This is a genomic window from Glutamicibacter protophormiae, from assembly GCF_014647495.1.
In the GTDB taxonomy this organism is placed as follows: domain Bacteria; phylum Actinomycetota; class Actinomycetes; order Actinomycetales; family Micrococcaceae; genus Glutamicibacter; species Glutamicibacter protophormiae.
The window spans coordinates 1-47,689 of sequence record NZ_BMPH01000020.1 but is presented as its reverse complement, the minus strand read 5'-3'; the positions used below and the strand labels follow the sequence as shown (position 1 = coordinate 47,689).

The 47,689-nt window shown below is 57.2% G+C and carries 51 protein-coding genes; 31 read left to right on the top strand and 20 right to left on the bottom strand.

The annotated features are described in order from the left end of the window. Positions 1-513: 513 nt before the first annotated feature. From IEY43_RS17245 to IEY43_RS17235, 3 genes are all read left to right on the top strand, one after another. A protein-coding gene (locus IEY43_RS17245) for an IS3 family transposase (RefSeq protein ID WP_188950150.1) occupies positions 514-1,685 on the top strand; the annotation gives its coding sequence in 2 pieces (ribosomal slippage) (positions 514-793 and positions 793-1,685; 1,173 coding nt in all). Between the two features lie 518 nt (positions 1,686-2,203). Next, on the top strand, positions 2,204-2,677 hold the full coding sequence (locus IEY43_RS17240) for a hypothetical protein (RefSeq protein ID WP_188950144.1): 474 nt from the start codon (positions 2,204-2,206) through the stop codon (positions 2,675-2,677). Between the two features lie 235 nt (positions 2,678-2,912). Then, the gene (locus tag IEY43_RS17235; protein WP_188950142.1) at positions 2,913-3,539 is read left to right on the top strand and encodes a helicase associated domain-containing protein; all 627 of its coding nucleotides are present in this window, start codon (positions 2,913-2,915) and stop codon (positions 3,537-3,539) included. A 69-nt stretch (positions 3,540-3,608) separates the two neighbouring features. On the opposite strand, the gene IEY43_RS17230 is transcribed toward IEY43_RS17235, so the two are convergent. Continuing rightward, entirely contained in the window at positions 3,609-4,334 is a 726-nt protein-coding gene (locus IEY43_RS17230) for a DNA/RNA non-specific endonuclease (RefSeq protein ID WP_209550442.1), read from the bottom strand. A 696-nt stretch (positions 4,335-5,030) separates the two neighbouring features. Here IEY43_RS17230 and IEY43_RS17225 point away from each other — a divergent pair. Beyond that, positions 5,031-5,336 carry a hypothetical protein gene (locus IEY43_RS17225; RefSeq protein WP_188950140.1) on the top strand — a complete coding sequence of 102 codons (306 nt, stop codon included), beginning with the start codon at positions 5,031-5,033 and terminating at the stop codon, positions 5,334-5,336. A 223-nt stretch (positions 5,337-5,559) separates the two neighbouring features. Here the strand turns inward: IEY43_RS17225 and IEY43_RS17220 are convergent, their stop codons facing one another. Together IEY43_RS17220 and IEY43_RS17215 are read right to left on the bottom strand one after the other, a co-directional pair. After that, positions 5,560-5,994, bottom strand: coding sequence for a hypothetical protein (locus IEY43_RS17220; protein WP_188950138.1), 435 nt, complete (start codon positions 5,992-5,994; stop codon positions 5,560-5,562). Positions 5,995-7,202: 1,208 nt separating this feature from the next. After that, on the bottom strand, positions 7,203-7,586 hold the full coding sequence (locus IEY43_RS17215) for a winged helix-turn-helix transcriptional regulator (protein ID WP_229777473.1): 384 nt from the start codon (positions 7,584-7,586) through the stop codon (positions 7,203-7,205). A gap of 87 nt (positions 7,587-7,673) precedes the next feature. Between IEY43_RS17215 and IEY43_RS17210 the strand changes: the two genes are divergently transcribed. Then, positions 7,674-8,078 (top strand): RidA family protein, encoded by a 405-nt coding sequence (locus tag IEY43_RS17210; RefSeq protein WP_053799098.1) that lies wholly within the window; start codon positions 7,674-7,676, stop codon positions 8,076-8,078. Between the two features lie 201 nt (positions 8,079-8,279). On the opposite strand, the gene IEY43_RS17205 is transcribed toward IEY43_RS17210, so the two are convergent. From IEY43_RS17205 to IEY43_RS17195, 3 genes are all read right to left on the bottom strand, one after another. After that, on the bottom strand, positions 8,280-8,807 hold the full coding sequence (locus tag IEY43_RS17205; RefSeq protein ID WP_188950135.1) for a hypothetical protein: 528 nt from the start codon (positions 8,805-8,807) through the stop codon (positions 8,280-8,282). Next, a complete protein-coding gene (locus IEY43_RS17200; protein ID WP_188950133.1) occupies positions 8,800-9,405 on the bottom strand; it encodes a recombinase family protein in 606 nt (201 codons plus the stop codon). Before IEY43_RS17200 ends, IEY43_RS17205 begins: the two co-directional genes overlap by 8 nt. Positions 9,406-9,675: 270 nt before the next feature. Then, the gene (locus tag IEY43_RS17195; protein ID WP_188950131.1) at positions 9,676-10,536 is read right to left on the bottom strand and encodes a DUF6602 domain-containing protein; all 861 of its coding nucleotides are present in this window, start codon (positions 10,534-10,536) and stop codon (positions 9,676-9,678) included. Between the two features lie 217 nt (positions 10,537-10,753). Between IEY43_RS17195 and IEY43_RS17190 the strand changes: the two genes are divergently transcribed. After that, positions 10,754-11,221 (top strand): hypothetical protein, encoded by a 468-nt coding sequence (locus IEY43_RS17190; RefSeq protein ID WP_188950129.1) that lies wholly within the window; start codon positions 10,754-10,756, stop codon positions 11,219-11,221. A gap of 20 nt (positions 11,222-11,241) precedes the next feature. Further along, positions 11,242-12,243, top strand: coding sequence for a zeta toxin family protein (locus tag IEY43_RS17185; RefSeq protein WP_188950127.1), 1,002 nt, complete (start codon positions 11,242-11,244; stop codon positions 12,241-12,243). A 431-nt stretch (positions 12,244-12,674) separates the two neighbouring features. Here IEY43_RS17185 and IEY43_RS17180 read toward each other — a convergent pair whose 3' ends face one another. Next, the gene (locus tag IEY43_RS17180) at positions 12,675-12,941 is read right to left on the bottom strand and encodes a hypothetical protein (RefSeq protein ID WP_188950125.1); all 267 of its coding nucleotides are present in this window, start codon (positions 12,939-12,941) and stop codon (positions 12,675-12,677) included. A gap of 260 nt (positions 12,942-13,201) precedes the next feature. Here IEY43_RS17180 and mobC point away from each other — a divergent pair, with 260 nt between their 5' ends. Genes mobC through IEY43_RS17160 form a run of 4 tightly spaced genes read left to right on the top strand, consistent with a single transcriptional unit; the run spans position 13,202 to position 16,331 of the window. Further along, positions 13,202-13,594, top strand: a complete 393-nt coding sequence (mobC, locus tag IEY43_RS17175) for a plasmid mobilization relaxosome protein MobC (protein ID WP_188950123.1) — start codon at positions 13,202-13,204, stop codon at positions 13,592-13,594. Further along, complete coding sequence (locus IEY43_RS17170) at positions 13,591-15,057, top strand: relaxase/mobilization nuclease domain-containing protein (RefSeq protein ID WP_188950120.1); 1,467 nt, start codon at positions 13,591-13,593, stop codon at positions 15,055-15,057. The genes mobC and IEY43_RS17170 overlap by 4 nt, the downstream gene beginning before the upstream one ends. A gap of 27 nt (positions 15,058-15,084) precedes the next feature. Further along, positions 15,085-15,930 carry a hypothetical protein gene (locus tag IEY43_RS17165; protein WP_188950118.1) on the top strand — a complete coding sequence of 282 codons (846 nt, stop codon included), beginning with the start codon at positions 15,085-15,087 and terminating at the stop codon, positions 15,928-15,930. Beyond that, positions 15,927-16,331: a DUF4913 domain-containing protein gene (locus IEY43_RS17160; protein WP_188950116.1), complete on the top strand. Its 405-nt coding sequence runs from the start codon at positions 15,927-15,929 to the stop codon at positions 16,329-16,331. Before IEY43_RS17165 ends, IEY43_RS17160 begins: the two co-directional genes overlap by 4 nt. 124 nt (positions 16,332-16,455) lie before the next feature. Here IEY43_RS17160 and IEY43_RS17155 read toward each other — a convergent pair whose 3' ends face one another. From IEY43_RS17155 to IEY43_RS17115, 9 genes are all read right to left on the bottom strand, one after another. After that, positions 16,456-17,244: a helix-turn-helix domain-containing protein gene (locus tag IEY43_RS17155; RefSeq protein ID WP_188950114.1), complete on the bottom strand. Its 789-nt coding sequence runs from the start codon at positions 17,242-17,244 to the stop codon at positions 16,456-16,458. Beyond that, on the bottom strand, positions 17,241-18,071 hold the full coding sequence (locus IEY43_RS17150) for a hypothetical protein (RefSeq protein WP_188950112.1): 831 nt from the start codon (positions 18,069-18,071) through the stop codon (positions 17,241-17,243). The genes IEY43_RS17155 and IEY43_RS17150 overlap by 4 nt, the downstream gene beginning before the upstream one ends. 106 nt (positions 18,072-18,177) lie before the next feature. After that, entirely contained in the window at positions 18,178-19,902 is a 1,725-nt protein-coding gene (locus tag IEY43_RS17145) for a type IV secretory system conjugative DNA transfer family protein (RefSeq protein WP_188950110.1), read from the bottom strand. Further along, positions 19,902-21,530 (bottom strand): putative type IV secretion/conjugal transfer ATPase, encoded by a 1,629-nt coding sequence (locus tag IEY43_RS17140; protein ID WP_188950108.1) that lies wholly within the window; start codon positions 21,528-21,530, stop codon positions 19,902-19,904. The genes IEY43_RS17145 and IEY43_RS17140 overlap by 1 nt, the downstream gene beginning before the upstream one ends. Continuing rightward, complete coding sequence (locus tag IEY43_RS17135) at positions 21,530-23,041, bottom strand: SCO6880 family protein (RefSeq protein WP_188950106.1); 1,512 nt, start codon at positions 23,039-23,041, stop codon at positions 21,530-21,532. The genes IEY43_RS17140 and IEY43_RS17135 overlap by 1 nt, the downstream gene beginning before the upstream one ends. A gap of 2 nt (positions 23,042-23,043) precedes the next feature. Further along, the gene (locus tag IEY43_RS17130; protein ID WP_188950104.1) at positions 23,044-24,552 is read right to left on the bottom strand and encodes a hypothetical protein; all 1,509 of its coding nucleotides are present in this window, start codon (positions 24,550-24,552) and stop codon (positions 23,044-23,046) included. A gap of 8 nt (positions 24,553-24,560) precedes the next feature. Beyond that, entirely contained in the window at positions 24,561-25,271 is a 711-nt protein-coding gene (locus tag IEY43_RS17125) for a DUF8175 domain-containg protein (protein WP_188950102.1), read from the bottom strand. A gap of 43 nt (positions 25,272-25,314) precedes the next feature. Next, entirely contained in the window at positions 25,315-25,596 is a 282-nt protein-coding gene (locus IEY43_RS17120; protein ID WP_188950100.1) for a hypothetical protein, read from the bottom strand. Positions 25,597-25,608: 12 nt separating this feature from the next. Continuing rightward, entirely contained in the window at positions 25,609-26,226 is a 618-nt protein-coding gene (locus IEY43_RS17115) for a DUF6668 family protein (RefSeq protein WP_188950098.1), read from the bottom strand. A gap of 192 nt (positions 26,227-26,418) precedes the next feature. On the opposite strand from IEY43_RS17115, the gene IEY43_RS17110 reads away from it, so the two are divergent. The 9 genes from IEY43_RS17110 to IEY43_RS17075 all read left to right on the top strand — a co-directional run bounded on the left by IEY43_RS17110 (position 26,419) and on the right by IEY43_RS17075 (position 34,332). Then, on the top strand, positions 26,419-26,637 hold the full coding sequence (locus IEY43_RS17110; RefSeq protein WP_113608094.1) for a helix-turn-helix domain-containing protein: 219 nt from the start codon (positions 26,419-26,421) through the stop codon (positions 26,635-26,637). Positions 26,638-26,664: 27 nt separating this feature from the next. Further along, positions 26,665-28,128 carry a hypothetical protein gene (locus IEY43_RS17105; protein WP_188950096.1) on the top strand — a complete coding sequence of 488 codons (1,464 nt, stop codon included), beginning with the start codon at positions 26,665-26,667 and terminating at the stop codon, positions 28,126-28,128. 14 nt (positions 28,129-28,142) lie between these two features. Then, entirely contained in the window at positions 28,143-29,279 is a 1,137-nt protein-coding gene (locus tag IEY43_RS17100; RefSeq protein WP_188950094.1) for a transglycosylase SLT domain-containing protein, read from the top strand. Further along, positions 29,276-29,854, top strand: a complete 579-nt coding sequence (locus IEY43_RS17095) for a hypothetical protein (RefSeq protein WP_188950092.1) — start codon at positions 29,276-29,278, stop codon at positions 29,852-29,854. Before IEY43_RS17100 ends, IEY43_RS17095 begins: the two co-directional genes overlap by 4 nt. Before the next feature lie 67 nt (positions 29,855-29,921). Further along, positions 29,922-31,427 (top strand): MinD/ParA family ATP-binding protein, encoded by a 1,506-nt coding sequence (locus IEY43_RS17090; protein ID WP_188950090.1) that lies wholly within the window; start codon positions 29,922-29,924, stop codon positions 31,425-31,427. A 194-nt stretch (positions 31,428-31,621) separates the two neighbouring features. After that, positions 31,622-31,750 carry a hypothetical protein gene (locus IEY43_RS18375; RefSeq protein WP_268240085.1) on the top strand — a complete coding sequence of 43 codons (129 nt, stop codon included), beginning with the start codon at positions 31,622-31,624 and terminating at the stop codon, positions 31,748-31,750. Positions 31,751-31,901: 151 nt separating this feature from the next. After that, positions 31,902-33,326, top strand: coding sequence for a hypothetical protein (locus tag IEY43_RS17085; protein WP_188950088.1), 1,425 nt, complete (start codon positions 31,902-31,904; stop codon positions 33,324-33,326). Between the two features lie 124 nt (positions 33,327-33,450). Beyond that, positions 33,451-34,095, top strand: coding sequence for a ParA family partition ATPase (gene parA, locus IEY43_RS17080; protein ID WP_188950086.1), 645 nt, complete (start codon positions 33,451-33,453; stop codon positions 34,093-34,095). Then, entirely contained in the window at positions 34,096-34,332 is a 237-nt protein-coding gene (locus IEY43_RS17075) for a chromosome partitioning protein ParB (RefSeq protein WP_188950084.1), read from the top strand. 373 nt (positions 34,333-34,705) lie between these two features. Here IEY43_RS17075 and IEY43_RS17070 read toward each other — a convergent pair whose 3' ends face one another. Further along, entirely contained in the window at positions 34,706-36,019 is a 1,314-nt protein-coding gene (locus tag IEY43_RS17070) for a Y-family DNA polymerase (protein ID WP_188950082.1), read from the bottom strand. Further along, positions 36,001-36,372, bottom strand: coding sequence for a LexA family protein (locus tag IEY43_RS17065; protein WP_229777474.1), 372 nt, complete (start codon positions 36,370-36,372; stop codon positions 36,001-36,003). Before IEY43_RS17065 ends, IEY43_RS17070 begins: the two co-directional genes overlap by 19 nt. A 471-nt stretch (positions 36,373-36,843) precedes the next feature. Between IEY43_RS17065 and IEY43_RS17060 the strand changes: the two genes are divergently transcribed. The 9 genes from IEY43_RS17060 to IEY43_RS17020 all read left to right on the top strand — a co-directional run bounded on the left by IEY43_RS17060 (position 36,844) and on the right by IEY43_RS17020 (position 43,948). After that, the gene (locus IEY43_RS17060; RefSeq protein ID WP_188950080.1) at positions 36,844-37,236 is read left to right on the top strand and encodes a hypothetical protein; all 393 of its coding nucleotides are present in this window, start codon (positions 36,844-36,846) and stop codon (positions 37,234-37,236) included. Between the two features lie 60 nt (positions 37,237-37,296). Next, a complete protein-coding gene (locus IEY43_RS17055; RefSeq protein ID WP_188950078.1) occupies positions 37,297-37,464 on the top strand; it encodes a hypothetical protein in 168 nt (55 codons plus the stop codon). Between the two features lie 17 nt (positions 37,465-37,481). Then, positions 37,482-37,709, top strand: coding sequence for a glutaredoxin-like protein NrdH (nrdH, locus tag IEY43_RS17050; RefSeq protein WP_188950076.1), 228 nt, complete (start codon positions 37,482-37,484; stop codon positions 37,707-37,709). Positions 37,710-37,750: 41 nt separating this feature from the next. Beyond that, positions 37,751-37,954 carry a type II toxin-antitoxin system HicA family toxin gene (locus IEY43_RS17045; protein WP_188950074.1) on the top strand — a complete coding sequence of 68 codons (204 nt, stop codon included), beginning with the start codon at positions 37,751-37,753 and terminating at the stop codon, positions 37,952-37,954. 48 nt (positions 37,955-38,002) lie between these two features. After that, entirely contained in the window at positions 38,003-38,386 is a 384-nt protein-coding gene (locus IEY43_RS17040) for a hypothetical protein (protein WP_188950072.1), read from the top strand. Positions 38,387-38,503: 117 nt separating this feature from the next. Beyond that, a complete protein-coding gene (locus IEY43_RS18265; protein WP_229777472.1) occupies positions 38,504-39,181 on the top strand; it encodes a hypothetical protein in 678 nt (225 codons plus the stop codon). Positions 39,182-39,346: 165 nt separating this feature from the next. Then, positions 39,347-39,886: a hypothetical protein gene (locus IEY43_RS17030; RefSeq protein ID WP_188950071.1), complete on the top strand. Its 540-nt coding sequence runs from the start codon at positions 39,347-39,349 to the stop codon at positions 39,884-39,886. Between the two features lie 301 nt (positions 39,887-40,187). After that, the gene (locus tag IEY43_RS17025; protein WP_188950068.1) at positions 40,188-41,078 is read left to right on the top strand and encodes a CPBP family glutamic-type intramembrane protease; all 891 of its coding nucleotides are present in this window, start codon (positions 40,188-40,190) and stop codon (positions 41,076-41,078) included. Between the two features lie 113 nt (positions 41,079-41,191). After that, on the top strand, positions 41,192-43,948 hold the full coding sequence (locus IEY43_RS17020; protein ID WP_188950066.1) for a DNA methyltransferase: 2,757 nt from the start codon (positions 41,192-41,194) through the stop codon (positions 43,946-43,948). A 73-nt stretch (positions 43,949-44,021) separates the two neighbouring features. Here the strand turns inward: IEY43_RS17020 and IEY43_RS17015 are convergent, their stop codons facing one another. Further along, on the bottom strand, positions 44,022-44,261 hold the full coding sequence (locus IEY43_RS17015; RefSeq protein ID WP_188950064.1) for a hypothetical protein: 240 nt from the start codon (positions 44,259-44,261) through the stop codon (positions 44,022-44,024). A gap of 248 nt (positions 44,262-44,509) precedes the next feature. Here IEY43_RS17015 and IEY43_RS18370 point away from each other — a divergent pair, with 248 nt between their 5' ends. Then, positions 44,510-45,136: a helicase associated domain-containing protein gene (locus IEY43_RS18370; protein ID WP_308425075.1), complete on the top strand. Its 627-nt coding sequence runs from the start codon at positions 44,510-44,512 to the stop codon at positions 45,134-45,136. Positions 45,137-45,187: 51 nt separating this feature from the next. Here IEY43_RS18370 and IEY43_RS17005 read toward each other — a convergent pair whose 3' ends face one another. After that, positions 45,188-46,030: a DNA/RNA non-specific endonuclease gene (locus tag IEY43_RS17005; RefSeq protein ID WP_188950060.1), complete on the bottom strand. Its 843-nt coding sequence runs from the start codon at positions 46,028-46,030 to the stop codon at positions 45,188-45,190. A 130-nt stretch (positions 46,031-46,160) separates the two neighbouring features. Here IEY43_RS17005 and IEY43_RS17000 point away from each other — a divergent pair. Further along, positions 46,161-47,689: pentapeptide repeat-containing protein (locus IEY43_RS17000; protein WP_188950058.1), on the top strand; the 1,529-nt coding region annotated here is incomplete at its 3' end.

Sequence of the window (47,689 nt, the reverse complement as noted above, 5' to 3'; positions counted from 1 at the left end):
AGTAATTGTTACGAGCCCTGAATAACAGAGGTGACTAGGGGCTTACACAAACTACCTGACAGGCTCAAAGACGGCGTTCTACAGGGCGACGTTCAGCGGGTTAAAAATAGATTTTAACCACCCCCAACAGTGGAACCCCGCACCAAAATTTGACTGGGATAATCCAAGCTCCGGAATCCTAAAACCCAACAACGTGAAACCGGGTGACTGGCCGCCAACGGAAAAACATGATCCGGAACTGGGAGATTCATAAACGATCGTTTTCGGGATGAAGAATCGTGCCATCCGAGATGTGTGCTCGAATGGCACGATCTTGCTGTTTTCGGCTTCCCGAAACTAGGTGCCGATATTGAGGCGGACCAAAAGATCGAACGAGTGTTTCTGGGCCACCAACGAACTCATTGCTCTCCAGGCACTGTAGAACGCTTTGGTGCGCGGGTCTGCTGCAGGTTTAGTTGACACTTCGACCGCATAACCCAGCTATGGTTATGCTCAAACGAAGGAACAAAAACCATACCAAGAATCTTCACCGATGAGTTCAAGAAGGACGCAGTCGCTCTCGTCGAATCGGGAATGTCCCAGGAGCAAGTCGCTGCGGATCTGGGCGTCTCAAAGACAGCCCTGCAAACGTGGGTCCGTGATGCCCGCTACCAATCCCACGGAATGACACCGTCCTCCGATGCTGACGAACGCAAAGAAATGTCCCAAGCGCTCAAACGCATCCGGGAACTGGAAAGGGAGAACGAAGTGCTGCGCAAGGCCGCAGCCTACCTTTCCCAGCCGCATATTCGTTCCCCAAAATAATGGGCCCGCTCGTCCAAGAATTAGCCGCCAAAACAGGCCGGAAACATATTCCGGTGGCGGTGACGTGCCGGGTACTTGGGTTCAGCACCCAGGCGTACTACAAATGGCTGAAAACCCCTGTTTCCGCCCGGGAAATCGAAGAGCAGGAGTTGATCAGCAAGCTGCACGAGCTTCACGAGGAAGATCCCGAGGGAGGGTACCGTGTGCTGGCCGATGATCTGCAAGACGCCGGATACCAGGTCTCCGAGCGCCGGGTCTGGCGGTTATGCCGCAAGGCAGGGATCCGCTCAGTGATCAGCAAACGCCAGCGCAAGCACGTCCCGGCGGGCCCTGCGGTGCATGATGACTTGGTGCAGCGGAACTTCACTGCTGATCAGCCCAACCAGTTGTGGCTGACCGATATTACCGAGCACCACACGAGCGAAGGAAAGCTGTATTTGTGTGCGATCAAGGACGTGTTCAGCAACCGGATCGTGGGGTACTCGATGGATTCGAGGATGAAGGCCCACCTGGCGGTCAATGCTCTGGAGATGGCAGTGGCGCATCGTGGACACCCGCGCGGAGTCAAGGTCCACAGTGGCCGCGGTAGCCAGTTCCGGTCAAAGCGCTTCACCCAAGCTCTCGAACGTCACGGGCTAGTTGGTTCGATGGGCAGGGTCGGGGCAGCCGGTGACAATGTGGCCATGGAGTCGTTCTTCAGCCTGCTGCAGAAAAACGTGCTGGACCGCCGTTGGTGGTCCTCCCGCCAACAACTTCGTCTGGCAATTATTGGATGGTTGGAGGGGAAGTATCACCGCAAGCGCAAGCAACGAGGTTTGGGGAAAATGACCCCGATCCAATTCGAGGCTACAATGATCGAGTCTGTCGCTCTGGCAGCGTAAACCTTGGTGTCAACCAAACCTTCAGCAGACCCAGTATGACATTGACATGTCTCGATGCCGATTAATCTTAGGGTATGACCCCATAAGACACCCAGCGGCTTCGCTTCCGGCAGATGGCTGATACCGACTTGGAAAATATGCACCGTTTGCTCAGGCCAGCTAGGAAGATCGCCCTCTAATGGCCCACTCTGGTGGTGCGACCGAACAAGGCGCCGCTGGCGCTCCTGGCTCATCATGGTCAATCTCGTATACGCATTCCGAGCACTCGATCGTTCCGTAATCGTCGTCCAGGTGCTCGCGCCATATGTGGCCACACACGGGACAATCGCCATCGAATTTTGCGTGACGGGGTGGACGATGTTTTGTCATCATTCGATCATTCCACTTCTCGGACTACAAAACGCTTACCTGTCCGTTCAAGGTTCCGCTTGCGGAACTGCGACTTGTGGGTATCTGACCATGGGCATCCGCTACAGTCGGCTTCTAGAAACAACGATCAGTATCGGGAAGGTCAGTGGATGTGGGGGAAGAAGAAAAGAGCCAAGGCTCACGCACTGGAACTGGCTTATGTTCAGCGGCTGCAGGAAATTGATGAAACAAACCAATCGGCGGTTACGAGAGGTCTGACGCACGAGAACCTCAAGCGTGGTCAAACGGAATATCTGGGCGAGGTAACCAGTGGAGATTACTCGGGCTACCTGGTTCTTGTTGCAGCATTGGGAATGCTGACCGAAGATCCGGGGAGAAACGAGTCGGATTTGTGGCTCTTCAGCACGGATCTCTCCGCGGAAATCCGGGAATTCAACATGATGGTCCTCAGGAGCACTGACCGCCAGAATCCGTTGCCAGATAACGCTTGGGATTTCTACTACAAGACTATGGCCCAGCTACTTGAAGCCTCAAAGCCGATGGGTATTCGTTGGCTCCCGGCACTCGATGCGTACAAATTCGTCAACGAGCCAAATAGTTCTCCCGATTTTGGGAACGACTGATTCTTCAAGCACGGAGCCCGAAGTATTTTGGCCCGTGTAACATGCGTATGACTTCACCTGTCCCGGTGAGGGCTCCTCCTACGGGACACCAAAAACGGTCGTTTTTGAAATGATCAGCGAACCCCGGCGACACACCGGGGTTTTCCTTTCAGAAACGTCTTTCACGTCCGGAATGCTCGTGGACCTCCTGCACCGTTCTATTCACAGCTTTTGAAGTCTGGCGTAGCTTAGTGCCATGACAGGTTGGGACGTCTCTCGGCACCCGGAATGGGACATGATGTATGCCGCCGGGTTGACTGTGCGTGAAATCTCCGACCGATGCCATGCCAACGTGGCCACCATCCACCTGCATCTTCGCGTCAGGGAAAAGCATGCGCCGGGGCTATACGCCACCCATACTGTGGCCTTGGCAGACCGCGATCCGGATCGACCGTCCAGGCGGTGGCGTCAACGCCTCACCGAAGTGCTGATATTCCACGAAACCCACCACCGGCTGCCGAATAGTACCGCTGAGGGAGTGGAGCGTTCTTTGGCGCAGTGGGTGGCCCTACAGCGCAACGCTTATCGCAAGGGCGGCATTTCGGCGGCGAAACTTGTTCTTCTTGACCAGTTGGATGGCTGGAAAGTGGATGTGCCGCAGCAGCGCCGCGATGAGCACTGGAGAAACATGCTGAATGAGGTAAGCGCTTATGTCGCCTCCACCGGGCAAATGCCCCGTTACAAGACCTACGACACCGAGCATGAACACCGGCTCGGAGTCTGGTTGCATCATCAGCATCAGGCCCGCACCGAGAGCACCTTGCTCTCTTGGCGGGAAACCGCCCTGAACGAGGCGGTTCCGGGGTGGCGTAGCCGGTGCTGACTAAGTAACGATCTTTAAATCGACGTTCGAGCTTCCGCTCTCAATACCTAAGACCATCTGATGGCGGATTCACCAAGCGATATCGGAGATATCGCTGAGCGGGCCCCGTGAGTTGGATTGGGTCAGCATCAGGTCATCAGCGTCATGCACGGGAGTTGGGAAAACTAGTCCTGTGCGTTCTTCTACTTCACTGACGGTGATTTGGTAGACCCGGAACTCATCTAACTCCATCAGCGCCTGCAACCGGTCAAGGTCCTGGGTTAGGAGGAACGCTCGGGCGGTGAGCTGCCCTGCCTGTTCAAAGAGGATGATTTTCCAGTATTCGGTAGGGATCTGATAACCCCGGTAGTGCTGATCCTCATCCCGCAGGACGGGGCCGGCGAAGACGCTACAGCGCAGGTCATCGAGCTCCACGTCCTCGTAGAGGGCGTTTTCCAGCCGTCCCCAGATCCCGGCTTGTCGGGATTGGTTGAAGTCCTCCATTTGTGGGGTGATGTTGGTGAAGTAGAAGGAATCCTTATTCGCTTGGGCTGCTTCGGTGTCTGGTCCCCAGGTGAGGTCGGCGCGGCGGGCCAGATGCCCACGCTTAAGCAGATTATCTGCATAGAGGTCGTTGCCGGCTTGGTCTTCGGCCGGGAGGCGCGGATCCTTGATGAAGTTGATGCCTGTGCGGGAGAGCAGCTGCAGGTGTGATCCGTCGATGTTCCAGCCCACCCAGCGGGCGAACTTGCGCGACTTGCTCAACGCCAAGGAGAAGTGGGTGTAATCGATGACGGGAGAGCCGTCGACCTGCACTAGATCTTCGGCAATATCGGCGTTGGGAGTTGGGAGGTCAATGGTTGTGGTGAGGAAGTGCGGGTGAGATCCCGCTGGTTCACTGGTTGCTGCTGGCTCATGTGCGGGCGTCCTTCCCTATATCAAGACTCTTGAGGGTCTACGCACCACGGTAGGATGTCGGCAGACCCTTGACTAGAGACAGCGGAGCCTGGGAATAATGTTCCTTTGTTTAGATGTTGACCTTCGTGCACCGTGAGGACCCCCTCACCTCATCGATGAGTTCATGGGGTCAGCCAGAACGATGGGCATTCTTTCTCGCCAACTGAGTCCGGGTGAGATCTGCGGTGAGGGGAACGGCCGAGTCGAATGGGGTTGCTCTCGCTTCCCATGAAAAGGGCAGCGGCCGCTTAGCGTCGTAGGGCTCGTTTGCACACTGCCTGTGGGCGAGAGGGCGGCCTCACTCAAGTTCTTGCGGGCGTCCTGGTGAACAAACGGGCATGAGGGTGGCATAGAGACCGACTCCTCGGAATTGAAGGATTCTTGGGCCCGCGGGTTAGGTAGTGGAGGGGAAAACTGAGGAGGTTTTCCCTCCACTGATGCAGGGTCGTGGGCTTTTTGGGATGTTGCTGGGTAGATTCCTGTGCTCTTGACGTATCCCCGTTACTGTCACGTAGGGTCAAATAAGAAGCTAACTAGTGAACAATTGCGGAACTTATGACGAATACCCCTCGTAAAGACATCTATCTTTCCCTCACCGGTGACCAGTATGACGATCTGACCAGTGCTTTAGAAACCCATCGGAACAGCTTTGAGCGGCTGGCGACCGAAGCGGGCAACGGGTTCGGATACCTGGACACCACGTACTGGACACAGCGAGTCACGGAAGTGCAGCAGTTACTTGACGCGGTGCATCAACTGGCCCTGGGTGAGAGCCCAGAGCAAGTAAGGCAAGAGGTGCATGAACACGAGGTCAAGAATACGCAACCGGATTCTGGCTCCGAGGTCGGCTCAGAAGGATAGGCGTGCTGAAGCTGGCAGGAAAGGTTGCCACTTCCCTGCCAGTCCCGGCCAAATATGCCGTGCGGGCTACCGCGCTGAACCTCGTGGGGTTGATGCCCGTTGCCGGGATTTCTAGAACATCCCAATTACCGCCGAAAGCATGACCGATGACTGGCCTTGATGCGATGAAGCGGTAATCTATGCAACTTGGCTTATGCTCCTCTACCGGTGAATGCTATTAGATCTAGCTGCCGAAGCGCTGTGCGTAGGTCCTGGTCCCGTTGGCCGGATGCAACGTCGGGATGGGGTGGGTGACTGAGCTGGCGTCCCAGTACTTGGCTCGGAACGTCACCAATCCGTCCTGTTCGGCACGAGCGAAGAGGTTCTGGATTGGAGTCGAGTCCTTTTCCTGGTCAACGGTGCGCAGGGCTGGGTTGGGTGTGGAAACGTAAAGGAACTTCAGCTCATCGAGCTGGGGGTCAAGCATGGCGACCAAGACCGGCCGGCCGTGCATGGAAACTAGCCCCATGACATCGTTGACCGGTTCCGTAGGAACGGCCATAACGACCGGCATTCCCTGAACCCAGCCATGCTGGGCCAGATGCTGGCGTCCTTCGCGAGAGCCGAGCAGATCGGTCACGCGTTCGGCGGTTTTGGTTCGTACGATACGTCCTGGCATTGGTACTACCTCACTGTGTTCTTGAGTCTTCCGAGTGATCCCCATCAACTTGGAACAAGCCACCACGCAAACCGGCTACCTCTCATCCTGCCCGTTTACGGCGCTATTACTACCCTAAAACCCTATCCCCATCAGGGATAGTCCTGCACGAAAGGTCAATAAAAGTTCATGTCAACGCAATAAATTCACGGGAAACCGGCCGTTGCGCGGACGGTTGAAGAACCATTATTAACAAGAATTTCTAAATTATAACTACTAGTCAGACAGTATTTTGAAGAGGAGAAGAGCGCCTGTGATTTGGAACATAGGTCCAATAATCCCAAAGGGGCAAATCTTCTCAGGATTCCTGGAGGATACTGCTGGTGGAACTGGTTGTAATCTAACCGTTATAACTGGTCGAGGGATTCTGTGTGGGGTTTCGATCGGTGCGGGGATGAAGCGGGATTTCGTTGATCGCGGCGCTGTGGGCCCAGAATGCCACCCGGAACGGTGTGAGTCGATTTCCTGCGTGTCTCACGCAGAGTTCTCGCACTGTGGCCTCGGAGGGCAGGGGCGCAACCCGGGCGAAGATCGGGCTGGGAACCGTGATGTGCCATAACTGAATATCATCGGCGGCCTCATCGGTGAGGGCTAGCAGTACGGCCCGCCCGTGAACGGAAACTAGTCCCATGACATCATCTACACGCTCAGCTGGGCGAGCGAAGACTACCGGCATGCCTTCCAGCCACCCGTATGAAGTGAGGTGTCTTCTGGCTTCAGGGCATTGCAGGAGCTCTTGCACGCGTTGGGTGGTATCGGTATGCAGGTTCGGGGTGTTCATCTATTCCTCCGCTGATGGCAGCTCGCCAAGAGTGAATCGTTCACGAAGCCTGCGGTTCCAAACCGCAGAAGTTTTCCCCGTGTTTCGCTTTGGGCGCTCGGTGATCATCGTGGAGTGTTTCTCTGAGGATACCGTCTAGATCGGGAAATGGGACGGTTGAATTGCCGCGCAGAAGAGGCTGGCGCAGCCTTCCGCTTTCCCGGTCGTGGGATGTCAGGCGTCGAGCAGATTTGTCGAGGCGTTAGCGCACTTCACTCCTTGGGTAGCGGGGCGTGCGCAATGCCCACAGACGTCAGGAACACAGGGCGTGGGCATCGCTGGCATTCGCGGGACTGAGAAGCACCTTACGTTTGCGCGAAAAAGGTTTCCTTTGTGGGGTGTGACTTGGTTACTCGCTGTGGGATGGGAGGACTGTGTTGTCGAAGCGGGCTCGGGCTTGGTTGATTCTTTCCATGTTGCGTGTTGCCCACGCGAGTATTTCTTCGATCGGGCTGCGCATGGACTTGCCTAGGGGCGTGATCTGGTATTGCACTGCGACGGGCCGTGAGCTGAGGAGGTGGCGTTCGATGACACCGTTGCGCTCCAAGCGGCGCAGGGTGGTTGTCAGTGATTTTTGGCTGACGTCAGGAATGGCTCGGCGCAGTTCGTTGAATCGCCGGGGAGAATCGCATAGTTCGCTCATGACCAGCAGTGACCATTTATCGAGGACCTGATCGAGTAGCTCGCGATGGGGCGTTGAGAGGGTGAGTGGTGAGGGGGTGGTTTCGGGCACGATACCTGGTTTCGTTGCAGTAGCTTTTGTTGACCAAGTATAAATTGTATACCTGCAGTTCGCAGGGCAAGAGATGAGGAGAATGGCATGCCAGTACAGTATTTGAGCCCGGAGGGGATGATCCCTCAGACCCCGTATCATCACGTCGCGGTGGGGACCGGGACACGGTATGTTCACGTGGCTGGGCAGGTAGCCCATATGCCTGATGGGGGCCCGATTCCGTCTGATCTGGCTGGCCAGGTCGGCCAAGCCTTGCGTAATGTGCGGCGTGGGTTGCAGGGTGCGGGGGCAGAATTCCGGGATGTGGTGAGGCTGACGGTGTATGTCACCGAGTGGGAGCCGTCGAAGATGGGGGAGTTCATGGCGGGGGTGGAATCTGTGGCTCAGGAAGTGGGGTTGCCGATGCCGATGCCGCCGGCGTCGTTGATCGCGGTGGTGCAGCTTTTTGAGCCTGGGGTGTTGGTTGAGATTGAGGCGACCGCTGTGGTGTAAGTGTGCGGGTGGAGCGGTCGAAAACGATCGTTTACGGGAACAGAAAAGGTGCAGGTGGGGAGCCTCACTTCACCTGACCCTTTATCACTTCGGGCTATCCCGATACTTGGGACCATAACTTTTTGTCCGGATGACCCGAGGAACCGTTTCTGACACCATCATGTTTCAAATTCATTGACGAAGAAACTCTAAATTTTCCTGCTACCGCTTGTTCTTGCCTAATGAGGGGAGTCCACCTCGCATGTTCGGTCTTTTCGAATTCGGCACAAGATTCTGGGTCGGCAGTGTAATCGCCACCGTGTGTAGCGATTTTAACTGTTTCCTCAGTACCTTGAAGGATTCCAGATCTTGGCTCGTAAGGTTTCGCTGTTTTTCCAGGGTGTCGAGCAATTTAGTGCAACGTGAAATTGCAGCCAGAGCGTCATCTCGATCCCGGTGATGAAGCCCCTGACGTAAGCGGGCAATTCGGTTGGTTAAATCTAAAGCTTTTTGTCGAGGATCTTTAACTGCACGCGAAGGCTTATACCTAGAGGGCCGTTTGACTGGACCGATTATTTGCAGAAGGACGCGGCGGTCTGTTGCTGAAATGAAGTCACCTACAGCGCCTTGGTTCACCTGGACGGAGTTTTCTCTACAAAGTGCTTGGAGCTGGTATTCGCTGAGCAGTGTCTCTTGGGAGACCGATTTCAAGTAGGCGATTTTCCGTTGATGTGTCGTTTTTTCATTCATGACTTCCGGCCCTCTCTTCTAAATTGCTGGCGTTGATTCGTCGGTAGAGGGTCGCGCGGGACATTCCCATGTCTTTGGCGACTTGTGTTGCGGGTTCGCCGGCCTGGATGAGTTTTGCGGCAGTGCGGATCTGTGATTCGGTGAAGGTGGGGCGCCGGCCGCCGAGGTCGCTGCCGGTGGTGCGGCGTTTGCTGACGGAGTCGGTGATGCGTTCGCGTTTGATCTCTAGTTCCATTTGGGCCAAGGCGGCCATGACGGTGAAGACCATGGCTCCCATGGGTGTTTTGGTGTCCACGTCGCCGCCGCCGAGGTTCAGCACGCGGAGCCCGATATTGCGTTCGCGTAGTTCCTGGGCGAGTTCGAGCATTTTCTGGGTGGAGCGCCCGAGCCGGTCCAAGGTGGTGATTATGAGGGTGTCATCCGGATGCAGCGCGGTCAGCGCTTTATCTAACCCAGGTCGTTTGGCCAGTGCTCCGGATTGGCCGTGGTCGGTGTAGAGGTCGTCGCGGCGAACACCGGCCGCAAGGAGGTCTTGGATTTGTCGGTCGGCGTCTTGGGCTTTGGTGGATACGCGGGCGTAGCCGATCAGTTTGGGCATTGGTCCTTCGAAAGTGTCTCGCAACTAATGGTGCAGGCATGATTTTACGTCATTGGTTGCGACACATAGTTGCAAGAATTTTAGACCGTTGAGTTTCCGCGGATTTTTAACCGGGGGAGTGGTGCGTGGTGAGACGTCTTGCAACCTATAGGTTTCAAGACATATCGGATATTGCGATTAGGTACGGTTGCTGTGGGTACATTGGGGCAACGGCGCGCATTTGGGTGAGTCGAAGTTTGACGATTGGTTTATGGGCCAGGTGGCGGCTGCTCACGATTCCTCGCCTATGGAATCGTGCCTCTGTGCGTAGATCACCATATTGATGGGGTAGTGCTGCGCCTGAAGCCATACGCTGGAAGCAGCTGCGTACCAATAGAGCAAGGCATCGGCTGAGGTACCGACGAAGTGAGTCGTCTGATCTGTAGGGAGCGCATGGTAGCCGCCCTTTTCATCCATATTTAATAGAGCTCCTTTGTCTAGAAAGCAAGCGTTGTCAATGCGCTTATCCACCTCTAGTGGCCTGTTATGTTCCTCAAAGGCCTCAGCGAGATTTTTCGCAGAGGCACTTTCGTAGGCGAAAAGGGAATAGGTGATCGGCCACGCCGGCGCCGGGCCTCGGCCGTAAAGGTCATAGCCAACGACGTGCCCAGGAGGGGGGTAGAAGTAGGCTTCCTTCTTAAGGCGCTTTACTTGCTGCATATTCTTGATGACCCCGGGGATGTCCGTTTTTGAGATACTCGACTTGACCTCAATAACGGCAACGACCCCCTCTGCTGGCACCACTGACGTTCCGTCTTCGGGTGAGTGGAAGATGTGAGGTGTTCGCTTAGCGTCATAGATGATTACGTCAGACTGCAGGCTGATATCGCCGTGACTGTCGATTATCTGACCTTGAGTTACGCCTAATGAAGACGGAAGCCGCGCCTGCAGGAACTTTCGCAACGCTTCTTCTGCCCCTGTGCCGCTAGTGGCGTTGTGTCTAATGATTTTGCGTAGACGCGCCAGTTCGAACTGGAGCATCTGCGCATCTGTTCGCCAAAGCTCTCCAAGGTTGATTTTCTTCATATCGTTCATAAGTGCCAGTTTATTGGCATGCTGGCCTTGCGCTCCTGTTGGCGCGTAGTGGCTCATCTAGATAAGCCGAGAGGTCAACTTTAGAGAATTGGCTTATGGCCGCGCCTGACATAGGTGGATGCCGAGAAGGATTAGGACCGGTTCAACTCGATCCGTGGGATTAGTGCTGCTACTAAGTGCCGCTCGTTATCGACCTATGAATCCTTGAATTATCTATATAACCAAGGTTATAATTAGGTTGAAGTGCGTGGAAATTCTGGTTTAAGGGGGAGTGATGAGTCAGGCTGTTGAAGGCCCGTGGAATGCTGCGATTTTGGCGGCTTTGCGGCGGCATCGGGCGTTGAGAGCGGTGGGGGATCTTGATTACAAGCGTGTTTTGAAGGCTGCGCTGGGTGAGAAGATTCCGCAGAAGGTCCTTGCGCAGACGCTGGGAGTCTCGCAGCCGGCTGTGGCGAAGGCCCTGAAGGGTGCTGTGGATGTTGTTGATGTGCTGGATGGCCACAGTAGTGCGACCCCTTATGAGGTGTGCCAGCGGTATGCGGCGGGACTGCTTGAGCGCGAGGCGATGATTATGGAGCTGGCAGCGTGGCCTTATCCGCCGACTCCTATGGCTGATGAGTATGGGGACTACCAGGATACGGATTCTGGTACGTTCGATGATGTGGTGGTCGCTAAGCGTCTGGGTCTGATTGACGGTGAGGCTTATGCGGAGATTGTTGCCCGGATAACTGCGTCATCTTGACGCGTTAGGAGACTTGGCTGTTGGAGATTGACCAGCGGATCGCGGAACACTATGCCGTCTTGCAGAAGGTCATGGCAGATGCGGCGATGAATCCCCTCGGGCCTCAGGCGACGATTAATCAGCCGGCGAACTATACGCGGGTTGGCGGCACCTATATTCCTACGCCTGAGCGTGAAGCGTTGCATGAACGATGGATCAACGAGGTCATCCAGGAAGCAGCCCTGAAGGCTGAGATCGGCGCCAACCATCATGCGGTGGTCATGGCTGGTGCACCGGGTATGGGGAAGGGAACGATCCAGCGAGAGCGACTGAATGATCTGCCTGGATTCGTGGCATGTGACCCGGATCGGTTCAAGGAAAAGATCATTGAGCACGAACTGCGTATGGGCACCCTCGATGCCCTAGACACCCCGCTCATGGCTGAGCTTAAAGAGCAGGGCCACGCGTTTGCCCCGATGGAGTATTCCACTCTGGTGCATCAGGAATCCTCAATGGTTAGTCGCCAGTTGCAACAACAGTTGCAGCGAGAGGGTCAGGATTTCATTATTGACACCGTGCTGAAAGATGTGGACTCGGCACGCGGCGTCATGGCCAGGTTGGATGACCAGAACTATACCTATGACGTGGTGAGTGTCCAAGGCACTGCCGCCGAGTCCAAAGCCGGTATCTATGGGCGGTGGGAGAGCGCCCATCGAGACTATCTGGAAGGGAATAACGAGCTGGGGGGCAGGCCTGTGCCTTCGGAATTTGCGAACGACACTTTTCCCGATCCTAGCGGCCCATCGACGACCCAGGAAGCGGCTCGATGGCTTGCTGATCACGGCAAGGGAGTGATTTGTTTCCAGCAGTACCGTCGCGGTGCGGACGGACCGGAGATTGATCTTGTGAAACAAGAAGGAAAGCTCACGGCGCGTAGGGTCGCGATAGCACGGAAAGCTTTTCCCACGGCGCACGAAGTGCCGAAAACTCTCCGAAAAATGAACCGCCCTGGTACAGGCCGAGGAACCGGAATCGGAGACTAACGGCACACCCTCCCCGTCCCCCGATACATGCCGAACTACACGCCCCGGTTTCCTGTCCAGGGTGGGCGCAGCCCATCGCGCAGCGACGCGTAGCGCCCTTGACAGGTGACCGGGACGTGTCACACTCAGGCATCGGGGGGCCGGGGAAAGTACGTAAGTGCAACAGTAAAATTTACTCCCGCGTGCCATCTGTACTAGAGGCCGTGCACAGGCCACGATCACCCGTCGTAAGTGAACTCAGGTACCGCAGCTTGTGACTTGTGTGCGGGCGGTCGTTTGGTTCCTGCTGTCCATCATGTGTGCGAAAAAAGCAGCGGAGCGGGAGGGCTTTTTCGTGCACATGTGGGCAGGAGGCCACCCACGTAACCAGGAATAAATAGTGGGCCGGCACTCACCGTGAGGTGAGTGCCGGCCCATTGCTGTGTGTTCGTTTAACTTTCGGCTGCTGGGGTTGTTTCGTTGGCTTTTTTGCGAGGCCGGCGGCGGGATGGGGCGCCGATCTTATTCAGCTCGGTTTGAGTCCAGCCTTTTTTCAACGCAGCGGTGAAAGCTTGCTTTTCAGCGGCCTTGGCTTGCTCTAGTTGCTGCTCGGCTTCCACGCGGTCGGCGACGGCTTGGGCAATGTCGTTGGCGGCTTGCATGCGCAGGTCGTTTTGCGCTTGGAGCTGTTCGAGAATGCGGGTTGCAGCATCACTCATGGTTTGCGCCTTCCGGTTAGGCTGCGCCGTCTTAGCGGGGCCGATCCGGCGCTGGTCTGATGTTTCCAGCGTAGCGCGGTCACGCTGCGAAACCAACGCATGTTGCACCTTGGTGAGTTGGAGTGCCCCGCCGTGGAGGCGGAGCAAGCTATACACTTAGGTGCCCTAAGTTGCTTGTGTCCTTGATCTTCGATTCTGCGGGTGGGACAATCGACCTATTGGGTCGTTTGGTGTTGCACTGGGCTGGGAGGTTGATTCGCATGGCTCGTTTTGATTCGCGCAAGCGTCAACCGAACGCGACCGGTGGCCGTTCGGTGCGGCGCGTGGTGAAGCTGACCGTTGAGCAGAACCTGGCTTTGCAGGTGATGGCTGACGAGGTTGGCGTGTCGGTGGCGCGGTTGTTGGTGGAGTCTACGTTGTCGCAGTCTCGTGGTGAGACTGCTGCGGAACGTCATGAGCTGATTACCTCGTTGTTCTTGTTGCAGCGTGGTCTTGCCGCTGCGGGGAACAACATCAACCAGATCGCCAGGGTGGCGAACACGACCGGTGAAATCAAGGACGAGCTGCACGATTCGTTGGAGCATCTGCGCGCGACGGTGGCGCGCATTGATGAGGTCTTGGAGTCGTTGAAGATCGTGGGGGAGCCGGCATGATCCCTAACGTGGTGCGCGGTGGTCGCTTGGCGGGTTTGATGAACTACTTGGTCGGGCCTGGTCGTGCGAACGAGCATGAGAATCAGCGGTTGATCGCGGGCGATGACCGGGTGACTTTTGCTTACGCTCCAGGCACGGAGTTGTCGAAGTATGATGCGTTTGAAATTGCCGCAATCTTGGATGCCCCGCGCAAGCTGCACGGCACCGAAGTGGCCAAGCCGGTGTATGCGAAAGATGAAGTCGCTGGTGGCTTCTTGACTGATGAACAGGGCAAGAAGATCAAAGTCGGATCGACACCAACACATGTGTGGCATTGTTCGTTGTCCCTGGCTGCATCGGAAGGCGCGGTGTCGGATTCTCAATGGAAAAGCATTGCAGAGTCCTTCGTGGAGAAGATGGGTTTCATTGATCCGGACGGCGCGAAGTCCTCGCGCTGGGTTGCGGTGCATCACGGGGCATCGAAGAACGGTAACGACCACATTCATCTAGTGGTGCAGATGGTGCGTGAAGATGGCACCAAAGCGAAAACTCACAATGACTTTCACCGTGCCCAGGTCGCGTGCCGTGAGCTGGAAAACGAATACAACTTGCGTTCCCTGGAATCGTCGGTGACGCAGCAACAAGGGTTGTCGGGGGAGAAACCGGCGGAGCGTGAGCGTGCAGTTCGTGAGAGCTATGCGGTGTCTGATCGCGTGGAACTTTCCCGGCGTCTGCGCGCGGCGCTAGCAAGCTCATCGACGGCTGATGAGTTCATGCGTCAGCTGCCTCACATGGGGGTACAGGTTGCCCCGCATTTTGCCAAGGATTCCACTTCTCGGGTGACTGGTTACAAGGTGTCGTTGGGGACGAAATCTGGTGAGGATCGGGCGGTGTGGTACGCGCCGTCAAAGTTGGATCGCAGCCTTGGCTGGCCGTCCATTAAGGAGCGTTTCAACGGTGCTGGGGTGCGCGAAGCCGAACAGTTCTTAGCTAGCTGTCACAGTAGTGCCCGGGTGCAACGTGCGTCAGGGTACCGGGCGTTTGATTTGTCCCAGTCCACTTCCGCGAAGTTGAGTTCCGGCCAGCTTGGGCCGGATACCTTGGCGAATATTTACGCGCGGTTGTCGTTGGAGCTGGAAGGCAATAGGCCGGGAAGTTTGGCGCGACTGAGCACGCATATGGCCAGGGCCGGTCAGGGCTTGGGCAACCGGGCCTATGCTGCACGTTTAGCGGCCCGTTTCGGGTCGCGGTCTGCGGAGCAGGGCTGGATGGCTGTGCTGCGTCAGGCGAACCGTGTTTCCCAGGTGATGATTCAGGGGCGCATGGCCGCAGAACGTCCGCAACTGACTCAGGCTGCGCAGCAGGTCGTGGCAATGGCGGAGAAGATCGTCCGAGATGCCGAGCAGCGCCTACCGGCTCACACCGTGGTGCAGCCCGGTGCGCGAATGACCAAGAAAGATCGGGATCACGGCTTAGGCCGGTGACCGAACAGAGATGGGAGAGTGCAGGACATGGAAAACGACGAAGAATCAGATATTTCGATGGAGTTCGGCCGTGTGCTGCGCATGGTTATGGGCGCGGCGCTGCAAGCCAAGGAAGCCGCCGACCGGCGCGCTGCGAATCAAGACCCCACAGCCCAAACGCACCGGATGCAGCAGCAGCTTGCCTCGGTGTTGAAGAAGGACATGGCTGCACCGGGTTTCGTGAAAATGAGCTCCCAGCAAATCGCTGACCGCATGACCGTGGCCTCTGAACTTTCAGCCCGTCATCCCGATGCTTCGAAGGCTTTTATGGCTGGATCTGATCGGCTGCGCAACGAGCTGGGGATCAACGTAGAGGACATTTACAAGAATCATCCGCAGTCGGTCGAGGAACGCTATCACGCGTTACGCAATGCCATTGATGATTATCAAGCCAGTACCCGACTGAACCAGGAAGCAAGCGCTGAACGCGGCCAGGACGAACCAGAAGCTTCCACCCAAGCTGAGGCGAAGGAAGAGCAGTCACAGGCCCGTGAAGAAGCTGCCGAAGGGCATCTGAACAAGGCTGAACAAGCCGAAGGTGAAGTTCAGCTTGATGCTCGGGATCGGGATGCGGCTGAGGGCCGCGAAGCAGTCAACGCCCCGAGCCTGGGGAAGCCCGAGACGCAGCACGCGACCGGGGCCAGTGTGCACCCGGATGATGTGGGGCCAGGATCTAAGACTGCGGCTGCGGTACTCGCCCGGGCGAGGGCTGGCCAAGGATTCCCCAACAAACCCGGTGAAGCGGTGCGTTTTGGTAGGGCAACCCGTCCGGCGGCGCAGCGCGGCAGCGTGCAAGCACGAAAGCGTGGACAGGGCGCCGAGGTGGGGCGATGAGCTTCATCAATGATGAGAACCTGGAACCATCCGCACCAGCCGATGAAGAACAGAGTGCGGAAGTAGAGCATCCGTTAGCTTTTGAGACGGAAGAGCAATGGCTCACCGGGTGGGCTTTGCCCAACTTCCGGCGGCGGCTGAACAAGGGGGAGTTCCGGTGGGATCCTGAATGGTGGCGTTATGAGGAAGCGATCACGCTGATCACCTCGTTGTGGTTGAGCTTCGAAAAAATGCGGTGGGAGGGCGCTACCGGCATGGCCGCGTACATGCGCGATTACTTCTACCCATTGATGGGGGAGCTGACTTCACCGGACGGCCCGTTCTGGGATTATGACCCGCCAGTGCGCGAGGACGTGCCGCCGGAATGGCCAGTGCAGGTGATAGCTGGCGAGTCGGCCTAAAGACGAGGCTAGAGTACCTAAAAGTGGTTTGGCACGCTAGCCTAGTTAAGGAGTACTCCCGGAATTATTCATCGAGTTCAAAATTTCCGTCATGCAGAAGTTACCTATTTTAGCAGTTTCGACACTATTCGTCGTTAATGCCGAAGTGGAATTCCAGTTGCTGACGGTTCCCGATGTTAAGGCGGCGATATAGTTTCGCCAGCCGGGCTTCCACAGTATGCACCGAGATATGCAGTTGTACGGCGATTTCTTTATTGGTTAGTCCACTAAGAACCAAGCGCACTAATTCAAGTTCCTGGCGGCTAACCTCGACTGGAGATTCAGGAGTCTTACTTATTTTTCGTCTCCCTGCCTTCAATGAATCGCCATCATCGATAATTATCGAAGATTCTAAAAATTGATTATCGGTAAATTTATTTTCTAGTGCATTCATTAACTTTTGCGCAAGTATAATCATAGATTTAACTCTGTCGTTATAATTTCGATAAAGATTAGCTGGGACTCTCCAATCGGACGGTGAGTTGAGCGCTTTGAGTTTGTAATCGAATGTTTGACTAATTATGGTGAGCAATCGCTCTTCGCTGTCTGATATTTCCTTGTTTTGAATATTAAAATTATTAAGAAAATCCCGTAACTCTGTTACCCATAGATGCCATTCTTCTGTCGACAGGCATACGATTGCATGGAGATATTCAAGATCTTTTTTACACAACGGGTGCCACGCAGTAAATAATTCGTATGAATTTGTGTGATTAATCCCCATTTCTTTCCAGGCCGTGTACTCTTTTTCAAAATATGGAGCAAGGCGATCCATCTCATTTTGCTTTAACTCATTTAGTAACCATGAATATTTTTCAGTAACGAGTTTTTGTATTTGATAACTCGCATACTCTTCAAATGGGTATTTGTTCATGAAATTTCTCCATTCTCAACAAAGCCAAATGGTGATATATAGTTATTTTTTGGCTTACAAACTTCCCGATGTGTGGCCGAGTTGACGGTCCTGGAGGAAGCATCGGTGTCATATCGCTCTACCTTGACAACATTCTCTGGGTTTGCCCATAGAATGTTGGCTGCGATCAAGTGCTTATACTGATGATGTTTTCTATATTTTTCCGTTCGGCGACGGGTTTCCTTAATTACGCTTGAATCCTTTTTTAGGTCTTGGTAACTGGCACCCTGTTTGACAAATAACTCTACGTAGAACCAAAGTGGAAGCGCCTGCACGAGTCCAAGAAATCCAGATGGGTCGAAGCCGGCGCTAGCTGGACTGAAGAGTCGTAGTTTCCCATCAAGAATGGCAGGCTTTTTACTAGATAAGTATCCTATGTGTTTCCATTCATCCAATGCGTCAACTGCGGCTCGACGAAGCACGAGTCCTCCCATTGAATGCCCTACGAGAAACAACTCTTCATATTTATTTGAAATTTTTTCCCGCACTGGTTTTTCGTTAAAAAGCAACATGTCTTCAAAGGGTTGTGGGTAGAAATCATTTATTTGTGCGCGAAGTCTGTCTGCCGCTGCGGCAACTTGTTGATTAACCGAATCATATTTTATGAATATTAGGTCAGTTTCCTTCCACCATTCGCTAGTAGGTGGTTTGATAAATTCACCCCATGTGGAATCTGCGCTTCCTCGCCATCCGTGTACGAATACGACCAGTTTCTTGGCAGGCTTTCTTGATATTATCCCAAAATTGACTAGAGGGTGATTAATGCTGACATAGCCATGTGTAAACATGTTTACCGCCTTGCTAGATAAGCCAGAGAATTTAGTTGGTTTTGGCAATTAAATATCCGGAATAATTGAGTATTGTAACCTATTTTTGCATTAAATGACATATCGCTCAATGCTCTTGTATTGACTCGTAGTGTCGTTGTGAAAGTTTCACTTCTTGGCCGTAAGGCTTTTGGGAGAAGTGCACGAGTTCGAGTAGTCCTGCGGGGATGCCCGAGCCGGTAACGATGGCACGGCCTCGGGGCAGCGCGCCCAGGTCGGAGACTTCCAGGATGGACTCTCGTTGCATCGAGCTGGACACGGAGCGCCCATTGCGGCCACTGGTACTGGAAGAGCGCTTAAGCACATCGCGGGCACCGACGAGCTTTTCCAGATACGGCAGAAACTTATCATCGGACAGACCCGAGCCGGCCACACGGATATTGGACGCGCCCCACAGCTTATCCATACCGTCTTGCCCGTAGGCTTCCACCCCTTGCTTGTAGGACTGGAAGAACGTGGACACCACGATGCCGCGCGAACCATAGTGCGAATACACGTCGGGCAGCTCGCGCCAGCGCACCACGTTCGCGGCCTCATCCAGCACGGCCATCATCGGCGTTGTCAACCGTCCACCGGGCAGCGCGGCCGCAGTCTTTTCGGCGGAATCCATCACCGCCATCACCAACGCAGCGGTGATCGCGCGGGCTGTGCCCGCGCCTTCCTTAGACACCAGATACAAGGTATCGGTGCCGGTCGCGAATTTACGGTGATCAAACTCGGGACGGGCAAAGTTCCCATTCGGACGAATCCAGGGCGTGACTTCCTCGTAGGAGAGCACCGTGATCCAAGGGCGCATCGTGCCATACACGCCGTCCCGCTGCTTGGAGGTCAAGCCTTGGATCTGCCAGAGCGCCGACGAAAAATCCTGGTACCCGTGCTCGTCTAGAAGGTCGCGTGCGGTTTTGTCCTCTGGATCTTGCGCCCAGGTAAACACATCAGTGATCGGGCGGTTAGCAACGGCCGCAGCAAACAAGAAATGAGACAGGAGACGCTTACCGTCCGATTCAAAGTATGCGTCGGATTTCGCACCGGCTGAGGTTTCCGAAGCAATAAACACATCGGCCAGCTTGACCGCAGTTTTCATATCGGTCACGAAAGAGAGCGGATTCCACCACCAGGACGGTTCTTCTCCGATGATGCCCTGCACGTCATGCACCCACACAGCGCCGACGCGGGCGCGAGGGCCACGGGTCATGTCTACGATGTCGCGCTTATTCGAAGTGGCCAGTACCGGTCCGCCGGTTTCCAGGATCTGCGGCACGCACACGCAGGAGGTTTTGCCGGCGCGTGGCCCCATCAACCAGATCTGCACCCACTCATAGGAAGCAAACAAGGGCTTGCGGTTGTTGACCAGCTTGGCCAGCGGCACCCCGATGCCGGCCTTGGTTGCGCCGAGGCGTTCAGCATCCGCCCGAGCCGCTGCTTCCTCCAAGGCTTTGAAGTCTTTGGCGTGGCCCATCTCCTTGGCCAAGTGATCAATGCGGGAGCTGGTGCCTCGGCTGCGCCGCCACACCACGACCAGCATGGCGATGACCGCCAGCAGGAGCAGCAGCCCGAGCGCGAACACGGCGATTTGCAGCCCGCCCACGGGCAGGAAGCCGCGGGATTGATCCATGAGGATCTGCACCGGATTATTCGAGGACTGCGGCACGTTCGGGTCGAGGATCGCCCCGAGCGTCCACAGCAGCACCCCCACAATCCCCAGTGTGAGGATGCCGCCGCCGATGATCCATAAAGTTTCATCGTTGGCTGGCTGGTTTTTGCGCCCGGAGCGCGGATCAGCGTTGAACATTATTTGACCATCTCCCAGGCCCGGTTGGTATCCGAGATTTCAAATTCCAGATCGGTGAGCTGCGTGACGAACGGAGTGCCCGGATTCTTACCCACCTTCATAATGAAATGCCCCGCCCCGGGCCGGCGGGAAGCCTTGTTGGTTTTCGGATCAACGACGGCTTCACCGGTCCAGTCAGTCATCAACGCTTTCTCCTTGGAGGACAGGGCGAACACTTCTTCCAGGTTGCCCATCTCCGAAGGAGCCAACCCGCCCAAAAAGACCAGCGCGGAGCGTTCCACGAAACCCCACGCGGTAGCCGTCAGGTGTTCCTTGGACAGGCGGAGGTCGTTCATGGTGTGGGTGATCATGACCTGCCCGATGCCGCGCCCACGATTCAGCCGGGTAATGGTATCGATGAAGTGCACCATGTCATCGGATGCCCTGAGGATGCGCCATAGCTCATCCATGACCAGGAAGTAGGTGCGCCGCTTGCGCTTACCCGCCGCCGCCAAATGCTGCTCAGCCGATACGGTGGCTGATCCGAGGTTCCAGCACAAGGACTGCACGGCCGCGACCAGCACGGAGTCGTTTTCGTTGACCCCGGAAATATCGAACACCACCGGCACCCCAGGGGTAATGTGCGCATCCGAGGGCTTGGCGAACATATCCCCGTAAGCGCCGGAGGGGCCGAGGTTAATCAACGCATCCAGCAGCGCTTGGAGGCGTTGGTCGTATTCGTGGTCATCATCGTAAGCGAGCACGTTCTGGCGCAGCACTTCGGGACGGGAGCGGATGAAATCCACCAGCTCACCAATCAACGGCGCATGGCGCAGCTCGGGGTCGAGTTCGTTGATCGCCACCGACAGGCAGGTGGACTCGTGCGGCTTCAACGGCCGGCCCAGCATCATCGAGGCGATGCCTTCCATCAGCGAGCGGCGGCGGCTGATCATCTCCTGGATCGCAATCTCGCGGGCCTTCTCGTTCTCAATCTCGTTCAGGCTGGCCACCAGCGGGCCAAGATCCAGCGGGTTGAGGTGTCCTTGGCCAGGAGAGAAGGTAATGACCTGCCCACCCAGGGCGCGGATGTGCGGCACGTAGTCGGGGCGGGAGTCGGCTAGGATCATCGGCACCACACCCCAGGCGGAGAGCACCGCCAGGAGGCGGTGCACCAGTGAGGTTTTGCCCAATCCGGGTTGGCCAAGAATGAACGCGGAGGGGTTGGAAATGATGCCGTTGAGGAACCACGAAATCGGGTCGCCGGTCACCAGGGTGTTGCGCAGCAGGTGCCGGCCCAACGGGGCACCAATGGTTGGTAAGCCGGCCCCGTTGACGAAGGGCCAAAATCCGCACACCTGCACACAGGAGCCTTGAATTTCGACCGGGTTTTCGATGTAGTTCACCGGCCCGCCACCCGGCCGATTCCACCCCGCATCCGACGGGGAGTACCGGGACTGGGCGCCCTCCGCCAACAGCCGGGAGAGCAAGCCCGGTTCCTTGGTCGGCTTAGGCGCGGCCTTCTTCGCCGCACGTTCCAGACGGGCTACATCGCGCTTAGACAGCGTGAGGCTGTGAGACTCAGTGAGATGTGAGAGGGCCAGATCCTCAGGGTTAGGCTTCTGGCGTTTCTTCTGGATCAGGGGAGTCATTAGAACCACGTCTTAATCTCGTCGGGGATCATCATGTGATCAGGCACCACCATCCCCAGCGGGAGGCCGGCTTGGAAGGTGACTGCTTGGTTCGCCAACGCCTCACGAACGCGCAGCTTGGCGTGGGAGACCATGCCGGGAACGGTGCGATCAAACTTCTTCAACTCAGCCTCATCCTTGACGCTGATGGTGATGATCAGCCCGAACCGGGTCAACCCGGACCCAAGGGCTTCTTCCTGGGCTGTTTTCTGAGCGGCGGCGAGCCGCTGGCGGGCGCGCACGGAGACACGCTGCTGCGAGCCGGAGAACATCGCATCCTTCTGCTCGTTCTCCACCACCGTGGAGGTCTGATCCGCTGGGATCGGACGATACAACAAGGTCACCCGCTTGCGCAGCGCGCCCTCACTAGGTGCGGTGAGACGGGCCAAGGAGTTGGACATGAACGCGCCGCGCGGACCTTCATACATCGTCCACGACTTCGACACCGCCCGGTCGTGCCGGTAGTGATCGAACGCGTCCAACGCGAACGACGGGCCAGCATCCTCCCACGCCAGCCCGGTACCCCCAGCAGCTTGGGCTTCTTCCACCGCCACAGCGGTGGTCGGGTCATAAGCGACACGGGTGAAGTCGATGATTTCCTGGGCAGTGTTCGGGCGTACCGCGCCGGCCCCGGTGTTCGCCAGCCCGGAAATGATGCCGGGGAGCTTGTTGCCGATTTCCTCAGCCATCTCTTCCATGCCCCGATCCCCGGCCTTCCCGTCAAGGCGGCGACCGTCAAAGGTGAGGGTAATGCGGGCCACGACCTCAGGCGCGGTGGAGTTATCGGTCTGGGCGATGCGTTCCACGACGCGTTGGGCGAACTCTGGCGCATCCTCGCGGTGATTGTCGGCCAACAGTTTTTGCAATCGGAGGCCGGAGTCTTGGGAGGATTCGATGGTGACCGAAGCGCCGCGGATTCCTTCATCGAGGCCGCGTTGGGTTAGCCAGTTCGCCCAGTGCGCGACTTGGTTGTCCACGTCGGCTTGGTCGATGAGGTTATCGCCGTTGGGGAAGCATTCCAGCACCACGGAGTAGTTGTGGTGGCCGCGTGAGGACAAGCGGATCAGTCCGAAGGGGTTGCCGTAGGAGTCCATGGATTCGGTCAACTGCGACTTCGCCATGAGGCCCGGAAGGCGTACTTGCCCGTCGGGGGTGAATCCGGTGGGGCCGGAGAGGTAGACGTGTTTTTTGGATGCGACTTTCTGCCGCTGCGCTAGACGAAGCATGAGTCTCCCATAGATTGAACGGCCTTGCTTTTTCGTGACCAGCAGCAACACGGCCCCGAGGATGGTGGCCAACGCGATGATCACTGCGGCCATGATCCAGCCGCGTGCTGCGGCGATGATGACGATGAGGACAATGGGCACCAGCATGAGGCTCTGGCCCATGGACAGGCCCAGCAAGCCTGAGCGGCGGGGCACGGTCAGGTTGCCGAAGGTGTTCGGTTCAATTCGCACGTCACTGGTGGCCATGTTTATTCGCCGTCCTCATTTACGAGCTTGCTGGGATTTGCCCCGTTGGTGAGGCCTTTCACGTCGCCCATTTTCTGCATGGCTTCGTTGAGCTTGTTGGGTGCTTTTGCCCCGGACGGGCCACCGGTAGACGGAGCATGTTCTTGAGGTGCATTTGCGGATTGGCTTGCGCTCCCAGCGTCGCCGGCACCGGAACCAGAGGAAGCAGAGCCAGCGGAATTATTGGCCCCAGCAGTTCCTGCACTGGCACCGGACGAAGTCGAACCGGAACCGGTGGAGCCGGTGCCAGTGGAACCGGTACCGGAAGATCCTGAACCCGTCGGTCCAGTGCTGCCACCTGCGGATGAGCTGCCCGAACTAGATCCGGCCCCGGAACCGGTGTCACCCGAGGCTGAAGAACCAGCCTCCGCGCCACTGACCGACTCAGAAGCGCCACCAGTACCCCCGCCAGCACCAGTACCGGCCCCGGCACCGCCGCCGGCAGCACCCGCAGCGGTCGACCCGCCGCCAGCCGCCGCCGCGCCACTACCGCTACTCGCAGCAGCACCAGCACCACCGGCCGCAGCCGCTGCACCACCAGTGCCCGCCAGGACGGCGGCACCAGCCGCGAGCGTGACACCAGCGCCCAAGGCCGCGCCACCGGAGAACGCGCCAGCACCGACCCCGGCCGCAGGAACAATGAACTTGATCAAGGCCGGCAACGCCAGCGCCGCCAGCAACAGGATCAACAACGCAATCAGCGTGGAGTGCATCGCCTCAGTGACCGTGGCTTCCTCCCCTTCTGGGGCACTGCCTTGCACCAACATGCGGAACCCCAACGAGTAGATTCCCGCTGCGACCGGTTTAAACAGCAACAGGGCCACCAGCCAGCCATTGGCTTTACGCCACGCTTGCCGGCCCTGTTCGGAGCCGCTACCCGCCGCCAGCACCACGATGAATGCCGAGAGGATCAGGAACATCACGTCACGGAAATACATGAACAGCAGATTGATGACCGCACCGAGCAGCAACAAGATGAACAGCAAAAAAGCCGTGCCAGGACTCGCTAGCAGCGCGGTGCCCGAGGTGAGCATCTGGGTCAGATCCACATCCCCACCGGTAGAGCGTTCAACGATCCACCGGGAGAACTCATCCGAGGCTTTGAGCAGCACGCCAATGCCCACAGCGTAGGCGGTCGTAGCCAGAATCAGGTTCACAATCGGGGTGGCCAAGCCGATCAGACTGTTCTTCACATCTTGGGAAGTGACCAGTTTGATCAGGCCAATAAAGAACCCCAGAATGGCGAACCCTGCGACGTACCAGGACATGTCTGCACGAAGGCTCGTGACGGCCGCGTTATTCACATCCGGGCTGGCGGTATCCATCCAGAAGGTGGACACCTGCGCCACGAACGCCACCGCACCGTCATAGAGCGACTTCACGAAATCAGTGATCGCACTATCCGCAAGGTTCTTTAAACCCTCGCCGCCTTTGCAGATCAGATCCCATGGGCGGCATTCCGAATTAGCCACGATTGCACCTACTTCAAATCGGTGTAGGAGCTGGGGTCAGTCGTAACGTCCCATGCTGGCTCGCCAGATGAAAGATCTAGTCGCCAGTCATTTGCCTTGTCATCCCACAAAAGATCTACGCGGGTTGAAACGTACTGATTGCCAGCTGGGCCGATGTATTCCACGGAAGCAGCATCGTCAGAGCTATTCATGATCCTGTAGCCAGAAATTACTGGGTATTCAGAAGTTTGTTCCAGAGACATCCACTGTTCAAATAGCTCATCCCGTTGTGGTGATTCAGCCGCAGCATCAATGATCCCTGCCCCTGAAATATCGAGAAGTAGGGTCAAGCCTGCAAAAACCGCTCCGGAAGGCGTGTGACTAAAGCAGCGCCAAAATTCCCCATCCATCTTCGCCGGCCCATGCTCCGCCGAGACTGGCAACAGCATCCCCGCAGGGTGGCGCTTCCACTCCGTATCAGGAGCATCATTCGGGAACGACGTATCAGTGCTCAACGCAGGGCAATCCCCAGAGGCCAGCTTGGAAACCGAAGCCGAAGGAGATGCCGAAGGTGGCGCGGTGTCGACCGGCACCGAAGGCGCCGGCGCGGTCGGTGTGGCTTCTGGCTGCGGTGGGGTGCGGGGGAAGAAAATGAGCCCGAGGATCACTACCGCAGCGATGAAGGCGAGGATACCGCCCCAGAGTTTCCAGTTTTTACCTAATGGGTCAGTTTCAGCCATGAGGATCTTCTCTCTTTTCTCTTTGACGGTTCACGAACGGGCCTTAGACGAAGACGTTGATGATCGTTCCCGCGCTAATAGCCAGAATGCAGACGATCAACGAGATGATCAGTCCCTTGAAGCCATTGATTTCCCGTCCGGTGAAGGACGCGAACGCCAAGAACCCGGCCGAGGCGAGGAACCCTGCCACACCGAGCAGGATCACCGCCCACGCGATCCAGTTCAAGATCGTGGTGAACCCTTCGGTGCCCGGAGGCTGCTCCGGGGTGGGGTTAGGGATGGTGGCGGCGAGGTCGATACCGAACGCCAGAGCTTGCAACAACATGGGTGTGCCTTTCTATGGGGTGGGAGTGTTGAGAAGTTTGATGATTCGTTTGATCCGCCCAGGCAACCGGGCAGGATCAGGTGGGGCATCCAACCAGGAATCCATCCACGGGATATGGGTGCCCCGGGGCACCATCCGCAAGAGGCGTTTAGTCGCTTTCTTCCGGGCATCACTGGTGCGTGGCCCCGCCTCGATCAGCACCAAAGCCGAAAGCTGGGAACCGGTCAGTTGCCCGTTGGCCCAGGAACGGATGAACCGATCCGCAACGGCCAACCCGTGGTGATCGGTGCGAGCCACCGCAATCACCGGGATAGGCCACGCGCTGCCAGTCCAGGCGTTCTGTGAAACGGGCCAGGATTGACCAACCTCTGCCGCACCGTCACCTAAGAGCGCGGCCACTGTGGTGGCACCAGCTCCACCGTGTAGGCCCATGACGGCAAGACCTTCAAATGGGCCAACGTCGCTAACAGCCCAAGCTTCACCTGGAGCCTCAAGCATTGGAGACAAGCCAGGTTTCATTGGGCCGCTAACTAGCAGGTCATCGCCCATAATCTCATCTCGGATGTCGAAAGCGTCATTTTGCGTCACCTTCTTTTTGGAAGGGGCAAAAGGATTCGACACGGCTGACATAGTGCGCTCTCCTTAGTAGAGTGATCAGCACGAAAGGGTTGATCTATCATTTAGTATAAACTCGCAGTGAAGTCACTGTCAATAGTGTTACCTAAATATTATTGGGGTATTTCAAAGTTAGCCCTTTGTATGGTTAATTTGGGTAATATGGTTGACATGGATTTCACATTCATACACATTTGGAGTGTGACCATGAACGATCCAGAAGCCGTTGAGGATCTCATCGCAGATTTGCCGGAATGGGCAACGACCGAAGAGATCGCAGACGTGATGCGTGTGAAAGCGCAGACCGTTCTGAAATGGAACCGAGAGTATGGACTCAAATCGGTATCCATTGGCTCCCGCGTGCGTAGGTACCGGAAAAAAGACATTCGAGATTTCTTGCTGAAAAGTGATGAAGCCGCCGACTAACCCAGGAAGTTACGGGTAGTGAGTTAAATGACGATAATCGATCCCCAGAAAGTTCCCGCGTTCCCGGTCTATACGCTGCAAATCAGCGAAGACCGCCAGACGCTGACCTTAGACGGGGCGCAGGTACCCGTACTCGATGAGGAAGATTTCATCGAGGCGGGCAAAAATGCGATTATCGCCAAACTCGCTAACCACCACCTCGGCGTGGTGCGGGTACGAGCTATCGACGCTTCGACCGGCCAAACCTGGGACATGATTGTCGCTGCCACCGGCGAAGTCCTTGACCTCACCGAACAGCAAGAAGCTGAACTTGCGGCTACAGCCCGCCGGCAGCGCCGCACCAAGCGCCTGATGATCGCTGGGGTGAGCACCCTTACGGTGCTCACCCTCGGCGGCATCGGCACCGCCGTGGTCGTCGCGAACCAACCTGCCGCGACCGTCCCGGCCTACACCCCGCAAGGGGTTGGGGCCACGTTGCCGGCCGCGCCCCCGCCACAACACGAAGTGACGGCCGCGTGGAGCCACCCCACCCGGGAGGGGGCCACCGTCAACCTGATCAGCCCCGACCGATTGCTGACCGCTGATCCTGAGGGCACCGTCACCGGGCGTACCCCGGCCACGGGCCAGCCGGTCTGGCGTGGAGACAAAGCCCCCGAAGATCTGGCCTCCATGCACCAAGGCATCTGGGCCGGCAATCCCATCTATGCGGCCGCAGAGCGCAACGAGTTGCGCCTCTGGCCGGTAGACATGCCCTACGACACCCCGAGCGTGGCACCAACCAGCATCGCTTTGGAACCAGGGCAAACGGCGCGCACCGACACCCACATTCCCTACATCGACCTGGGGGATTGGTATATCCGGGTACCTGATCCGGCCGGCACGTTGCATGAGGTGATGATCCCACCCGGCTCCACCGTGCTGGACGTAGCCGCCGATGGAACGATCACCACGATCAGCGCCACCACCATCTACACCCTGGACAACACCGGCACGATCCTGAACGAGCAGAAATTCACCGCGCCTAAAGGTGCTATGAAATACCCGGTGCGAGTGTGGCTGCTGGACGATACCCACGCCCTGCTGGCCTGGGATGACACCGAACGCATCATGGGTGTTCTGGACACCACCACCGGAAGTCTGCTGTTCAGCGGCACACCGCGCACCATCCCCACCGCCACCGAACCCCTGCTGGTGGACAGGGACGCGAAAACCGCCGCCCTCGGAACGGTCGGCATCCGCTATGGGGCCAACGGTGCTCTAGTGGATCTACCCTCGGCAGATCTGTCCGCGATCCACGGCAACCTGATCTACGCGAACACGAACAACGGGCCGGCCACCCTGAACCTCGCCGCACCGGAGGCCGAGCCGAAGTCCTGGGCGAACTACCGGGCCGAAGATCCCGCCCCGGTGCTGGTCACCGATGACGCGGTATATGTGGTGGCCACCCAGTTGGAGAACACCACCGTCTACCGCTCCAACAAAATCCAGTAGGGAGGGACAGGACTATGGGCGAAGAACAAGGCGGCGGAGCCAAAATCATCCTGGCTGTCCTGGGGGTTTTGCTTCTACTGGTCATCACGCCGATCATCCTGTTCCTGGGTGCCGGGAGCAAGAAGCAAGTCGATCCAAATGCGCCGTGCGTCATCGAGGGAACCCCTATCGCGGATGCCGACAAGGACGGCAAGCCCACAGTCAAAATCCCGGAGCAGTACCGGGAAGCCGTAGAGCAATCCGCGCAGAGCGCAGGACTGCCGGTAGGGATCATTGCCGCACAGATTAACCAAGAATCCGGGTGGAACGCCAAGGCTGTGTCCCCGGTCGGGGCACGCGGCATCGCGCAGTTCATGCCAGGAACCTGGGGCGAATGGGGCAACGGGAAAGATCCTTTCGACCCGTTCGCCGGACTGGATGCCCAAGGCCGCTACATGAAGCACCTCGCCGGACAAGTCGCCAAGCTGGCAAGTAATGAGCAGGAGAAAATCCAGCTCACCCTCGCCGCCTACAACGCCGGAGCCGGCAACGTCCAAAAATACGGCGGCATCCCGCCCTTTGACGAAACCGAACACTACGTCGAAATCATCATGGACAACGCCCAGATGGACTATTCCTCCACCTGCGAAGCCCCCGGCGGCTTCGACTTTGGCGACCTGTCCACGGATGAATGGGCGCACCCTTACCCGAACTCTTATCTCACCTCAGGCTTCGGGCAGCGTACCTGTCCCATCGGCAACTGCGCAGGAAAGCCGTTCTTGATGTATCACGAGGGCATCGACCTGGGCGGATCTGAACCCTACTTCTACGCTCCCACCGACATGAAAATCACCTACGTCTCTGTAGGATCACCAGATCAACTGTATGGGGAATATGGCAATTACATTTTCGCTCAGATGACCGAAGCTCCGTATCTGGTCTTTGAGTTCCACGAAGCACAAGATCACTCGCTGCTGGTGAAAACCGGCGACGTCGTAGAGAAAGGCACCCCACTGGGCAAACCGGGCGCGACCGGTAATTCCAGTGGCATCCACGTGCATTTCCAGATCAACGACCCGAAAACCAGTGTGTTTGACCGGCCAGCGATCAACAACGGCAAAACCTATGACCCGATCCCGATCCTTCGACAGCAAAAGGTGAACATCCAATGAAACACCCCAAGATCCTCACCCTGGCACTGGCCGCAGGACTCGTCACGGGAGTAGCCGGCTGCACGCCGGCCAGCACCGAGACGGTAACCAGCAACGCATCGACCGTCACCCCAACCATGGCCAGCCCTACCGCCCCAGCACCCAGCAGCAGCGGCAACGAGAGCAGTCATTCCCAGGGCCAAGCCACCGAAGATCCGGCCAAGGTCGAGCTGGCCAAGCAAGCGGCCACAATCATGACCACCTGGAACCCCACCAAGGACTTCAACCGCACCGCCGCCGAGCTGCGCGCCCGCCCACTCATGACTCCCGAACGGGCCAAGGAAGTCATCGCCCCCGAACGGCCCGCGACCGGCGTTGAATGGCTAACCGCCGCCGAAAAGAAGGCCACCAGCAAACCCACGGTGAAGCTGATGACAGAGCACCACGAGCAAAACACCATCGCCGTCACCGCCACGTGGCAATGGGTCACCAAGGACGGGGAATCCTGGGCCGGGGAAGGGAAGCAAACGTTCTTCTTCACCTTCACCGACACCGAACCGTACAAGATCCGCGACTACGTTTCCTCCGTCCGCTAACCAGCACCCCACCGTCTGAGCCGTATCGCCTACAGAGCTATCCCAGTGTGAAGAAAGCGAGTACACCATGAGCACCACCGAAGAACTTATCGAAGCGACCGTCACCAAAGACGGCACCGCCACCGTGACCATCCAGGGCACCACCCACGAGTTCACCGCAACCAGTGAAGCTGCCGCCCGAGCACAAACCGTGGAACTAGTCAGCAAACACGCCACCAAACGCGGTACGGCCGTGCGCGCAGTGATGCACGATGACCAAGGCTCCTGGCCCGTCAAAGTCCACCCCGATGGCACCGTGGAACCAGACACCACCACCCCACCGGCCAGCAGTGACAAGCCCGCCGCGCGCCGCCGCCGTGTCGATAGTCCGGTCACGCACGTGGCCAACGCTGAAACGGCTGTCATCGAAGAACCAGCAATGAGCGAAGAATCCACCGCCGCAGCGCCCGAGCCGCCCGCCATCACAGAAACTGCACCCGAACCGGAGGAACCAGCGATGGAACCTGTCCAAGCTGCCGACAAGTCCCAGAGCGCCACACCGGTCCCCGCCGGCCCATCTAGTGCAACTGCCAAAGCCCAGCAGCCGAACCCGTTTGTCCAGAAATCCCAGTCCCACACCGTTCCCGCGCCGGACGAAGCACCAGCGACCCGGCGCGAAGCCCGCCAAAGCTTCCTCACCCAGGAACAAGTCGAAGAACCCGCCACCCAAGGCTGGCGCGGCGCCATGACCCGCCTCGGTATCCGCATGGCACCCAGCGAGGCCGAACGTGCCGAACGCGCCGATGTGCAAGCGGTGAGCCAGCACTGGCCAGGGCCACGCACCATCGCCATTGTGAACGGCAAAGGCGGAGCCGGGAAAACCCCGACCACGGTGTTGCTCAGTGCGATCTTCGCCCGCTACGGTGGAGCCGGGGTGCTGGCCTGGGATAACAACCAGACCCGAGGCACCCTGGGCTGGCGCACCGAACAAGGCCCGCACGAAGCGACCTTGTTGGAGCTGCTGCCCGAATCCGAAAAACTCTTAGGCACCGGAGCACAATCGGCAGACCTCGCCCATTTCGTGCACCACCAGACCCGCGACCGGTTCGACGTGCTGCGCTCCAAGCCCATGGAGCTGGCCAGCGCCCAACGCGTAGACGCAGCCGACGTGGACGCGATCCACCGGGTGGCCTCCAAGTATTACCGGCTGATCTTCATTGACTCGGGAAACGACGAGTCAGATCCGATGTGGCGGCGCATGATCGACCACACCGATCAGCTCGTCGTGGCTACCACGACCCGGGATGACCACGCCGAAGCCGGGGCACTGCTGCTGGAAGCGCTCGCGCAGCAGAACGACAAGGCCCACGCCCTGGCACACAACGCCGTAGCCGTGGTAACCCAAGCTGATTCCAAAGCCACCGCCGCCGACGTACAGCGCGTCGCAGACGGTTACAAAACCCTAGCCCGCGATGTGGCAAGCATTCCGTTTGATCCGGCGATGGTGGACGGTATTCTGCGCTACGACGCGCTACGCCCAGCTACGCAGCGGGCATGGCTGGCGGCGGGCGCGGCTGTCGCACGGGGTCTTTGAAAATTCTGTACCGCTGAAATATGCGGTACAGAATTTTCCGACACGCGAATAAAAAACTTTCGTTGTGCATGCATACGGTATATGTTGAAGGTATGAGAATGCGGAGAGAAGACAATGCACCCACGGTGCTCCTACAGGGCCGTGTGGCACCTGAGAGTCGTGAGGCAGTCACTCGCGCGGCCAAGACCAGCGGCATGAGCGCATCTCTCTACCTCGATAGTTTGATCACTGTTCTTTTGGAGCAAGGAAAAGGCGAGCTGCCGAATCTTTCCTATTTGCTCAACGTAGACCAACAGGAGCAACTGCCCGTGGATAAGCCTTAAACGGAAAAGGCCGCGCAGTGCGCGACCTTTTCTAAGAATCCGAATCTGATCTGCCATAACTTTGGCGAGTCTCGCAGACCAGATTGACAAGTAGCTTCCGGTTACCAAGCCGGACGCTCCCTTTACTGCACCCTCCCGAAGGAGATGCTGTATGTCCATAATAGCGCCATCAAGCGCCCAATCAACAACTGCCACCCCTGAAACGCCGCACCATGGCGCGATTCAGGCCACAACCAAGCCTCACTGCACTCGTCCGCGCGACGGCCGCGTGGCTGCGATCCTCGCCCACACGGCCCAAGGACACCGCCCCTTCACCAAGGCAGAAACCCCCGAAGGGTTCACCGCCAAGGGCAAAAGGCAGTTCAACGCGGCCAAAGAATCCCTGGCCACCAAACACGCCCACACCCCTCCCCCGCTACACATCAAGCGGGTCTCCCGCGCTCAGGAAACCTCTCCCCGGGCCATTGCCTGGGCGATCCCCCAGGGCAGCCGCAAAGTCGATCACACCGCCCAAGCTTGGCGTGCCGCCCGTTCCCTGGACGAGCTGCTATGCCGCCGGGCCGACTGCCAGCGCAACATCATGGCCGTACTCTGGGTACTCCTTCGCTACACCGATCACACCACCATGACCGTCCGCATCACCTGGGACACCATCGCCACCAAAGCCCGCGTCAGCCGCGCCACCGTCGGCAACGCCCTGAAATTCCTACGCACCCACGGCATCCTCGGCATCGTCGCCTCAGGCCGCAGCGCCACCTACGCCGCCAAAGCCGGCCAACCAGCCACCAACGAAGCCCCCGTCTACGTCATCTGCCGGCCCATCGGTCTCGGCCTACGCCCCCAGGACGCACCGGACACCACCCCCAAGCCGCGTGCTCAGGCACAAGGCGCCGCCGGTACCTGTGGAAATAACTTAGAACCCCTCCCCGTAGGGGGGTTAACCACTTACGAAGTAAGTTCCTACACGCGCACGCGCGAGAAAAACACCCAGATTGAGCCGCTACGCGGCACTGAAAATCATGGGCACGGCTGCGCCGTGCGAACTCACCACCCCGATGAGCGACAAGTCACCCTGTGGCCGGCCAACCGACGCATCAGCTCGAGAAGCCAGGGGTTATCGGCTGCCGCTGAAATCTTGCGTTTGATGCCAGATTTGGCCCGTTTTTCCAAGAAAAACGTGCTGAACATGGTCAAACCATTTTTTGACGCGGGCTGGACGATCTCAGATATTCACCACGCTCTGGATTGGCGTACCACCCCGGGTTTGCACGGGAAGGAAGCCTGGGGGGCACTCCCCCAACATGATCATGACACACAGTCCTACATCGACTACTGCCGCATCCTGCGCGCAGCAATCCTCTACCGCCTCCGTCAGTGGATAACCCCCACCGGCGAAGTCATGACCAGCCGCTCACAACGCGCCACCGCACAAAGCACCCAATCCCGCGCTGCCGCGCGCGCCGCCGCCGAGCGCCGCGCCCATCACGCCAAGCAACGGCCAGCCCACCAAAGCGCCGCAGCAACCGGTGCAGCCAAAGTCCGCGCAGCGCTTGCCTTCGCACGTAAATCCATCTAGAACTAAACACACATGAACAAAGTGAGTAAAAGAGTATTTGAGTAGATGAGTTTTTACTCATTTACTCTGATAGACTAAGGAATAATACATCATTTACTCAATTACTCACCACAGTAAGGGAATCATGAAAACCATCGCTGTTTTGAACCAAAAAGGCGGGGCCGGGAAAACAACCATCGCCACCCACTTGGCGACCGCTTTGCAGCACTCGGGCCACTCGGTGCTTCTCGTCGATTCCGACCCGCAGGGCAGCGCTAGAGACTGGGCTGCTGTCCGGGAAGAGCACCCCGTTTCTGTGGTGGGCATCGACCGCCCTACTATTGAGCGTGACCTGAAAAGCTTGGCTCCTGTTGATTTCGTGATCATCGACGGAGCACCCCAAGCGAGTGATCTAGCCGTTTCGGCAATCAAGGCTGCAGATTTCGTATTGATTCCAGTGCAGCCTTCCCCCTACGACATTTGGGCAACGGCTGAACTTGTGGATCTAGTTAAGCAACGTATCGAAATCACCGATGGAAAGCTGAAAGCCAGTTTTGTTGTATCGCGCGCAATCACGGGATCAAATATCGGCAAAGAAGTTTCTGCAACGCTTGAGGAATACGGGCTACCTGTCCTAAATACAAAGATCAGTCAACGGGTTGACTATCCAGGAACAGCAGCCCGAGGGTCAACGGTTATTGAAGATCTTCCCCGTTCTGAGGGAACCCGGGAAATGCTAGAACTTAGTGCTGAAATCGAATCAATCATGGCCGAGCAGGAGGCTATCTAAATGAGCAACAGCAAAACAGGCCTGAGCGCTGGACGTCCCAGCCAGCGGGCCGGAAATGATAAGAGCCGGCTTCTGGCCAGCCTCCAAGACAAGGCGCCCGCAGAAGAGCTTGTTCGGGTTAATTTCTCGCTTCCAGAAAGCAAGCACACGAAACTCAAAGTCCACGTTGCGCGCAGCGAGCATAAGAGCATTCGAGCATTCCTGACAGCGTACATTGACTCCTTGCCAGATGAGTAAAAGAGTATTTGAGTAAATGAATAGTGGAGTAAGTGAGTTTTTGAGTAAAAGAGTGTTTACTCAAACACTCACTTACTCATTTTGGGGCAATAGGCTGCCTGTAGCCTCACAAGCAGTTCTTTAGCCTCCTGTCCACCTGTGCACAGCAAAAGCCCTCCCGCTCCGCTGCTTTTCCTGCACCCACGTGGACAGCAGGAACCAATCGACCGCCCGCACACAAGCCACAAGCTGCGGTACCTGAGTTCACCTACGACGGGGGATCGTGGCCCGTGCACGGCCTCTGGCAGAGGTGGTTCCCAGACGAAGATCAAGGGCACAACGACCTCATCTAAAGAAGCCAGGACAGCGAAAGTTCATTTCCTCATCCAAGAGTTCAGGCCGCATTCACTGTTAGCAGTTCCTTCCAGTGCGTGGTGTACCGCGGACTCATCATCTCCCGCCGCATCTCCCACGCCGGCCCCTGCTGTAATCCGGCCCGCCCTAAACCGATGGACTTCACACCATGTTCAGAACGAATCTGCTGGATCAGCGGGCCAATCTGTTTGGCCTCATGCGCTGACACGAACGGGTCAAAAGTTTCCTGCATGGCTAGGGGTTGAAGATCCATGACCACCACCCCCGCCCGCGCATATTTCACCCCGACCAAAATCTGGGGGAGTAGCTGTTTCGCCGCGCGGGTGAGCATCACCGGATCAGCCGTCGGCCCAGGCAGTTTCACCGTGATCGCTGGCTGGTGATCCTGGTGCTGGTTGTAGTAGCTGGTCATCGCCCACGCGGAGAGGATCCTAGCCTGTTGCTGGTGCTTATGCAGCCGTGCGGAGGCTTGCTGCGCATAAATCCCCATCACCTGCTCCATCCCCACACGATCAGTGATCGGATCGGAGAAACTGCGGGAGAAGATCAGCTGATCCTTGATCACCCGTTCTTCTTCCATCGGGATGCAGGGTATCCCGCGCAGTTCTAGCACGGTGCGCATCTGCACAATGGAGAACTTATCCCTGATCCGCACCTCGTTCGCATCGCGGAGTTCTTTAGCCGTCCAGATGCCTAACCCGCGCAGCCGCTTAGTCAGCCGAGGGCCGATACCCCACACCTCCACCACCGGCAGACGCGCCAGCAGATTCTCAGTGGTCTGCGCTGGGGCACTATCCCACACGCACACCCCGCCCAGCTCTTTGATGTGCTTGGCGGTCTTGTTCGCCATTTTCGCCAACGTCTTGGACTTGGCGATCCCCACACACACCGGCAACCCGGTCAGCCGGAACACCTCAGCCTTGATCCGCTCACCCAGGGCTTGCAGTTCATCCAGGGTGCCGGATACGCCCAGGAACGCTTCGTCAATGGAATAGACCTCCACCCAGGCGGAGAAGCGGCCCAGCAGTCTCATGACGCGGGCCGACATTTCCCCATACAGCTCGTAATTAGAGGACTTCGCGACCAGCCCGAGGCGGTCAGCGTCGGCCGCGAGTTTGAACCAGGGCGCCCCCATCTCAATGCCTAAGGCTTTGGCTTCGCTGCTGCGCGCGACCGCGCAGCCATCATTATTGGACAGCACGATTACCGGGCGGGCTTCGAGTTTCGGGTCAAAGACGCGTTCGCAGGAGACATAGAAGCTGTTCACATCAACATGTGCGATGTATTCGCCCCGCTGTGCCGGGTTGGGGGAGTCTAGAGGTGATGGAGGCATGTGGTGGCCACACCCCAAATCCTGAAATCCGATAGTTCCGCTACGCGCAGATCGGGATAGTCCGGGTTCTCTGCTTTCAACACCACCCCGGCAGGGCCAGTGGAGAGACGTTTGACGGTCATCTCCCCGTCGATCACTGCAATCACCACGTGCCCATCGCGTGGCTGCACACTGCGGTCAACGATCAGCTCGTCCCCATCGCTGATTCCCGCGTCCTGCATCGACTCACCAGACACCCGCACAATGAAGGTCGAGACTTGATCACGGATCAGCATCTCGGATAGATCAATCTTCGTATCGGAGTAGTCCTGGGCTGGGGAAGGGTAACCCGCCGGGACACGGTCCAGGGCCATAGCGATCACCCGTTGCGGCGGGGTCGCCAGCTCGCAAACCTGTATACGATCAATTTTCATCACAGCACACTTTCTTAGAATCTACATTCTAATCCTTTACCGTAGCGACGGCGACCGACACTAGCGCAATGCATCCCCAAGAAGTCACTTTGATAGAACTGTGCCCGGGGTTTTCCCGGCTGATTTCCCCATGGTTCAAGACTCATTAACCCGTGGTGCGCGTGGAGGGGTTGGGTTTTTTCGGCATCGACAAGGGGTAGTCCAAGGGATTGGGGCACGCTCGCGAAGGCTCAGCCAGGGCGCAACCCCAGTTTTCAAGATGGCCTCACCGTGAGTGATTCTCTAGCCGGCCCAGGTTCCCGGACGGGCGGACATTTGCCAAAAAATAATTGTCTATCTCTACTAGACAAGAGATGTCTAGGCGGGGTAGACTAAAGATATAAGGACAATGAACCAGGGAAAGGAAAAGCGATGAAAACTACAGCTCAGACCACGTTCACCGGGCCAGACTTGCCCTTCGATGACCGCAGCGGCGACGGCTACGACTACTTGGACACCGCCGAAAACGCAGGATGGACGGTCATTGCCCAATGGGGAGCCGAAGGCTACGACTTCGGCGCATGGCCCTACGTGATCGGATTCGCCCGCCAGATCAACAAGGGCGGCAAGCGCCACTTCGGCTACGGCCTCTACGTCGAAGGTGACACCACCACCAAATATTTCGACACCTTGGAAGCGTGCAAAGAAGCCATTGACCGTGACGCTCATTGGTTCTGGAAAACAGGGCAAAGCGACGGCCCCAACGATGTACCCGAGAAGTTCGAGGATCTACCCGCCAAATATCGCGGCCTCCCCACCGACTAGCTAGCACCCGGTGCCCCGCCTCGCGGCGGGGTACCGCCGCCCAGAAAGCAGGAATTTCCCATGAGCACCGTTGCCCCTTATATCGTCCTCAACTGCCCGGTAACCCAAATTCTCGGCTTCTACGACTCAGAAGAAGCCGCCACCACCGCCGCCGAGGAATTTGGACAGTGCAGTTTCGCCTATAAGCTCAGCCCCAAAGAAATCGCGGCGCTGACAGCCCAGGAATAACCCCAAGGAGGGAAATCGTGGAAACGCTCGTCACCGTCTACATCAAGCCATCGTGCGTGCAGTGCAACGCCACCTACCGTGCCCTAGAAAGCGCTGGAATCGCCTATAGCGCCGTAGACGTAAGCACCAATGATGACGCGCTCACCTACATCAAAAGCCTTGGCTACGCGCAAGCCCCGGTCGTGGTCGCGGGAGCCGAACACTGGTCAGGATTCAGGCCGGATAAAATAGCCGATATTGTCTAGTCCCCCTTGACTTGTCAGTCTAGGGGGACTAGACTAAAATTATGAAAACAACGAAAACCAAGGAAGTGACCAAGTTCCTCAAGGCCCAGGGGTGGAGCGTGATTCGGTCGCAAGGGCCGCATGATGTGTGGGCCTCACCGGATGGAAGTAAAGTTTTCGCCCTCCCCAGGCACAAGGAAACCTCCCCGGGGATCATCCGGCAGCTCAGCAAGATCTTCCCGCAGATCCCGAGGAACTGGAAGTAACCGCCCCGGCGGGAGGGCATCAGCCTTCCCGCCGCAGAAAGGAATAAGATGCACACCCATCGAACCCTAGAAGCCGTGGCCATGAAGGATGGCAAGTGGTGGGAAATTTCCATCCCCGAACTTGACCAAGTGACCTCGACCAAGAAACTCAGCGAGGTGCAGGAGTACGCGGACAGCCTCGCGGCAGCAATCCTGGACGTGCCCGAGGACGCAGTGACCGTCCATGTCACCTACGAGCTACCGGAGGCCGCTAAAAAGGAATGGGCCAAGGCCCGCGAGGAAACCGACAAGGCCCGCGAACTGAGCATCTCGGCAGCAGAGCACACACGCCGCGTCGTGCGCGGACTACACGCCGAAGGCTACACCGTGCGCGACATTGAGAAAGTGCTCGGCATTAGCTTCCAGCGCGCCAGCCAGCTACTCAAAGGCTAACTTTCAAGTCACTCACCTACTCAAATACGTTTTTACTCAGTTACTCAGTTACTCAGTTACTCAGTTACTCAGTTACTCAAAAATTGGGTACCTTCACCTAAAGTCAGGAGATGCACTATGACTAGCGAGCCAGAGGACACGCCCACCGCTGAAAGCCTCACCCAAGTCATCCGAGACTACGTACAGGGCAGCCGTTACTTGCCCGGAGTCGTTCGGCAGCTGACCAACCCGAAAGCGTATATCGAAACACCTGCGGGCAGGTATCCAGGAAACGTGCTGCTCGAAGCCGTGCTGAAAGTCGTAGAGGGCATGCAGCGGGCCGGGGTCACCGGAGCCGAAATTCTGCGCGCCAGCAACACCGAGTTCCAGACAGCCGGCCCCGAAGCGGCTGAACTCATGCCCTACATCGGAGGCATCGTATGGCTGGCCGACGAAGAATACGAATACGAGACCATGTATAACATCGGAACTGAGAGCGCGATCTATGAGATCCTGCTCCTCGCGTCCGGTACCGCAACCGACCTCGACTACGGTATGAACTGTGAAGGCGACACACCGAGGGAAGAGACCATGACCCGCCACGCTTCAGAAATTTATGATGACCTCAAAGCCTTGGCCAATGAGCTGGAAGACCTCGCGGAGACCGGGCGCATCACCATGAGTACCGACTCCTGGAACAAGGACTACCCCGACACGAACCAAGCCGTCGCCCAAGCCCTGGCTGCGCTACAGGTCGCGATCAACGCCACCTGCTGGATGGAAACCCTGCCCGAGGCCGACCCAACAGCGATGTAACCGGGGTAACGCGGTTAAGCCTCCTGCCCACCTGTGCACAGCAAAAGCCCTATCGCTGCGCTGCTTTTCCTGCACACACGTGGACAGCAGGAACCAATCGACCGCCCGCACACAAGCCACAAGCTGCGGTACCTGAGTTCACCTACGACAGGGGGATCGTGACCCGTGCACGGCCTCTGCCGGTGGGATCTGCTCCGCCAGGCCAACGACAACACCTATCGTGAGAACAACATCCGAAAAAGGAGCAAGGCTATGAAACGTTCGATCATCATGCTGTGTGGCGCAGCGGTACTGCTAAGCGCCGGTTGCACCGCCGCACCGAATGCAGCAGCGCCCACGCCGGCCCCCAGCCAATCCGTCAACGAGCTTGACCCAACAACCTGCATCATCGCCGGCGAACGCTTCACGGAAGATGCAGCTATCTCGCTGGAATGCGGCGAAGGCGCCACAGCCCAGATCATCTTCGAGGACGGTGAAGCAGTATCCACCTCGGGCCAGCTGCACGGCTGGACACCCCTGGGTGCCTCACACGGCACCGCCGATGACCCGGACTTCCTACGCGTGCAGATCCAGAACAACGACCAGATTTGCAGTTTCGGCCGGAAACTCACCGAAGATCCGAAAGACACCTGGAACAGCTGCAACACCAAGCCGGCACCGACCGGCGGCAAACTCACCCAACCTGAAAAAGGCTCAGAAGCATAAGCTGTTCCCTGCTAAAGCTAAACCACGTTAGGCCAGCCATACCGGTCAAGCCAGGGAACTAATAATGTTCCGAAACCGGGGCAGCGCGGTTAAGCCTCCTGCCCACCTGTGCACAGCAAAAGCCCTCCCGCTTCGCTGCTTTTCCTGCACACACGTGGACAGCAGGAACCATTCGACCGCCCGCGCACAAGCCACAAGTTGCGGTGCCTGAGTTCACCTGCGACGGGGGATCGTGGCCTGTGCACGGCCTCTGGCAACTGGCACTCGACGAACCACCCGGCACCAGGAAGAAAGGCGCACCGTGGCCAAGAACCGGAAGAACCTCGATGACATTGTGATTGCCAGCGCACGGCACCAACTCACCATCGACCGTGTAAACACCACACCGTTCACGAACCATGCAGCACTCAAAACTATTGGCAGCGCTTTAGCTATCTTGGCCCTCTACCTCTACGGATGGGCCGACAGCATCGAAGCCGCCGTGCGCGTCCTGGTCAGCAACACCGAGATTCCTGCGCCGACGCTCACCGACGCGCACGCCTCGAAACTGCTGCGTTCGATCACCCAAGACCTCGTGATCACCGTCCTGGCATTCGGCCTATTCTCTCTCCTTAGAAACACACCAGACAGAAAACGATCAGCACCCAAAGCGGCTATGGCTTTCGGGATAGCCTTCGCCATTATCAACTTCGGTATGGCCGTTATGCTGGGCACCGGAACACTGCTGAGCCTGACCGGGCTGCAATCCAACGAATACCCGCACCCCATCATTGATGCCGGCTCCACCACCCAGGCACTCTATATTCTCGATGGTGTCTTGGCCGGCCCGACCGAGGAACTGGTCATGCTCGCCCTCGTGGTCGTGCTCTTGCGCAAAATCAACCTCGGCTGGACTTGGATCACCCTGGTGGCCATCGCCCTGCGCCTTCCCTTCCACCTGTACTACGGGTGGGCCTCCTTCGCCCTGAGCCTCTGGGTCATCGGGATCATCCTGCTCTACCGCCGCACCAACCTCATCTTGCCGATCATCCTGGCCCACTGCGCCAAGAACCTGATCGGCGGACTCGCCGCCTTCAACATCCTGCCAATACTGGCCCTTGCCGCACTAGTCATCCTGATCCTCGGGTTCAGCATGTACGCCGTGCTGAATTACCTCATAAAGAGCTACCGGCCAGCTCCGAAAACATCGTGAACAAGGGACTGCACACAAAGGACTCAGCGAGTTCTTCAATGTCATGAAGAGTGCCTTCACCTGAGAGAATTTACCGAGCACCTGATTTATGGGATGGATGGGGTAAATTTTTCATGGCCAAAACGCTTTCACTCAACGAAATTCGCCAGCGTTGCGTGCAGCTCGTTATCGACTGGCGCGATGAACCGGGCGAAGAAAAGCAGCAAGCACAGTCTTTTGTGCGCCACTTGTTGAGCGCTTACGGCATCACCGGTAACAAGGCCGCCCTGTATGAGAAGCGGGCTAAGCGTACTTCCACCGGCCGCCAAGGCTACATCGACGCACTGATTCCTGGCTTGTGCGTGATCGAAATGAAAAGCCGGGGCAAAGACCTCGCCCAAGCTGAGATCCAAGCCCTGGACTACATCGATGACCTGGCGGAGATTGAAACCCCGCGCTGGATCATCACCAGCGATTTCTTCACTTTCCGAATCCTTGACTTGCACGCCACAGACGGCGAGGACGCCACCGAATTCACGCTGGAAGAACTACCAGCCAAGATGGAACATCTGGCGTTCTTGGCCGGATACCAGCAGCGGGAATTCGGCAGCAAGGAGCAAGAACTCGCTTCGATCAAGGCGGCACAGCTCATGGCCGGCCTCTATGAGGAACTTGAAGGCTCAGGCTACGACGATCACGAAGCCAGCGTGTTCCTCGTGCGTACCCTCTTCGCCCTGTATGCCGATGATTCCGGGGTGTGGGAACGCGACTTGTTCTACGAGTACCTGGAAACCCGCACCAGCCCGGACGGGTCCGACCTCGGCGGCCAGCTCACCATGCTCTACCAAGCACTGAATAAACGCCCAGAACACCGGCAGCGGAATCTGGATGAAATGATCCAGCGCTTCCCCTACGTCAACGGCGGTATTTTCGCTGAACCCCTCAGCATCCCGGCCTTCGACTCGGGCATGCGCGACAAACTGCTGCGCGCGTGTGCGTTCAACTGGTCGGACATCAGCCCTGCAATCTTTGGCTCACTTTTCCAAGCGGTCAAGGACAAGAAAGCTCGTCGCGAGCTGGGGGAGCACTACACCACCGAAACGAATATCCTCAAAACCATCGGTCCGTTGTTCCTGGACCAGATCAAGGAACAGTTCGCCGCCAACGCCCACAACGTGTCCGGGCTGAACAAACTGCGTAAAACGATGGGGGAGATGCGTTTCCTTGACCCCGCATGTGGCTGCGGAAACTTCCTAGTGGTCGCCTACCGCGAGATGCGCACCCTTGATTTGCAGATCCTACAGCGGCTTCAAGAACTAGGAGACCACACAGCTACTGCGTTCTTCGTGAAGGAAGATCTGCCGGTCCGGGCGGAGCACTTTTTTGGCATCGAAATTGAAGAATGGCCAGCTCGCATCGCCACTACTGCGCTGCACTTGGTCGATCACCAAGCCAACCAGGCAATGGAACTCGCTTTGGGGATGGCCCCAGAACCGCTGCCACTTGGCACTGTCGAAACCATTTACGTTGGCAACGCTCTAAGAACTGATTGGTTGCAAATTGTCCCTAGATCAGAGCAAACCATCATTATGGGCAACCCGCCGTTCTTGGGCCATGCATCACGTACGGAGGAACAGGCCAGAGAACTGCGCGATGTGTGGGAACGCGAAGACATTGGCCGTCTTGATTACGTGACTGGCTGGTACAAGAAAGCAATCGACTTCTTTGGCATGATGACCAAAGGGCGGTTTGCCTTCGTATCAACAAACTCCATCACACAGGGTGAACCAGTCCCAGCACTCTTCGGCCCCATTTTCGCCAAAGGCTGGCGAATCCGATTCGCCCACCAAACGTTCACATGGACCTCCGAAGCTCCCGGTGCAGCCGCAGTACACTGCGTTATCGTCGGTTTTGATCGCAATGAAAAGACCGCCCCACAATTGTTCACTTATGAGACTGTGCGTTCTCACGCAGTCGCAGTCCCGGCAAGAAACATTAACGGGTATCTACTTGACGCTCCGTCTGTATTCGTAGAACAGCGTCGAACAATTCTTGCCGCAGACTTACCACCAGCAGTGTTCGGAAGCATGCCACGCGATGGGGGCCACTTACTGGTCGGCGTGGAGGAAATCGACGAGGTGCGCCAAGATCCGTTCGCGGCGAAGTACCTCCGAAAATTTGTGCAAGCCAAGGAGCTGATCCGAAACGAAGATCGCTGGTGCTTATGGATGACTGATCTGGACCCCAGTGATGTTTCGAAGTCGCCTATCTTGAAAGAACGCCTTGAGGCAGTGGCGAAATTCAGAAGTGAATCAAAAGCTGCCTCAACACGAGAAATGGCTTCCACGCCCTATCTCTTCGGCCAGCGTTCCCAACCGAACGTTGATTATGTGTGTATTCCTCGGCATTTCTCGGAGACGCGGCACTTCGCTACAGTCTCGCATTTCGGTCCAGAGGTAATCTGTGGAGACGCAAATTTCAAAGCGGAAGACCCCGACGGTTTCCTTTTTGGTGTTATCAGTAGCTCGATGTTTCTTGCCTGGCAAAAAGCAGTTGGAGGACGAATCAAGTCTGATCTACGCTTTTCAAACACTCTAGTCTGGAACACATTCCCACTGCCAAAGCTGAGCGAGCCTCAAAAGCAGTCCATTATCGATGCTGGGCAACAAATATTGGCCGCACGTGCACTCCACCCGGATCGTTCACTCGCTGAGCACTACAATCCGCTTGCCATGAGTCCTGAAATTCTCAAAGCGCACGCAAGACTGGACCGGGCTGTCGATAAGGTTTTTGGTTCGCGAACGACTCTGACAACGGTTCAAGACCGGCAACAAGTACTACTTCGAAAGTACGCAGAGCTGATCAACAGCGAGATGCTACCGTCCAAGTAACGACGTCTGAAAATATAAAATGCCGCTGAGTCCGGATCCCGGTCTCAGCGGCCAATCGACACGCTAAAAGCTATTACTTTTTCTTTGGCTTACGGTGCAGACCGGCCAATACAGCAGTGATGATGTAATCCTTCACTTCCGCCCAAGAGCAGCCAGCACACCACAGCACGCATGCCTTCACAATAATTACGAGAATTTCAATGGCTGCGATGGCCAGCAGTGCAATGATAAGGGCGCGAAGTGAGATGTTGTTACCTTCAATTGCGAAGGTAACGCCAGCCCATGCCTTTGCTGTGTTGACGGAAATTTCCATTTTGTACCACCTTTCGGTCAGACCTGTCCCGTTGACAGCTGACATGGTGGTTCAAAGAATCACATTGGAAATTTCCCTCCTTTAATAGAAATGGCTGGCTATATTGTGGCATGGGGTATGCCATAGGAACAATAGGTTCGCAGAATTTATTTTTTGGCGACGTTGGACTGCCGGTGTCCGGATAGATCTACCTATACCTTTTCGCTCTTCTGCATTTCTGAGGCAGGTTTGGGGAGTAATTTGGTGATATGACGGGTTGGAACGTGTCAAGGCATCCCGAGTGGGACATGATGTACGCCGCTGGCTTGACCGTGCGGGAAATCGCGGACCGCTGCCGCCAAAACGTGGCGACAATCCGCCTCCATCTGTCCGTTCGCGAGAAGTATGCTCCGGGGTTGCGGGCGACCCATGAGGCTGCTTTGGCGGGCCGTGGCCCGGACCGTCCCACTACTGCCTGGAGGCGACGGCTCGATGAGGCATTGGCTTTTCAGGCTGCCCACCAGCGGCTCCCCAGCAACAGCGGTGAAGGTGTCGAGGGTTCTTTGGCCCGGTGGGTTGCTAATCAGCGTACCGCGTACCTGTCAGGGCGCATGTCTGCGGCGAAGGTCATCCTGCTTGACGGACTGGAAGGGTGGCAGGGCCACCCGCAGCAACAACTCCTGGACGAGAGGTGGCGGTCCACGCTGGCCGCGTTGACCGCTTATGTCGCTGCGGTAGGGGAGATGCCCCGATACAAGAATTATGCGAGCGAGCACGAGCGCACCTTGGGCGTGTGGTTGCATACCCAGCATCAGCGACGATCTGAAGGCACGCTCCAATCCTGGCGGCTGGAAGCCCTGGATGCTGCGGTGCCGTCCTGGCGCAGCCGCAGCTAACGCCAGCGACCGATGACGGGCCGTTGCCGGCAGCGCGTTTCGCCAGGTGGGTCACCACATGATGTCTGAAGCCGCATCGAGTGGATGCCGGGTGCCGCTTTGGGCCAGTTGCAGGTCATCCGCCTCGTGGACGGGCGCCGGGAAGGTGAGTCCGGTGTGTTCTTCGAGCTCGGCCATGGTGAGCTGGTAGATCCGGAACTCGTCCAGGGCCATGAGTACCTGCAGCCGGTCCAGGTCCTGGGTGAGCAGGAAGGCCCTGGCTTTGAGTTGCCCGTCCTGTGTGAAGAGGATGAGCTTCCAGTATTCGACGGGGATCTGGTAGCCCCGGTAGTGCTGGTCCTCGGTGTGGAAGACGGGGCCGGCGAAGACGCTGCAGCGTAGGTCATCGAGTTCCACGTCCTCGTAGAGCGCGTTTTCGAGTCGGCCCCAGATGCCGGCCTGGCCGGATTGGTTGAAGTCGTCCATTTGTGGGGTGATGTTGGTGAAGTAGAACGAGTCTCGGTTGGCTTGGTGTGCTTCGGCGTTTGGTCCCCAGGTGAGGTCGGCGCGGCGGGCGAGGTGGCCACGGTCGAGCCGGTTGTTCGCGTAGAGGTCGTTCCCGGCCTGGTACTGGTCGGGGATGCGGGGGTCTTTGGTGAAGTTCAGTCCGGTGCGGGAGAGCCGTTGTATGGCGGTGCCGTCGATGTTCCAGCCGACCCAGTAGGAGAATTTGCGGGTGCTGCTGAGGGTTAGGGAGAAATGTGTGTAGTCGATGATCGGTGATCCATCGATCATCACGGCATCCGTCTGCTGTTCGGTGCTGAACGTCGGGTAGTCGATGGTTGTAGCCAGAAATTCGATATTGAATCCGGTGCGTGAGTTGTTGCCGGTGCTGGTGGGCTGGGTACTGTCCATCAGATTCCCCTTATAAGTGGTAGGAGCTGTGGTGTTGGGTGGCTTGTAGGTTCAGGGTAGACGGTTGTGGTGGTGTCCTCTAGAGTCCACTTCAAGTCATCTGTAAATGCTGGAACCTAAGGGATGGGCTATGGTCAATCAGTCAGCGGCGAAAAGCCAAAGAAGATGGAAATCACCATGGAAATGGGTGAAGTCTCATCGCCCGGCGTTTCTGGTGCAGCTAATCTATTGGGCGCTGGTGGTCATCGGGTTCGTAGCGGGGGCATATCTACTTTTCAGCTGGGTCCTGAACCCGACTGATCAGAAACAGCCTGAAGAAATAGACGTCACGCGGATGGCTTTGACCGTGGCTGCTGGGTTTGGTGGTCTGGTGGCCTTGGTAGTGGCCTACCGCAAACAACGCGATGCAGAAGAGGGGCGCTTCGTAGAACGATTTGGTGCGGCAGCGGAACAGCTCGGGCATGTCGATGTTGCGGTGAGGATGGCTGGTGTCTATGCCATGGCCGGCGTTGCTGACCGGACAAGAAACATGGAACAACGTCAGCAATGCGTGGACGTACTCTGTGGGTACTTGCGATTGCCCTACGATCCCACTTCTATTGAAGACCATCAGGTATTGACGATTGTTCGCAACCCTGAACGTGAAGGGACAAGCACGTCCCGTGAGATCCATTTTCAGTATCGGCAAAATGACAGGGAAGTCCGTAATACCATCGTTCGGATTATCTCCGATCATTTGCGGCGTGATGATAGCCAAAGCTGGTCACAGTGCAGCTTTGACTTCAAGAATGTGTTTTTCGACAATGCTAATTTCTCAGGTGCACGTTTCGACGGGAGTATTACTTCGTTCGAGGGGGCGACGTTCGGTGGTGCATTCACTTCGTTTGCGTTGGTTGCATTCGGTTCGAGGAGAAGTTCATTTGTAGAGGCGACGTTCGACGCTAACCGCACACTGTTCACAGGGGCGACGTTCGACGGTACATTTACTTTGTTTAATCTCGCAAAGTTCAGCGGGGAATCAACGTTGTTTGAGGGGGCGAGGTTTGGCGGGGGAGAGACGTCGTTCGATAGGGCGATGTTTGACGGAGAAAAGACGGCATTTGTCTGGGCGATGTTTGGCGGGAAAAAGATATCGTTCCTCGGGGCCACGTTCAGTGGTAAAGAAACTTCGTTCCTCGGGGCAAGATTTGGCGGGGAATCGACGTTGTTCGGAGGGGCAACGTTCAGCGGGGAATCAACGTTGTTTGAAGGGGTGATGTTTGGCGGGGGAGAGACATCGTTCGATAGGGCGATGTTTGGCGGGGAAAAGACGTCGTTCGATAGGGCGATGTTTGGCGGGGAAAAGACGTCGTTCCTTGAGGCGAGGTTTGGCGGGGAAAAGACGTCGTTCCTTGAGGCGAGGTTCAGCGGGGAAAAGACGTCGTTCCTTGAGGCGAGGTTCAGCGGAAAAACGACTGCGTTCTACATGGCAACGTTCAGTGGGGCAATTACGTTGTTCGACCGGGCGATGTTCAGTGGGGCAATTACGTCGTTCGAAAGAGCGACTTTCAGTGGGGGAAAGACGTCGTTCTACATGACGACTTTCAGTGGGGAAAAGACGGCGTTCTACAGGGCGACGTTCAGCGGGTTAAAAATAGATTTTAACCACCCCCAACAGTG

What these genes read in the sequence shown, in the direction of transcription:
- IEY43_RS17240 (WP_188950144.1), top strand. Translation starts at nt 2,204, where the DNA reads ATGTGGGGGAAGAAGAAAAGAGCCAAGGCTCACGCACTGGAACTGGCT.
- IEY43_RS17235 (WP_188950142.1), top strand. Translation starts at nt 2,913, where the DNA reads ATGACAGGTTGGGACGTCTCTCGGCACCCGGAATGGGACATGATGTAT.
- IEY43_RS17225 (WP_188950140.1), top strand. Translation starts at nt 5,031, where the DNA reads ATGACGAATACCCCTCGTAAAGACATCTATCTTTCCCTCACCGGTGAC.
- IEY43_RS17220 (WP_188950138.1), bottom strand. Translation starts at nt 5,994, where the DNA reads ATGCCAGGACGTATCGTACGAACCAAAACCGCCGAACGCGTGACCGAT.
- IEY43_RS17210 (WP_053799098.1), top strand. Translation starts at nt 7,674, where the DNA reads ATGCCAGTACAGTATTTGAGCCCGGAGGGGATGATCCCTCAGACCCCG.
- IEY43_RS17205 (WP_188950135.1), bottom strand. Translation starts at nt 8,807, where the DNA reads ATGAATGAAAAAACGACACATCAACGGAAAATCGCCTACTTGAAATCG.
- IEY43_RS17200 (WP_188950133.1), bottom strand. Translation starts at nt 9,405, where the DNA reads ATGCCCAAACTGATCGGCTACGCCCGCGTATCCACCAAAGCCCAAGAC.
- IEY43_RS17195 (WP_188950131.1), bottom strand. Translation starts at nt 10,536, where the DNA reads ATGAGCCACTACGCGCCAACAGGAGCGCAAGGCCAGCATGCCAATAAA.
- IEY43_RS17190 (WP_188950129.1), top strand. Translation starts at nt 10,754, where the DNA reads ATGAGTCAGGCTGTTGAAGGCCCGTGGAATGCTGCGATTTTGGCGGCT.
- IEY43_RS17180 (WP_188950125.1), bottom strand. Translation starts at nt 12,941, where the DNA reads ATGAGTGATGCTGCAACCCGCATTCTCGAACAGCTCCAAGCGCAAAAC.
- mobC (WP_188950123.1), top strand. Translation starts at nt 13,202, where the DNA reads ATGGCTCGTTTTGATTCGCGCAAGCGTCAACCGAACGCGACCGGTGGC.
- IEY43_RS17170 (WP_188950120.1), top strand. Translation starts at nt 13,591, where the DNA reads ATGATCCCTAACGTGGTGCGCGGTGGTCGCTTGGCGGGTTTGATGAAC.
- IEY43_RS17165 (WP_188950118.1), top strand. Translation starts at nt 15,085, where the DNA reads ATGGAAAACGACGAAGAATCAGATATTTCGATGGAGTTCGGCCGTGTG.
- IEY43_RS17160 (WP_188950116.1), top strand. Translation starts at nt 15,927, where the DNA reads ATGAGCTTCATCAATGATGAGAACCTGGAACCATCCGCACCAGCCGAT.
- IEY43_RS17155 (WP_188950114.1), bottom strand. Translation starts at nt 17,244, where the DNA reads ATGAACAAATACCCATTTGAAGAGTATGCGAGTTATCAAATACAAAAA.
- IEY43_RS17150 (WP_188950112.1), bottom strand. Translation starts at nt 18,071, where the DNA reads ATGTTTACACATGGCTATGTCAGCATTAATCACCCTCTAGTCAATTTT.
- IEY43_RS17145 (WP_188950110.1), bottom strand. Translation starts at nt 19,902, where the DNA reads ATGTTCAACGCTGATCCGCGCTCCGGGCGCAAAAACCAGCCAGCCAAC.
- IEY43_RS17140 (WP_188950108.1), bottom strand. Translation starts at nt 21,530, where the DNA reads ATGACTCCCCTGATCCAGAAGAAACGCCAGAAGCCTAACCCTGAGGAT.
- IEY43_RS17135 (WP_188950106.1), bottom strand. Translation starts at nt 23,041, where the DNA reads ATGGCCACCAGTGACGTGCGAATTGAACCGAACACCTTCGGCAACCTG.
- IEY43_RS17125 (WP_188950102.1), bottom strand. Translation starts at nt 25,271, where the DNA reads ATGGCTGAAACTGACCCATTAGGTAAAAACTGGAAACTCTGGGGCGGT.
- IEY43_RS17120 (WP_188950100.1), bottom strand. Translation starts at nt 25,596, where the DNA reads ATGTTGTTGCAAGCTCTGGCGTTCGGTATCGACCTCGCCGCCACCATC.
- IEY43_RS17115 (WP_188950098.1), bottom strand. Translation starts at nt 26,226, where the DNA reads ATGTCAGCCGTGTCGAATCCTTTTGCCCCTTCCAAAAAGAAGGTGACG.
- IEY43_RS17110 (WP_113608094.1), top strand. Translation starts at nt 26,419, where the DNA reads ATGAACGATCCAGAAGCCGTTGAGGATCTCATCGCAGATTTGCCGGAA.
- IEY43_RS17105 (WP_188950096.1), top strand. Translation starts at nt 26,665, where the DNA reads ATGACGATAATCGATCCCCAGAAAGTTCCCGCGTTCCCGGTCTATACG.
- IEY43_RS17100 (WP_188950094.1), top strand. Translation starts at nt 28,143, where the DNA reads ATGGGCGAAGAACAAGGCGGCGGAGCCAAAATCATCCTGGCTGTCCTG.
- IEY43_RS17095 (WP_188950092.1), top strand. Translation starts at nt 29,276, where the DNA reads ATGAAACACCCCAAGATCCTCACCCTGGCACTGGCCGCAGGACTCGTC.
- IEY43_RS17090 (WP_188950090.1), top strand. Translation starts at nt 29,922, where the DNA reads ATGAGCACCACCGAAGAACTTATCGAAGCGACCGTCACCAAAGACGGC.
- IEY43_RS18375 (WP_268240085.1), top strand. Translation starts at nt 31,622, where the DNA reads ATGAGCGCATCTCTCTACCTCGATAGTTTGATCACTGTTCTTTTGGAG.
- IEY43_RS17085 (WP_188950088.1), top strand. Translation starts at nt 31,902, where the DNA reads ATGTCCATAATAGCGCCATCAAGCGCCCAATCAACAACTGCCACCCCT.
- parA (WP_188950086.1), top strand. Translation starts at nt 33,451, where the DNA reads ATGAAAACCATCGCTGTTTTGAACCAAAAAGGCGGGGCCGGGAAAACA.
- IEY43_RS17075 (WP_188950084.1), top strand. Translation starts at nt 34,096, where the DNA reads ATGAGCAACAGCAAAACAGGCCTGAGCGCTGGACGTCCCAGCCAGCGG.
- IEY43_RS17070 (WP_188950082.1), bottom strand. Translation starts at nt 36,019, where the DNA reads ATGCCTCCATCACCTCTAGACTCCCCCAACCCGGCACAGCGGGGCGAA.
- IEY43_RS17065 (WP_229777474.1), bottom strand. Translation starts at nt 36,372, where the DNA reads ATGGCCCTGGACCGTGTCCCGGCGGGTTACCCTTCCCCAGCCCAGGAC.
- IEY43_RS17060 (WP_188950080.1), top strand. Translation starts at nt 36,844, where the DNA reads ATGAAAACTACAGCTCAGACCACGTTCACCGGGCCAGACTTGCCCTTC.
- IEY43_RS17055 (WP_188950078.1), top strand. Translation starts at nt 37,297, where the DNA reads ATGAGCACCGTTGCCCCTTATATCGTCCTCAACTGCCCGGTAACCCAA.
- IEY43_RS17045 (WP_188950074.1), top strand. Translation starts at nt 37,751, where the DNA reads ATGAAAACAACGAAAACCAAGGAAGTGACCAAGTTCCTCAAGGCCCAG.
- IEY43_RS17040 (WP_188950072.1), top strand. Translation starts at nt 38,003, where the DNA reads ATGCACACCCATCGAACCCTAGAAGCCGTGGCCATGAAGGATGGCAAG.
- IEY43_RS18265 (WP_229777472.1), top strand. Translation starts at nt 38,504, where the DNA reads ATGACTAGCGAGCCAGAGGACACGCCCACCGCTGAAAGCCTCACCCAA.
- IEY43_RS17020 (WP_188950066.1), top strand. Translation starts at nt 41,192, where the DNA reads ATGGCCAAAACGCTTTCACTCAACGAAATTCGCCAGCGTTGCGTGCAG.
- IEY43_RS17015 (WP_188950064.1), bottom strand. Translation starts at nt 44,261, where the DNA reads ATGGAAATTTCCGTCAACACAGCAAAGGCATGGGCTGGCGTTACCTTC.
- IEY43_RS18370 (WP_308425075.1), top strand. Translation starts at nt 44,510, where the DNA reads ATGACGGGTTGGAACGTGTCAAGGCATCCCGAGTGGGACATGATGTAC.
- IEY43_RS17005 (WP_188950060.1), bottom strand. Translation starts at nt 46,030, where the DNA reads ATGGACAGTACCCAGCCCACCAGCACCGGCAACAACTCACGCACCGGA.